The organism is Amycolatopsis stemonae, assembly GCF_054781455.1.
The window spans coordinates 1-57,671 of the sequence record NZ_BAAGUJ010000020.1; the positions used below are offsets into that span (position 1 = coordinate 1).

A 57,671-nucleotide genomic window follows, 5' to 3' on the forward strand; every position below is an offset into this window, starting at 1 on the left:
CCGGCCGCCGATGCCGCTCCGCCCGGAGCGGCATCGGCGGACCGTCAGAGCACGGCCGTGGTGCCGAGCTGCAGCACGACGGCCGTCCACGTCATGCCGACGCCGATGCCCAGCAGCAGCACGTGGTCACCCGGACCGGCTTCGCCCGTGCGGAGCAGGTGGTCCAGCGCCACGATCTGGTCGCTGGCGCCGAGGTGGCCCACCCGCAGGCCCAGCTCGGTCATCGTGCGGTCCTCGGGAATGCCGAGCGGGCGCAGGATCTGCGTCTCGACCAGACGGCGGCCGTAGTGCGGGGCGCAGATCTTCACGATGTCCGGCAGGTCGACCCCGGCGTCGGACAGCGCCGTCTTCACCACCGCCGTCACGCCGTCCGCGTTGCGGGTGTCGACGTGCGCCGGGCCGCCGTGGCGGGCGAGCCACTGGCGCTTGCGGCGGCGGATGTCCAGCGACCGGTGCGCCGTGACGCTGGCCGTGCGGAACGGTTCGTCGCCGCGTTGCAACCCCTCCAGCGAGGGATCGGTGTAGGAGGCGATCGCGCGGACGCGCGCCAGGCCCGGCCGCCGCGAGAGCACGACCGCGCTGCCCGCGTCGCCGTAGACGATGCCCGTGTCGGTGCTCCAGTGCGGGAACCCGGGCCCGCCGAACCGGTCGCCGGCGGTGATGAGCGCGGCCTCGTGGTCCGGGCGGCCGTGCAGCACGCTCGCCGCGACGTCCAGGCCCGCCACGACGCTGTTGCTCATCGCGCCGAGCTCCAGGGTGAGCCCGGGGCCGGCGCCGATGCTCAGCCGGTCGCGGACGTAGGACGCGGCGTGCCAGAAGTCGATGCCGGGGTGGTAGATCCCGGCGTGCAGGCACAGCGTAGGCCAGACCGGTTCGCCGGCCGCGGATTCGGCCCGGCGCAGGGCTTCCCGGCCCGCGCGCACCGCGAGCTCGGGGCCGTGCACCACGGCGACGGCGGTGGAGAGCTGACCGGTCCGCTCGGCCTCGGCGGCGGTGAACTCGCCGGCCGCGAGCGGGACCGCGGCCGGCGTCAGCGCGCCGACGTCGCTGCCGATCCCGGTCAGGTGCAGGTCATCGACGCGCATCCGCGGTCACCTCCGGGAGCACGGCTTCGATCTCCGAGAGGGTGTCGTCGAGGTGGAGCGGGGGAGCGGACACGCACCCGGCGGCGGCGAGCTCGGCGGCGACGGCTTCGGCGCTCCCGCCGGCGAACCGGTGGAACCCCGCGAAGCAGGCGGGTCCGCTGCCCGGGACGGCGATGGCCAGGTGCGCCCAGCCGGTTTCGCGGTCCCACCGCACGATCAGCCGGGTGGTCCCGGCAACGGGGTGGGTCTCGCGCAGCACCTGTGTCAACGTCGTGGCGGTCAAGCAACTTCCTTTCGGCACGGCGAACAGCGCGCACCACGGGGTGCGCGCCGGGCGGAGGGAGTGGGCGGGGACGCGTCGTCGGGTCCCCGGGAACGCCGGGAAACCTACCGCGATGATCATGCGCGCCCAGTCACACCCCGATACACAGAGTGATCACGCGGACTGCTACGGGACCGGATTTGCCGAAAACAGCTCGGTTTTCGGCGGTGGCGATCGTGAGGTTTCTTCGGGTGTTGCTCACTCTGGGTAGCGATCCCATGTGACGGGCAGGCTCGTGACGCCGCGCATCAAGCCGTCGCGCCGCCACTCGAGGTCGGCCGCGGGGATCGCGAGACGCAGGTCCGGCAGGCGGCGGACCAGCGTCGACAGCAGGACCCGCAGCTCCAGTCTCGCCAGGGGCGCGCCGATGCAGTGGTGCACGCCGAAGCCGAACGCGACGTGGTGGTTGACCACGCGGGTGAAATCCAGGTCCCCGGCCGACGCGAACACCGATTCGTCGCGGTTGGCCGAGTCCAGCTGGACCAGGACGGCCTCACCCGCCCGGATCGCCTGGCCGCCGACCTCGAGGTCCTCCGTGGCGATCCGCGCCAGGTCCGCGACCGTCGCCAGCGGCACGAACCGCAGCAGTTCCTCCACCGCCGCCGGCACCAGCTCGGGGCGGGCGACGAGCGCCGTCCACCGTTCGCGGTCGGACAGCAGCTCCACCAGGAAGCTGCCGGTCAGGTTCGCCGTGGTCTCGTGCCCGCCCGCCAGCAGGGCCACGCCGAGCATGAGCAGTTCGTTGTCCGACAGGCGATCCCCTTCGTCTCGCGCCGCGACGAGCGCGGTCAGGAGATCGTCGGCCGGCTCGGCCCGGCGTTGCGTGATCAAGGTGTTCAACGCGCCCGCGAGCCTTCCGCGTGCCTCGGTGACGTCGGCGGGGGTCACGCTTCCGCCGGAGGCGACCAGGGTTTCGGTGCATTCGCGCACCATCCGGCGTTCACCCGGCGGCACGCCGAGCAGTTCGCTGATCACCTGCACGGGCAGTTCCCACGCCACGGCCGAGGCGAAGTCCACGGGCGGCCTGACGCCGTCGAGGAGCGAGTCGACGATCTCCTGGACCCGCGGCCGCAGCCCCTCCACCCGGCGGACGGTGAACGCCTTCGCCACCAAGGCCCGGATCCGGTTGTGCTCCGGCGGGTCCATCGCCAGCAGGTTGCCGGCGGGTTCGAGGCCCGGCCGCCCGCGCGGCACGTCCGCCCCGGCCGCCGCGGCGCGCGAAAACCGCGGGTCCGACAGCACGAACCGCGTCTGCTCGTAGCGCGTCACCAGCCAGGCGTCGCCGCCGTACGGCATCGTGACGCGTACCGGCGCCCCGGACTTCCGGAACTCGGCGAACCGCGGGTGGGGGCGCAGCGCCACGGCGTCCGCGACGGGGTAGGGAACGGGCTGGACATCCATCGCCTCATCGTCCGGCAGGGGTGCGCGGCGGCGTACCGCCCAACGGTGGCCGGCCGCGGGCGGTGGAGGTAACCGCCGCCGGACCGGGGCGAGGAGTGGAAGTTTCCGCCCTCTTCCCGCGGCCCGGAGCGGACTTACGGTGACTCGCGCCCGCCCGCCGACCGAAAGGGGCGTCCATGCCCGAGCAGCCGCGAGCCGCGAGCGAACCCCCGACCGGGCTGATGCAGCCCCGGCCGCTCACCCTCGCCCACATCCTCGACCGCGCCGAGCGGCTGTTCGCGCACAAGGCCGTCGTGACCGCCGGTGGCGAACGGCTCACCTACGCCGACGTAGCCGGCCACGCCCGCCGCCTCGCCACCGCCCTGGACGCGCTCGAAGTCCCGGCCGGCGCGCGGGTCGCGACCTTCGCGAGCAACCACCGGCGGCACCTCGAGCTGTACCTCGCGGTGCCCGCCACCAAGCGGGTGCTGCACTCGGTCAACATCCGGCTCTCGGCCGAGCACCTCGAATACATCGTCGAGCACGCCGGGGACGACGTCGTGTTCGTCGACCGCGGGCTGCTGCCGCGGATCTGGCCGAGCGCGGGCCGGCTGCCGCGCGTGCGGCACTGGGTCGTGCTGCCCGACGGCACCGACACGCCGATCCCGGTGGACCCGCGCGTCACGGGCTACGACGAGCTGCTCGCCGCGGCCGAACCCTTCACCGGCTCGTTCGAGGACGCCTTCACGCTCGAGGACGAGCACCTGGCGTCCGGGCTCTGCTACACCTCCGGCACGACCGGAGCGCCGAAAGGCGTGCTGTACAGCCACCGTTCGACGGTCCTGCACTGCCTGGGCACCCTGGCGGCCGGGCTCATCGGCCTCCGCGAAAGCGACGTCGTGCTCCCGATCGTGCCGATGTTCCACGCCAACGCCTGGGGCCTGCCCTACGGCGCGATGATGGCGGGCGCGTCCCTGGTCCTGCCCGGCCCGTCCGCGGATCCGGCGCACCTGCTGGGACTGATGGAAGCCGAGCGGGTCACGGTCGCCGGGGCCGTCCCGACGGTCTGGACGAGCCTCGCCCCGCGGCTGCCGGACCACGACCTGAGCGCCACGCGGTTCCTCCTCGGCGGCGGGTCCGCCGTGCCGCCGGCGCTCTCGGAGACCTACCGGGCCGCGATCGGCGTCCCCATCACGCATTCCTGGGGGATGACGGAGGTCAGCCCGGTCGGCGCGATCGGCGGCACCCGCACCCAGCACCGGGACGCGTCCGCGGCCGAGCAGGTCGCCGTCCGGGCCGCCCAGGGGCAGCCGCTGCCGCTGGTGAACGTGCGGATCGCCGACGTCGAGACCGGCCGGGAGCTGCCGCGCGACGGCGAGGCCGTCGGCGAGCTGCAGGTGGCGGGGCCCTGGGTGGCCGGCGGCTACTACCGCGTGGACGCCGCGTCGAGCTTCACCGGCGACGGCTGGCTGCGCACCGGCGACCTCGCCACCCTCGGCCCCGACGGCTACCTGCGGCTCGTGGACCGGATCAAGGACCTGATCAAGTCCGGCGGCGAATGGATCTCGTCGGTCGAGCTGGAGGGGGCCATCGCCGCGCACCCGGACGTCGCCGAGGTCGCGGTGATCGGCCGCCCGGACCCGCGGTGGATGGAACGCCCGGTCGCCTACGTCGCCTTGCGCGAAGGCCGCGCCACCACGGCGGACGAGCTGCTGCGGCACCTCGAGCCGCTGGTCGCGAAGTGGTGGCTGCCCGACGAGTTCGTGTTCCTGCCCGTGCTTCCCAAGACCGGCACCGGGAAGCTGTCGAAGACGGCCCTGCGCGATTCGGCGCGCATCGCCTGACGCTCAGGACGGGGCCGCCGCCCGGAGCCGGTGCAGCCGGAGCCCGAGCTGCAGCTCCAGGTCGTTGTCGTGGCGCCAGTCGAGGCCGAGCACGGTGTCCGCCCGGTCCAGCCGCTTGAGCAGGGTGTTGACGTGCACGTGCAGTGCCCGGGCCGTCGCCGCGACGTTGGCGCGGTGCACGTAGTACGCGGTGAGGGTGCCGACGAGGTCGGTGCCCCGCCGCTCGTCGTACTCCAGCAGCGGGCCGATCGAGGCGGCCAGGAACCGGTCCAGCTCACCGGCCCGCTCGGGGTCGAAAACCAAGGCGTACAAGGCGTAGTGGCGGGTCGTGACGCCCCGGTCGGTGTGCCCGAGCGCCCGCAGCACGCCACCGCAGCGGCCCGCCAGGGTGAACGCCCGCGCCCAGTCGTGGCCGGCCGCGCGTTCGCCGACGACGAGCACCGGGCCGCCGACCCGGCGCCGGAGTCCACTGTGGACTTCTTCGGCGGTCCGGTCGTCGTCGGTGCTCGGCAGGATCAGCGTGGCCCGCCCGAGGTGCTCCCCGGCCAGGCCCGACCGGTCGCGGGCGACGTCGTGCAGGTGCCGCGCGAGGTCGGTCGGGGACACCGCGGCGGACTCCGCGACGAGCACCAGGTCCAGCCGGTCGGCGTCGATCCCGCGGGCCCGGGTGCGGGCGCGCTGCGCCGCGCTGATCCCCGGGCTGCCGACCATGAGCTCGGTCAGGAGCTCGCCGCTCAGCCGTTCGCTCGCCTCGGCCACCGCCTGCTCCTTGAGGATGAGCAGCCCGAGGATGTGCGTGGCGCGCTCGAGGGTCCGCACGTCCACGTCGTCGGGCGCGCCCTTCCGGCTCCACGCCAGGGCACCGAGGTAGCTGTCGCCGGCCTGGATCGCCGCGACGCTGCGCGCGACCCCGCCGGCGTCGACCGAAGTCGTGCAGCGGCCCGACCGGCGGGCTTCGCCGACGGCCTCGGCCAAGCCGTCCTCCGACGGCGCCGGGCACGGGTTCGACGCCGACGCGCAGCGGGCTCCGGCCGCGCCGGCCCGGTCGAGGAGGGTGACGCTGCCGCCGAGCTGGTCGGCGAGCAGCTGCGCGACCTCGCCGGGGGAGCCGCCGGCCAACACGACCCCGGTCAGCGCTTCGTGGATCCCTTGGGCCCGCTCGCTCTTCCGGTAGGCGACCTGAAGCTCTTGGAGGGCGGTGCGGCTCGCCTCGTAGAGCCGGGCGTTGTCGAGCGCGACCGCGGCGTGGTCGGCGAACGCGTTCAGCAGCGCGATTTCGGCCGCTTCGAACGACCGCTCGGCGCGGTCCGCGGCGAACAGCGCGCCGACCGCTTCGCCCCGGATCACCAGCGGCACCCCGAGGAGCGCGACGAGCCGTTCGGTGCCCACCAGCCGGTCGAAGTTCGCGTCGTGCCGGATGCGGTCGGACCGGGCGTAGTCGCGCACCCAGTGCGGGCTTCGCGACGCCAGCACCTTGCCGCCGAGCCCGACCGTGGCCGGGATGGCCGCGGCGAGGAACTCGGCGGAGATCGTGCCCTCGGAGGCGCGGGCCGACAGCCGGCCGTCCGCGCCGACCAGCGACAGGTAGGTGAAGTCCGTGCCGATCAGGTCGTGGGCGTGGTGCACGATGGACTGCAGGACCTCGTCGAGGCCGCCCAGCGCGGTGAGCGACTTGACGGTGGCGTACAACGACGCCAGCTCCCGCTGCCGGCGCACGAGCGGAGCCGGTTCCGCCTCTGGGGCCACGATGCCCTCCTTCCCGCGGCGGCCGGTGGGGGAAACCGCCACCGGCGGGCCGTGAGGAGTGGGTGGTCCACACCTCAGGCCGCAGCGTAACGGCGACTTAGCATGACCGCCATCACGTGCCTCGCTTCACCGACGAAGGCGGCCTCCATGGCAATCCCCGTAACCGAACCCGAAGGGCAGCCCGGCCGCGCCGACGCCGGCTCGCCCGCCACGCCCCGCCGGGCGTTCCGCAAGCTGCTGGCCGCGGGCCTCGTCGGCAGCTCCATCGAGTGGTACGACTTCTTCCTCTACGGCACCGCGGCCGCGCTGGTGTTCCCCAAGGTGTTCTTCCCGCATTCTTCGGCGCTGACGGGGACATTGCTCGCCTTCAGCACGTTCTGGGCGGGTTTCGTCGCCCGGCCGGTCGGCGGGGTGCTCGCCGGGCACCTCGGCGACCGGTACGGGCGCAAGCCGGTCGTCGTCGGCTGCCTGGCGATCATGGGCGCCGCGACGTTCCTGATCGGCTGCCTGCCCAGCGCGGCCGCGGTCGGCTCGCTCGCACCGACGCTCCTGGTGATCCTCCGCTTCGTGCAGGGGCTGGCCACCGGCGGTCAGTGGGGCGGGATCGTGTTGCTGCTGACCGAATCCGCCGGCCCGAAACGGCGTGGCTTCGCCGGGACCTTCGGCCAGACCAGCGTTCCCGTCGCCGTGATCCTGTCGAACCTGATCTTCGTGGCCACCAGCGGCCTGATGCCGGACAGCGCGTTCCTCACCTGGGGCTGGCGGATCCCGTTCCTGCTCAGCGTCGTGATGTTCTCGGTCGTCCTCTACATCCAGGCCAAGGTGGAGGACACGCCGGAGTTCCGCGAGCTGCAGGCGGGCGCGTCGAAGCCGGCGAACGAGGCGGTCCGCGCGCCGCTGGCGCGGGTCGTGCGCGGCCAGTGGCGCACGATCCTGCTCGGCTGCGGGCTCCTGTCCGCCACCAACAGCCTGTTCTACGTCAGCATTTCCGGCCTGCTGAGCTACGGCACCGGCACCCTGAAGCTCGAGCGCGACGGCCTGCTCGCGACCGTGCTGATCAGCTCCGTGGCGATGCTGGTGATCATCCCGTGGTCCGGCCACCTCTCGGACAGGCTCGGGCGCCGACCGCTGATCCTCGTCGGCGGGCTGGGCGTCGCCGCGTGGGGCTTCCCGTACTTCGGCCTCGTCGGCACGGCCTCGCTGCCGCTGATCTTCGTCGCCGTCACGGTCGGGTTCGTCTTCCAGTGCCTCACCTACGGCCCGATCGCGAGCTTCCTCGGCGAGCTGTTCGCCCCCGGCGTGCGCTACTCGGGCGCGTCGCTGGCCTACCAGCTCTCCGCGATCATCGTCAGCGGCGGCACGCCGTTCCTGATGACCGCGCTCATCGCGGGGACCGGGAGCACGCTGCCGGTCGCCGGGTACATCACGCTGATGGGGCTGATCACGTTCGCCAGCGCGTGGTTCCTGCCCGAGACGAACACCGCCGACGTCCGGTCCGACCCGCGTGCCGTCCCGGGCACGCACCTCTACCGCTGATCCCCGAGGAGGCCAGTGTGCGAAGGGGCATTGTGTGGGCGGCGACCCTGGTCCTGGCGGCGGGCGCGGCGGCCGCACCCGCGTCCGCCGCGACCGGCCCGGCCTGCGCCGGGCTGACCGGGACGGCGATCCCGGCGTCGGCGATGAGCCTGCCGACGACCGGCGGCCGCGTCACGGCGGCGACGGTCACGACCGGTACCGCGGGTACGTACTGCCAGGTCGACGCGGACCTGTTCCCGGTCGACCCGGCCGCGCCCGCCATCAAGATGCGCCTGGCGCTGCCGGTGGCGTGGAACCACAAGGCGCTGATGTTCGGTGGCGGCGGCTACAACGGCACCATCCCGGACCTGACGGCGAACGTGCCGTTCGGGCCCGCCGGCGCCCCGGCGCCGCTGGCCCGGGGGTACGCGACGTTCGCGAGCGACTCGGGGCACCAGCAGAACCCGGCGTCCCCGCCGTCCCTGGACGGCTCGTTCGGCGCGAACGACGAAGCCCTGGTCAACTTCGCCGCCGGGGACGCGCTCAAGAAGACGCGGGACGCGAGCCTGTTCCTCATCCGGCGCGCCTACGCGGCCGACCCCGGCGAGGTCTACTTCGCGGGCGGGTCGACGGGCGGGCGCGAGGCGCTGATCGTGGCGCAGCGCTGGCCGGCCGCGTTCGACGGGGTGATCTCGGCCTACCCCGCCTGGAACAACCTCGCCGAGGTGCTGGACCTCGGTTACCTGGCCCAGGTGCTGTCGCGCCCGGGCGCGTTCCCCGGTCCGGACAAGCAGACTCTCCTCTACACCAGCGTCGTCAACGCGTGTGACGGCTTGGACGGGGTCCGCGACAACGTCGTCTCCAACCCCGGTGGCTGCCGCTTCGACCCGCGCGTGCTGCGCTGCCCGGGCGGGGCGGACACCGGCCCGGCGTGCCTGTCGGACGCGCAGATCGGCGCGGTCGAAGCGATGTCGTCGCCGTTCCGGTGGCCGTACCGGGTCGCGAGCGGCGAAACGCGGTACCCGGGCTTCCCGTTCCTCTCGGGGGCGGACATGCGGACGCCGTTCCTCGGGTTCGGCACCACGGCCCCGGCCGACCCGATGCCGGTGACGAGCGGCTACGGGATGCAGTACTGGGACCAGTGGGTGAAGTACTTCCTGACCCGCGACCCCGGCTACCGCTCGCTCGACCTCGACCCCCGGCACCCGGGCAAGTGGCTCGACCGCATCAGCGCGCTGTCGTCGATCGAGGACCGCAACGACGCGGACCTGCGCCCGTTCGCCCGCGCGGGCGGCAAGCTGCTGCTGGTCCACGGCGCGGCGGACGAGCTGGTTTCGCCGTACTCGACGAGCGACTACTACACCCGGGTGCGTGCGGTGGCCGGCCCCCGCGCGACGCACGCGTTCATGCGCTACTACGTGGTCCCGGGCGCGAACCACGCGAACTTCGGAACCCCGGCGTTCGCCGCGGGCTGGGACTCGCTCACGGTGCTGGAGCGGTGGGTCGAAAGTGGACGGTCGCCGGGGCCGCAGGTCGTGACCGACGTCAGTCACGGCCGGACGCGTCCGCTGTGCGAGTACCCGGGCTGGCCCCGGTACCGCTCGGGCGACCCGGACCGGGCGTCGAGCTTCACGTGCACCTCACTCAGCGTTCCCTAAGCGAAGGCGGGGTAGGTTCACCGCGTGTTCGGTCTGAGCCTGGAGCATGCGGTGATCCTGCTCGTCGCGGCGCTGTTCATCCTCGGCCCGGAACGGCTTCCGGGCGCGGTGAGCCAGGTCGCGCGGGCGGCGCGGCGCGCCCGTGAGTTCGCCGCCGGTGCCCAGCGGCAGCTGGAGGCCGAGCTGGGCCCGGAGTTCGAGCAGCTGCGCAAGCCGCTGCAGGACCTCCGGGCCCTGCGTGACTTCGACCCCCGTGCGGCGTTGCGGAGCCACCTGCTGGACGACCGGCCGGCGTCGCCGGCTCCCCGGCTGTCCCCCGGTGAGCGGCCGCCGGTCGACGTCGACGCCACCTGAGCCGGCTCCGGTCCGATGAGGACAGTCCCTTGTGGTGTGACCGGCGTGCGGGGTGGTGGCGCGTTCTCAGCGTCTTGCCAGCCGCCGGGAGCTAGCGTCGCCTCGTGTCGCTCCCCGAAGCCGGCCGGCCGATCGCGGTCCTGTCCGGCGACCCGTTGGACCTGAACTCGTTCCGGCCCTGCGCCGTGCTGCCGCCCGAACGCCTGACGCGGTTCTTCGCGGGTGTGACCTACCGGGCTCCCGGCCGCTGCCACGTCGTCGTCGAGGTGCGCTCGGGCTGGGCCGATCCGTGCGGTGAAGCCGACACGTTCGCCGGGGTCGTCCTCGATGCCCAAGGGAGCCGGACGCCGTGACCACACGTACCCGGGAACGGGTGTCCCGCGTCGCCGCGGTGCGGGAGGGGCTCGTCGGCTGGCTGGCGCGGCCGCTCGCGTCGTTCCACCTCGTGCTGGCGCTCACCGGGATCCTCACCCTGGTCGGGGTGGTGATGGTGCTGAGCGCGTCGTCGGTCTCCTCCTACGACCCGCGCACGGGCGGTGGGCAGTACGGGCTGTTCGCCAAGCACGTCACCTACGTCGCCGCGGGCGCGCTCGTGTTCTGGCTCGCGCTGCGGGCGCCGGTCCGGCGGATCCGGGCGCTCGGGAGCCCGGCGATGGTCGGGTCCCTGGTCATGCTGGTGCTCGTGCTCACCCCGGCCGGGTCCAGCGGCGGCGGTGCGCAACGCTGGTTCGTGATCGCCGGGCAGTCGGTGCAGCCGATCGAGTTCGCCAAGCTGTCGCTCGCCCTGTGGGGTGCGCACGTCCTGGTCGCGAAGGAGCACCTGCTGCACCGGTGGCGGCACCTGCTGGTCCCGGTCGTGCCGGTGGCACTGCTGATGTTCGCGCTGGTGATGGCCCAGCCCAACCTCAGCGGCACGATCACCCTGGGCATCGTCGTGCTCGGGCTGCTGTGGTTCGCGGGCATCCCCGCCCGGCTGTTCGCGGCGCTGCTGCTGGGGGCGGGCGGCGGGTTCACCGTGCTGGCCCTGACCGCGGGCTACCGGCTCGCGCGGGTCCTGTCGTTCTTTTCCGCCACGCCCGACACGACGGCCGAGTCGTACCAGACGAACCAGGCGTTGTACGCGCTCGCCGACGGCGGGATATTCGGCCGGGGCCTGGGCCAGGGCAGTGCGAACTGGGGTTATCTTCCCGGCGTCGAAAACGACTTCATCTTCGCCTTCCTCGGTGAAGAACTCGGATTCGTCGGTTGTGCCGGGGTGATCGCGCTCTACGCGGGCGTGGCGGTGGTCGGGACGCGGATCGCCCGCCGCAACCTCGACCCGTGGATCCGGGTGGTCGCCGGCACGCTCACGCTGCTGGTGGTCGCCCAGGCCGCGATCAACATCGGCTACGTCGTCGGCCTGCTGCCGGTCACCGGCGTGACGCTGCCGCTGATCTCCTACGGCGGTTCGTCGCTGCTGGTCACGATGGCCGTCTTCGGCCTGCTGGCCAACTTCGCCCGCAACGAGCCGCAAGCCGTGGCCGCCCTGCGCGGCCTCGGCCCGGGCCGGTTCGGGTCGCTCCTGCACCTGCCGGCGCCCGCACCCTATCTGCCGCGACGGTTGCGCCGATTTCGCTGAACCACCCGAAAAGGTGAACAGTGTGCGATTTCTGTGAAACGCGGCAGGCAATTTCAAGAATGGGTAAACCAAGATTGGTCCCGTGATTCCCGGTTCGCCCGTTGTGTACTGAGAGAACGCTGAGATCGTGGTGGGAATCACCTGCGCAGTGCGGTGCGCGCTGCCATTCTGGGCCTCGATTCCTTTCGCGCATTCCAGGAGCAGTTCATGACGCCTTCGGTGGCGGCCGGGTTCCGGCCGGTCACGTCTTCGCGGTTCTCCGGCGGCCCGGCCGCGCCGCCGCGCACGCTGCTCGACGTGTTCGCCTCGACGGTGGCGGCGCACCCGGACGCGCCCGCGCTCGACGACGGCACCGGGGTGCTGGACTACCGCGCGCTCGCGGACCGGGCGGAGAGACTCGCGCGGAAACTGCGCGCCCACGGGGTGGGTCCGGGCGACCGGGTCGGGCTGTCGGTGCCGTCCGGGACCGCCGACCTGTACGCGGGGGTGCTCGGCGTCCTGGCCGCGGGCGCGGCCTACGTCCCGGTCGACGTCGACGAGCCGCCCGAGCGCGCCGCGGTGGTGTTCGCCGAGGCGGGCGTGTGCGCGGTCGTCGTCGGCGGTCTCGCCGTGCACGCCTGCGCGCCCGCGCGGGGCGAATCGGAGCCACCCGCGCCCGGCGACGACGCCTGGATCATCTTCACCTCCGGCTCCACCGGGACGCCGAAGGGCGTGGCCGTGACGCACCGCGCGGCGGCGGCGTTCGTCGACGCCGAGGCCGGGCTGTTCTTCCGGGAGCGGCCGCTCGGCCCGGGGGACCGGGTGCTGGCGGGCCTGTCGGTGGGCTTCGACGCGTCGTGCGAAGAGATGTGGCTGGCCTGGCGCCACGGCGCGTGCCTGGTGCCGGCGCCGCGGGCGGTCGTGCGGTCCGGTCCCGACCTCGGGCCGTGGCTCGCCGGGCGCGGCATCACGGCCGTGTCGACGGTGCCGAGCCTGGCCGCGCTGTGGGAACCGCGTGCGCTGGGCGGGGTCCGGCTGCTGATCTTCGGCGGCGAGGCCTGCCCGGCGGAGCTGGCCGAGCGGTTCGACGAGGGCGGCCGCGAGGTCTGGAACACCTACGGCCCGACCGAGGCGACGGTCGTCAGCACGGCGACGCGGCTTCGCGCGGGCGAGCCGGTCCGGATCGGGCTTCCGCTGGCCGGCTGGGACGTCGCCGTCGTGGGCCGGGACGGCGAGCCGGTCGCGCCGGGGGAGACCGGCGAACTGGTGATCGCCGGGGCCGGGCTGGCCCGCTACCTGGACCCGGTCAAGGACGCGAAGGCGTACGCGCCCCTGCCCGCGCTCGGCTGGGACCGCGCCTACCGCAGCGGCGACCTGGTCCGCGCGGAGCCGGACGGGCTCGTCTTCGCCGGCCGCGCCGACGGTCAGGTCAAGATCGGCGGCCGCCGCATCGAGCTCGGCGAGGTCGAAGCCGCCCTGCTGGACCTGCCCGGGGTCGCCGCCGCGGCCGCCACCGTGCACCACGGCACCGTCCTCGCCGGCTACCTGCGGCTCGACCGGCCGGAGCGGCCGTTCGACGTGGCCGCCGCCCGCACCCGCGTGGCCCGGCGCCTGCCGCACGGCTTGGTCCCGGTGCTGGCCGTGCTCCCCGAGCTGCCGCTGACCCCGGCCGGGAAGATCGACCGGCGGGCCCTGCCCTGGCCGTTGCCCGCGGCGGGCCCGGACGGCCCGGCTGACCCGGACGACGACGTCGCCTGGATCGCGGGCCACTGGCGTGACCTGCTCGGCGTCCACCCCGGGCCCGCGTCGGACTTCTTCGCACTCGGCGGCACCAGCCTCGCCGCCGCCCGGCTGGTCTCCGCGCTGCGTGCCCGGTACCCGCACGCCGCGATCGGTGACGTCTACCGGAATCCGACCCTGGCCGCGCTCACCGCGGCGCTGTCCCGTGTGGACGGTGCCACGCCGGCGCCGCTCCCGCCGGTGCGCCCGCTGTCGCGGAGCGCCGCGTTCGCGCGGACGGCCGTGTTCGCCTCGGCCGCCTGGGTCACCGGGGCCCGCTGGCTGCTGGCCGTGCTGGTGTCCACCGCCGTGTTCGACGTGCTCTTCGGCGGTCCGGCGGTGACCCCGGCGCACTGGCTGCTGCTGGCGGCCGGGTTCGTGCTGCTGGTCTCGACGCCGGGCCGGGTCGGGCTCGCCGTCGCCGGAGCGCGGCTCCTCACCGCCGGGCTGCGCCCGGGGGAGTACCCCAAGGGCGGGTGGACGCACCTGCGGCTGTGGGCCGCGGAACGGGTGGCCGCGCTCGCCGGGGTCGGCGGACTGCCCGGGACGGCGTGGAACGCCGGGTACGCCCGGCTGCTGGGCAACCGGGTCGGGGCCGGCACCGACCTGCACGCGTCGCCGCCGGTCACCGGCCTCGGCACGTTCGGCGCGGGCTGCGCGGTCGAGCCCGGCGCCGACCTGGCCGGCTGGCACGTCGAGGGGGCGGTGGTCCGGATCGGCCGGATCGAGGTGGGCCCCGGCGCGACCGTCGGCGCGCGGGCCACGGTGCTGCCCGGCGCCGTTGTCGGAGCCGGGGCCGTCGTCGAACCCGGCACGTGCGTGTCGGGCAGCGTTCCCGGCGCGCCGTCGCGGCCGGCCCCCGCGCCGCGGTCACGGTGGTGGGCCGCGGCCTACACCGCGACGCCGGTGATCACCGGCCTGGTCCTGCTCGCCGCGGTGCTGCCGGCCGCGGTCGTGTCCGCCTGGCTCGGCACGACCGGCGCGAGCTCGACGAGGTGGTGGCTGGTGCCGGTGCTCGGCCCGGCGACCCTGGTGCTCGTCGCGGCGTCGACGGCCGGGATGACCCGGTTCGCGGGCCGCTGGGTGCGCGAAGGCGTCCACCCGGTGCACAGCCGCGCCGCGTGGGCCGCCTGGCTGACCGAGCAGCTCGCTTCGTCGGCGCGGCAGAACCTGTTCCCGCTGTACGCGAGCCTGGCCACGCCCGGCTGGCTGCGGCTGCTGGGCGCGAAGATCGGCCGGGGCACCGAAGCGTCCACTGTGGCCGGTGTGCCCCGGCTGATGGCGGTCGGTTCCGGGAGCTTCCTCGCCGACGACAGCCTGGTCGCGCCCTACCGGCTGCGGGCGGGACACCTCCGGTGCGCGGTCGCGACCGTGGGGGACCGGGCCTTCGTCGGCAACTCGGCCGAGGTCGCACCCGGGCACGTCGTGCCGTCGGGCTCGTTGATCGGTGTGCTGTCCCAGGCGCCGCGCGAGGCCGGTGAAGGCACGTCCTGGCTCGGCCGCCCGGCGCTGCGCATCCCCCGGCAGCCGGTGTCTGCGGACCCCGCGCGGACCAGCGCACCGGCCGGCCGGCTGGTCCGGGCGCGCGCGGCCGTCGAACTAGGCCGCCTCGTCCCGGTCTCGCTCGGCGGCTGCCTCGCCTACGCCGTTTTCGTGGCGCTGGCGCGGATCGACGCCCGGGCGGGGCTGGGCTGGACGGTCGCGTGGTCCGGGCCGGTCCTGCTCGCGGCCGGGCTGGTCGCCGCGGTCCTGGCGGTCGCGGCGAAGTGGCTGCTGCAGGGCCGGGTGAAGCCCGGCAGGCACCCGCTGTGGAGCGGGTTCGTGTGGCGCAACGAGCTGGTGGCCGTGTTCCACGAAGAGCTCGCGATGCGGTGGCTCGGCGGCGGGGCCGTCGGCACCCCGGTGCACACGGCGTTGCTGCGCGCGTACGGCGCGAAGGTCGGCCGCGGTGTGGTGTGCGAGACGAAGTGGCTGCCGGAGCCGGACCTGGTCACGCTCGGGGACGGCGCCGTCGTCGACCGCGGCTGCGTCGTGCAGACCCACCTCTTCCAGGACCGGGTCCTGCAGCTGGGCCCGGTCACGCTCGGCGCGGGCGCGACGCTCGGCCCGCACGCGATCACGCTGTTCGACACCACTCTGGGGCCCGGCTGCGCGCTGGGCGCCGGTTCCCTGGTGATGCGCGGAGAACACATCCCGGACGGGCGCCGCTTCCACGGCAACCCGGCCGAACCCGAACCGGCCCGCCGCCGTTGATTCCGGCCGGCGGGACCGGCCGTCGTCAGCTCGCCGTGATGCCCGACGCCATCGCGAGAGCCGCCGCTTCGCCGCGCGAGCCGACGTCGAGCTTCTTCAGCACGCCGGCCACGTGGAACTTCACCGTGCTCTCGGCGATGCCGAGCGCTGCCGCGATCGCCTTGTTGCGCCGGCCGCGGGCCACCAGCCGCAGGACGTCGAGCTCGCGGGGGTTCAGGTCGCCGAGGGCCGCCTCCTCGGGGCGGTCCGGCCCGCCCTCGAGCGGCACCTCGACGGTGACCCGGCTGCCCCAGCCCGGGACCGCGTCGATCTCGACCGTGGCGCCGAGGGTCTTCGCACGGCCCTCCAGCTGCGCGCGCAGGCTCGCCGCGTCGAGCTGACCGGACTCGCGGTCGCGGATGTCGAGGCGCAGCGTCGTTTCGCCGCTCGCCCAGGCGATCCGGAGGCGGGTCAGGTCCGGCTGCGCGGTGAAGGCGAGCACCGCGGTGCACGTCATCGCCCGGGCGGCGTGGGCGATCTCGCCCGGCAGCGGCCGCCCGTCCTTCGCCGGCCCGGCGAACTCCGGGTCCGCGTCGTGGTGCCGCAGCAGCTGCCGCACCTCGCGGCGCAGCCGGGTGAACGCGGCCTGCGCCGGTTCTTCGGAATGGGCGAGGTCCGCCTGCTGCGCCGAGCGCAGGGCCAGGAGCGCGGCCGACGCGGAATCGGTCGCGGCGAGGCGCGCGCGGTGGTCGTCCAGCCGGCCGGAGCGCAGGGTGGTGAGGATCGTGGCGAGCGCGGCTTCGTGCGCGGCGGCCATCTCCGCGATCGTGCGCGCGCGTTCGCTGGAGGCCGCGCGGGACTCGGCGAGGTAGTCGGGGCTCGCCTGCGTGACCTGCTGGCGGATGGACGTCGCGACGAGGCCGAAGAGCGCGGCCAGCGCCTCCGGCCGCGGGAAGCGGGTGCGGCCGGCGCGCGGCACGAGCACCAGCAGCGTGCCGGCCGGGTCGAGGACGGCCCAGACCGGCCGCGCGGCGCCGCCGAAGGTGGCGGTCGCCGCCCGCTGCCGGCCGGGTTCGAGCAGCGCCTTGACCGCCTCGAGCTCGGCGATGGTGACCTTGTCCGTGATCGCCCGGTCGCCGGTGACCTTGCGGGGCCGGCCGGTGCACTCCAGGGTGAAGATGACCAGCGCCCGGTGCGGCCAGTCGTCGGCGAGCAGCCGCGAGAACCGGCCGGCGATGTCGCGCAGCGGCCCGTCGACGACCTCGCGCAGGGCGGTCAGGGTCTCCATCCGGCCAGCTTAACCCGGCCGGAAGACGAGGTTCGCCCCGTCATCCGGTCAGGTCGCGGCTGAGCCGGCCGGGCTTACCCTCGCGGGAGGCATGCGGTGTCGTGCATGCCTTTTCACGAGCGGAGGAAGCCAGGAATGCCACAGCAGGTGCGCGGGGTCATCGCCCGGTCGAAAGGTGCTCCGGTCGAGCTGACGGACATCGTGATCCCGGACCCGGGCCCCGGCGAAGTGGTCGTGGACATCGCGGCCTGCGGGGTCTGCCACACCGACCTGACCTACCGCGACGGCGGCATCAACGACGAGTTCCCGTTCCTGCTCGGCCACGAGGCCGCCGGGACGGTCGAGAGCGTCGGCGAAGGCGTCACCACCGTGCGGCCGGGGGACTACGTCGTGCTGAACTGGCGTGCCGTGTGCGGGCAGTGCCGGGCGTGCCGGCGCGGGCGTCCGCAGTACTGCTTCGACACCTTCAACGCGTCGCGGAAGATGACGCTGACCGACGGCACCGAGCTGACCCCGGCCCTGGGCATCGGCGCGTTCGCGGACAAGACGCTCGTCCACGCGGGACAGTGCACGAAGGTCGACCCGGCCGTGGACCCCGCGGTGGCGGGGCTGCTCGGCTGCGGGGTGATGGCCGGACTCGGCGCGGCGATCAACACCGGCGGCGTCGGCCGCGGCGACTCGGTGGCGGTCATCGGCTGCGGCGGCGTCGGCGACGCGGCGATCGCGGGTGCGCGGCTGGCCGGCGCGACCACGATCATCGCCGTCGACCGCGACGAGCGGAAGCTCGCGTGGGCGAAGGACCTCGGCGCCACGCACACCGTCGACGCCTCGGGCACCGACGCGGTCGCCGCGATCCAGGAGCTGACCGGCGGCTTCGGCGCGGACGTCGTCATCGACGCGGTCGGCCGCCCGGAGACGTGGCAGCAGGCGTTCTACGCCCGCGACCTCGCCGGAACCGTCGTGCTCGTCGGCGTCCCGACGCCGGACATGCGCCTGGAGATGCCGCTGCTGGACTTCTTCTCCCGCGGCGGCGCGCTGAAGTCGTCCTGGTACGGCGACTGCCTGCCCGAGCGCGACTTCCCGATGCTGATCGACCTGCACCGGCAGGGCCGCCTGCCGCTGGAGAAGTTCGTCACCGAGCGCATCACGCTCGACGACGTCGAGAAGGCGTTCCACACCATGCACGAGGGCGAAGTGCTGCGTTCGGTGGTCGTCCTGTGACGCGCATCGACCGGGTCGTGACGTCCGGGGTGTTCGCGCTGGACGGCGGCACCTGGGCGGTCGACAACAACATCTGGCTGGTCGGCGACGACCACGAGGTCGTGGTCGTCGACGCGGCCCACGACGAGAAGGCGATCACCGAGGCGGTCGGCGGCCGCACGGTGGTCGCGGTGGTGTGCACGCACGGGCACAACGACCACGTGACGGTCGCTCCGCAGCTGGGGGAGCACCTCGGCGCGCCGGTCCTGCTGCACCCGGCCGACCGGGAGCTGTGGGAGACGACCCACCCCGGCCGCGGGTTCCGGAGCGCCGAGGACGGCGAGCGGATCGCCGTCGCGGGCACCTCGCTGGAGGTCGTCCACACCCCGGGCCACTCGCCGGGCTCGATCTGCCTGCACCTGCCGGAGGCGAAGGCGCTGTTCTCGGGGGACACGCTGTTCGCCGGCGGCCCCGGCGCGACCGGACGGTCCTTCTCGAGCTTCCCGGCGATCATCGGATCGATCCGCGACCGGCTGTTCGCGCTGCCCGAGGACACCCGTGTCCACACCGGCCACGGTGACGGCACCACGATCGGGGCCGAGGCACCGCACCTGGCCGAGTGGATCGCCCGCGGGCACTAGCGAGTCACCGGCCCGCATCCGGCGTCGACACGGTCTTGACGAAGTTCTCGGCGATTTCGCGCAGTTTCGTGTTGGTCTGCTGGGACTGGGTGATCAGCCGCCGCATGGCGTCGTCGGCGTCGATGCGGTGGATGGCCATCAGCATGCCCTTGGCCTGTTCGATCACCGCGCGGGAGCTCATGGCCGTGGTGAGGTGTTCGCACTGCTCGGCGGCGCGGCGGTACCTGCGCGCGCTGCGCAGGCCGAACGCGACGAGCGTGGTGTAGACGCTGATCAGGTGGGACTCGGTGGCGGCGAAGCCGTGGTCGCCGAAGCCGAACAGGTTCAGCGCGCCGGTGAGCGTGTCGTCGACCCACAGCGGCGCGGCCAGGTAGCTGCCGACGCCGAGGGACGTGGCGTGGCGGGTGAACTCCGGCCACTCGCCGGCCGCGGCGGGCATGGACATCCGGACGACGTCACCGGACGCGGCCGCGCGCAGGCAGGGGCCGTCACCGGCCTCGTACTGACCCCGGTCGATGTCGACCGCGCGGGGGTCGGAGTGCGCGACGGTGTCGGGCTCGCCGTGGTGGATGGCGGTGATGCTCGCCATGTCGGCGTCGGGGAACGCCCGGACCGCCTCGGTGACGATGGTGTCGAGGACGCTCTGTTCACCCTCGTCGCCTTCGAGTGACTCGGTGAGGGCTTTCGCCGCGTCGCTGAGCTCGTCGAACGCGCGGGGGACGGCTGGTTCGGGCATGGTCGCTCCGTTTCTCCACTACCGGCTACGGGGAGGCCTGGTCCGGCCTCCGGCCACCGCTGTGGGCTCAACGGATCCGCGAGCAGCCTAGCTGCCGGGCCCGGCATGTTTCAGGCGGAGCGGCCCGGGCACCCCGTGCGCAGATCTGGATCTCCGCGCGCAGGGTGACGGGTCGAGGCCCCTCTGCTTCAAGCACGTGGCAGGGGGGCCGATCCCGTTCAGGCCCGCGGCTCGTCCTCGAGGACGCCGACCGGCTCCGGCTCTTCCGGTGCTGGCATGTGGCGGATGCTGTCGCTGCCCTTGTGGTCGTGGGCGCGCGAGTACCGGGAATCGAGCACCCGCCCCAGTTTCTGCGCCGCCCCGGCGTACGCGTCGTCCACCGTGGCCGCGTGGTGCGTGACCGCGACCGGCTGCTTGCCACCGGGCCGCGCCTCGATCACGCACTTCTTGTCTTCCGGCTTGCCGCCGCCGTCCTCGCTGAGGTGCACCTCCACCCGGGTCAACCACCCGCCGAACCGGGACAAGCCGCTCTCCAGGTCGGTGGTCACGTAAGCGGCCAGCCGTTCGCCGCCGTGGACGTTGTGGTCGGTGTTGACCTGGATCTGCACGAGCACCCTCCTCAGGGGGACAACGATGATCCCGGTCAGTACCCACGAAGGCCGCCGGCTCAAACCGGCCGGCCGGGATGCGCGATGTTGCCCCTTTGGCCGACTTTGGGTTCACTATCGAGCACTTGACATGCCTGGTGTTGCTCGCTTTACTGCTGGACAACGTCGGAACGGACGCCCGACGTCAGAGGTACGCCCAGCCGGTATGTCGGCCTTCGCCGCGAGCCCGGACTGAGTCGCCAGGACGCGCACGTGGTCCGAGGCGGGGTCGTGCCCCCCAACATCCGGAGTTCGAGGATGCCCTCTTCCCGCGTTCAGTTCCTCACCGGCGCCGCTTTCGCCGCCGTCGTCATGGCCGGTACCGCCTGCTCGGCTTCCGCGGCGCCGGAAACCCGGGCCGCCGTGACGCCTCCGCCGGCCAAGGCCGGGTTCGACTACCAGATCGGCGGGGCCTACACCCCGGCGCCGGAGGTTAAGGTCGTCAGCCGCGACCACACCGCCGCGCCCGCCGCCGGGCTCTACAACATCTGCTACGTCAACGCTTTCCAGGCGCAGCCCGGCGCCGAGGGGGAGTGGGGTGACCTGCTCCTGCGCGACGCCGACGGCACCGTCGTCGTCGACGAAGACTGGAACGAGGCGCTGCTCGACCTGCGGACCGCCGACAAGCGCCAGCGCGTGGCCACGAAGGTCAACGCTTGGGTGGACGACTGCGCCGCCACGGGCTACCAGGCGATCGAGCCCGACAACTACGACAGTTACACGCGCTCGCAGGGACTTCTGTCCGACACCGACGCCCAGGCCTACATCCGCCTGCTGTCCGCGCACGCCCACGCGAAGGGCCTCGCCACCGCGCAGAAGAACACCTCCGAACTCGCCGGGCAGCGCCAGGCGAACGGGCTCGACTTCGCCGTCGCCGAAGAATGCGGCGAGCAGAACAACTGCGGCGAGTACACGCCCGCGTTCGGCGACCACGTGATCGTCATCGAGTACACCGACCAGGGCCTGGCGAACGCCTGCCGCCGTTGGGGCGGGCAGCTCAGCATCGTGCGCCGGGACCACGACGTCCTGCCGAAGGGCGAAGCCGGCTACGTCCGCAAGACCTGCTGATGGACCGGCGGGGTTTCCTGCGCGGCGCCGGCGGGCTGGCGCTCGGCGCGGCCGTGGCCGGCTGCGGGTCCGCCACGGCCGGCCACGGCGGCCCGGTCACCGTCGAGGTGTGGCACGGGCAGACCGACACCGGCAAGAAGGTCCTCGACGCGCTCGTCGCCGACTTCCACCGGACCCACCGGGGCATCCGGATCGACCTCGGCGGCGGCGTGCTCGCCGACGCGATGCTGCAGAAGGTCACCGCGGCGCTCGCGTCGGGGTCCTTCCCGGACATCGCCTACGTCTTCGGCTCGGACCTGGCCAGCGTGGCGCGCAGCCCGCAGGTCGTCGACGTCACCGACCTCGTCGACGCCGGCCCCGGCTTCTGGGCGCCGGCCCGCGAGGCGGTCACCGTCAACGGCCGCGTGCGCGCGGTCCCGGCGCTGCTCGACTCGCTGGCCGTGGTGTGCAACAAGGCGTTGTTCGACAAGGCCGGGATCCCGCTGCCCGCGGCGGGCTGGACCTGGGCCGACTTCGTCGCCACCGCTCGGAAACTCACCGATCCGGCCGACGGCATCTTCGGCACCGCCTGGCCCGCCACCGGCGACGAAGACACCGTCTGGCGGATCTGGCCGATGGTCTGGGACCTCGGCGGGGACGTCATCGGCGCGGGCGGGCGCGGCATCGGGTTCGCCGACCAGGGCGTGCGGGCCCTGGAGGTGGTGCGCGACCTCGCCGCGGCGAAGGCCGTCTACCTCGACCCGAAGACCGGCAGCGAGCAGATGTACCAGGCGTTCGAGGCCGGGCACATCGGCATGGTCCCGACCGGGCCGTGGCAGCTGCCGGACATCACCGATGCCGGGATCGACTACGCGGTCGTGCCGCTGCCGAGCTTCAGCGGCCGCCCGGTGACGATCTCCGGCCCGGACACCTGGACGTTGTTCGACAACGGCGAGGAGCGCGTCCGAGCGGCGCGCACGTTCCTGTCGTGGCTGGTGGACCCGGCCCAGGACGTCCGCTGGGACGACGGTGCGGGCAGCCTCCCGCTGAGCCGGCAGACCAACGCACTGCCCGCGTGGCAAGGGAAAACCGCCGAGACACCGGGCTTGCCGGTGTTCGTGGCCGCGCTCGACCACGCCCGCGTCCGGCCGGTGCACCCGGCCTACCCCCAGGTGTCGGCCGCCGTCGGCACCGCGATCGTCGCCGTGCTGCTCGGCCGGGCCACCCCGGCCGATGCGCTGCGCGACTGCGCCGCGGCCGCGAACGCCGCCCTGATCATTCCGCGATAGGGAGCCGCCATGCCCGGATTGCCGAGGCCTCTCACCATCACCCGGCGCCACCGCGAAACCGCGGCCGCGTGGGCCTACGTCTCGCCCGCCGTGCTCATCATCGTCGGCCTCGGAGTGGTGCCCGTGGCCTGGTCGCTGCTGCTGTCCTTCCAGGCCGACGACCTCGTCACGCCCAGCCGGTTCGTCGGGCCGGACAACTACGCGGCGCTGGCCCAGGACCCGCACTTCGCGCAGGCCGTCGGCAACACGATCCTGTACACCGTCCTCTACGTCCCGCTCAGCATCTTCTTCGGCTTCCTGCTGGCGCAGGCGCTGAACCGGCGCATCCGGCTGGTGGGGGTGTACCGGACGCTCGTGTTCGTCCCGTTCGTGCTGTCGGCGACGGCCCAGGGCGTGCTGTTCTCGTTCATCCTCGACCCGCAGTTCGGCGCCGCGAACTCGCTCCTGCACCACCTCGGTGTGTCCCCGCAGGGGTTTCTGACCGACCCCGCGCAGGCCCTGCTGGTGCTGGTCGGCATCACGTTGTGGAGCGGCACCGGGTTCTGCGTCGTGGTGTACCTGGCCGCGCTGCAGGACGTCCCGCCGGAGCTGGTCGAGGCCGCGCGGCTGGACGGCGCGGGCACCTGGCGCGTGCTGCGGCACGTGACGCTGCCCGCGGTCGCCCCCGTGACGGCGTTCCTGGTGCTGTGGCAGCTGATCACGTCGTTGCAGGTGTTCGACCTGGTCTACGTGACGACCAAGGGCGGCCCGCTCGGCTCCACCACCGTGATCGTCTACTTCGTCTGGGAGCAGGCGTTCAAGAACTTCACCGCCGGCTACGGCGCGGCGGCGGCCTACGTGCTGGCGCTGGCGCTGCTCGCGGTCGTCGTCGCCGTGCGCTGGGTGCGCCGTCCGCGCAAGGCGCTGCGGTGACCGCCCGGATCGGCAGCGTGCCCGCGCCGCGCACGCTGCCCGCCCTGCGCCGCCCGCGGCTGCCGTTCAGCCCGTGGCACCTGCTGCTCGTCCCGCTCGCGCTGGTGTTCGCCGCGCCGCTGGTCTGGCTGCTGCTCAGCTCCGTGATGAGCAACGCCGAGATCAACCGGTTCCCGCCCGCGCTGTGGCCGTCCCATGTGGACTTCGCGGGTTACCGGTACGTCTTCGAGAACGCGTTGTTCGTGCGCTGGTTCACGAATTCGCTGATCGTGTCGGCGGTGACCGTGGTGTCGAACCTGCTGTTCGGCGCGCTCGGCGGCTACGCGTTCGCGCGGCTGCGGTTCGCCGGCTCGCGGGCCCTGCTCGCGCTGATGGTCGCGACGATGGCGATCCCGTTCCAGCTGACCATGATCCCGACGTTCCTGGTGATGAAGGAGCTCGGCCTGATCGACAGCCTGGGCGCGCTCATCGTGCCGTCGCTGGTGACGCCGTTCGCCGTGTTCCTGCTGCGCCAGTTCTTCCTGTCGCTGCCGCGGGAACTCGAGGAAGCCGCCTGGATCGACGGGTGCTCGCGGCTGCGGGTGCTGTTCACGATCGTGCTGCCCCTGTCGCGGCCCGCGCTGAGCACGGTGGCCGTGCTGACGTTCCTGAGCACGTGGAACGACCTGACCTGGCCGCTGATCGCGGTCAACCACGACACGGTCTACACGCTGCAGCTGGGGCTCACCACGTTCCAGGGCCAGCACCACACGAACTGGGCCGCGGTGATGGCCGGCAACGTGATCACCGTGCTGCCGGTGCTGCTCGCCTTCCTCGGCGCGCAGAAGACGTTCATCCAGTCCATCACCTCCAGCGGACTCAAAGGCTGACGATGTCCCGATTCGACCTGCTCGTGGTCGGGGACGCCAACCCCGACGTGATCGTCGGTCCACTTCGGACCGATTTGGTGTTCGGCCAGCGGGAACAGCTCACGCCGTCGGGCACGCTCGCCCTCGGCGGCTCCGGCGCCATCACCGCCGCCGGCGCCGCCCGGCTGGGGCTGACGGTCGCCATCGCCGGGCGTGTCGGCGACGACGCCGGCGGCCGGTTCGTCCGCGCCGCCCTCGAAGAACGCGGCGTCGACACGGGAGCGCTGCGGACCGACCCGGACCTGCCGACGCCGTTGACGACCGTGCTGACCCGCGACGGCGACCGCGCGATCGTCACCGCCCCCGGCACCCTCGCCGCGACGACCGCGGCCGACGTGCCGCCGGAGCTGCTGGCCGCCGCCCGGCACGTCCACGCGTCGTCGTACTTCCTGCTGCCGAAACTCGCTCCCGAACTCCCGGCCCTGCTGCGGACGGCCCGCGCGCACGGCGCGACGACGTCGGTCGACACCAACGACGACCCGTCCGGCCGCTGGGCCGTCGGAAACCTGCTGGCGTCGACCGACTACCTGCTTCCCAACGCCGCGGAGGCCGTCCGGCTGGCGGGGGTCCGCGGCTCGCGCGAGGCCGCCGCGGTGCTCGCCGCCCGCGGGCCGGTCGTGGTGGTCAAGGACGGCGCCGACGGCGCTTTCGCCTGCCACGACGGCGAATTCGCCTTCGCGCCCGGAATCCCGGCCGAGGCGGTCGACACCGTCGGCGCCGGGGACAGCTTCAACGCCGGCTTCCTCGCCGGCGTCCTGGCCGGGCTGCCGCTGGCGACGGCGCTGCGCTGCGGCGTCGTCTGCGGCGGCCACTCCGTGCGCCGCCGCGGCGGCACGGCCGGCCAGGCCACGTGGGACGACGTCCTCGTCCACCTCGAACGCACCGGATCGGACCGCGCATGACCGTCCCCAAGATCACCTTCGTCGGCGCCGGGAGCGTCGTGTTCACCCAGGGCCTGCTGGCCGACCTCTTCACCTATCCGGAGCTCGACGGCGTGCACGTCGCCCTGCACGACATCGACGAGCAGCGGCTGGCGACCGCGCTCGCGGCGGCCCGGCGGATCGCCGGCGTGCGCGGCGTGAAGCCGGTGCTGACCGCGCACGCGGACCGCCGGGAAGCCCTGGCCGGCGCGGACTTCGTCGTGAACATGGTCCAGATCGGCCTGCGCGAGGCGACCCGCGTCGACTTCGAGGTCCCAGCTCGCTACGGCCTGCGCCAGACCATCGGCGACACCCTCGGCGTCGGCGGGATCTTCCGCGCGCTGCGGACGTTCCCGTTCCTCGCCGGGCTGGGCCGCGACATCGCCGACGTCTGCCCCGGCGCGTGGCTGCTCAACTACACGAACCCGATGGCGATGAACGTCCAGTACCTGGCGGAGGCGACCGGGCTGACCCGGGTCGTCGGGCTCTGCCACTCGGTGTACTGGACCGTGCACGGGCTCGCCGAGCTGGTCGGCGTGCCGTTCGAGGAGGTCGCCTACGTCGCCGCGGGCGTCAACCACCAGGCCTGGGTGCTGCGCCTCGAACATCGTGGCAGCGACTTGTACCCACGGTTGGCGGAGCTGGCCGCGACCGACGCGGAGCTGCGGCGGCGCGTCCGGTTCGACATGTTCCGGCGGCTCGGCTACTACCCGACCGAGACCAGCGAGCACTCCGCCGAGTACGTCCCCTGGTACCTCGGGCACGACAGCGAGGTCGAGCGCCTGCGGCTGCCGATCGGCGCCTACCTGGACATCGTCGCGGAGAACGAAGCCGAGTACGAACGCACGCGCCACGCGATCGCGGCCGGCGAACCGCTGCCCGTCGAGGGCACGAACGAGTACGCGCCGCAGATCATCCACAGCATCGCCACCGGCACGCCGCGCACGGTGTACGGCAACGTGGTCAACCGGGGCCTGATCGAGAACCTGCCGTCCGGCGGCGTGGTCGAGGTGCCGTGCCTGGTCGACGGCACGGGTGTCCGCCCGACCTGGATCGGCGCGCTGCCGCCGCAGCTCGCCGCGCTGAACCGGACGTACCTGAGCGTCAACGACCTGGTCGTCCGCGCGGCGATCGAAGACGACCCGCGCCACATCCGCCACGCCGCGATGACCGACCCGGCCACTGCGGCCGCGCTGCCGGTCGAGCGGATCTGGGACCTGTGCGACGACCTCGTGCGCGCCCACGGCGACCGCCTCCAGCCCGCCCTCCGCGCCGTCCTCGGCCACTGAAACCCCTCTGGGAGAACGATGTCCTACACGCTCGACGAGATCACCAGCCAGCCCGCCTGCTGGGCGCGCGTCCTGGAGGAATTGCCGGCGCACGCTCCCGCGCTGCCGGAACCGGGGGAGCGCGTCGCGGTGATCGGCTGCGGCACGTCGCTGTTCATGGCCCAGAGCTACGCGGCTCTGCGCGAAGGGGCGGGCCAGGGCCTGACCGACGTCTTCGCGGCCTCGGAGGCGAAGCTCGACCGCGCGTACGACCGGGTCCTGGCGATGACCCGCTCAGGCACGACAACCGAGGTCCTGACGGCGCTCGCCCGCGCCCGCACCCGGATCACGACGATCACCGCGGTGGCGGATTCACCGGCGGCTCGCGCGTCCGACGACGTCGTCTGCCTGCCGTACGCGGACGAGCGTTCGGTGGTGCAGACCCGGTTCCCGACCACGCAGTTGCTGCTCTTGCGGGCACACCTGGGTCTTCCGGTCGAGCGTGCGCTGGCGGACGTCACGCGGGCGCTCACCGAGCCGCTCGACCCGTCGCTTCTGGCGGCGTCGCAGATCTCGTTCCTGGGCGAGGACTGGCACGTGGGCCTGGCGAACGAGGCGGCGCTGAAGGTCCGCGAGGCCGCGGCCTGGTGGACGGAGTCGTACTCGGCGATGGAATACCGCCACGGCCCGATCGCGGTCGCGGCCCCGGGGCGAGCGGTCTGGAGCCTGGCACCCCTCGGCGATGATCTGGCCGGCCGCATCTCGGCGGCGGGGAGCTATCTGCGGCAGGCGACGGTGGACCCGTTGGCGGAGCTGGTGGCGGTCCAGCGGCTGGCGGTCGCGCTGGCGGAGCGGGAAGGCCGCGACCCGGACCGGCCCGCCCACCTGACGCGCTCGGTGGTCTTGGCGAGCTAGCGCGAGCTCAGCCGGCCGCTTTCGGCCACCGGGCGGAGCGGCTGCCGGGCCGGGAGAGGGCAGCGGCGTCCCAGTCGCGGGCGTCGAGCCTGCGTGGCGCCTCGCGGATCCGCCGGACCGGCGGATGGCCGCGCTTGACGAGGGTGGCGTGGTAGCAGGGGCCGCAGGCGGGCACGTGCGCCGGGCTTCCCGGCAGCTGCACCGTTTTCCCGGGCTCGGCGACCCTCGTGCAGATCTGGTGCCGGTGGCCGGCCGGGGCGCAGAGGCACCCGCACTCGGTGCCCGTCACGGCTGGTCGTAGGTGTGGAAGCCGCGGCCGGTCTTGCGGCCGAGCAGGCCGGCGTCGACCATGCGGGCCAGCAGCGGCGGGGGCGCGTAGAGCGGCTCCTTGAACTCTTCGTACAGCGACTCGGCGACGGCCTTGGTGGTGTCGAGGCCGATCAGGTCGGCGAGGGCCAGCGGGCCCTGCGGGTGGGCGGCGCCGCGGACCAGGCCTTCGTCGATGGCTTCGCGGGTGGCGAAGCCGGACTCGAGCATGCGGATCGCGGCGAGGATGAACGGGATCAGCAGCGCGTTGACCACGAACCCGGCGCGGTCCTGGCAGAGGATGGCCTGCTTGCCGAGCGCGTCCTGGGCGAAGGCCCGGGCGCGGTCGACGGTGGCGTCCGCGGTGAGCAGGCTGGGCACCAGCTCGACCAGCGGGAGCACCGGGACGGGGTTGAAGAAGTGCACGCCCACGACCTGGGCCGGGCGCTCGGTCGCGGTGCCCAGCTTCATGATCGGGATGGAGGAGGTGTTCGACGCCAGCACCGCGTCCGGCGCGGCGACGATCTTGTCGAGCTGGCGGAACAGCTCCGTCTTGACCGCTTCGTCCTCGACGATCGCCTCGACCACGAAGGTGCGGTCGGCCAGGTCGTCGAGGGCGTCGGTGACGCGGATCCGATGCAGGACCTCGGCGGCGGCCGGGATCTTGCCCTTCTTCTCGGCGCGGTTCAGCGAGGCTTCGAGGCGGCGGCGGCCGTCGTCCGCACGGGCGGGGTCCGATTCGACGACCACCACGTCCAGGCCGGCCCGGGCGCACACCTCGGCGATCCCCGCACCCATCTGCCCGCACCCGACCACGCCCACGCGTTCCATCGCCGCCACCTCTCTGGGACTTGATACCGTATGGACGGTACTCAGTACCGAGGAGTAGGTGTGCCGGGTATGACGACCGCCACGCCCGCGGCCGGGAGGAGAACCGGATGGCAGCCAAGGATCGACTGGTCGAGGCGGCGTTCGCGTTGTTCGCCGAGCGGGGCTACGACCAGACGACGATCGAGGACATCACCGAGCGTGCCGGCGTCGGCCGAACGACCTTCTTCCGCGCCTTCCGGACGAAGGAAGACGTGATCTTCCCCGACCACGAAGTCCTCCTCCAGGCCGTCGAGGCCCGGCTGGCCGGCTCGACGGACCGAACCGCGTTGATCGCGGTCGCCGAAGGCGCCCGGCTCGTCCTGCGGCACTACCTGGCCGAAGGGGAGCGGGCGGTGACCCGCTACCGGCTGACGCGCAGCGTCCCGGCCCTGCGGGACCGCGAAATCGCGGGAGTGCAGCAGTACCACCGGTTGTTCGGCCGGTTCCTGCACCGCTGGATGGGCGGCGGCGAGGAGACGGCGTTGCGGGCGGAGCTGATGGCGGGCGCGGTCGTCACGGCGCACAACCACGTGCTGCGCCGGTGGTTGCGCGGGCAGGCGAGCGATCCGGAGCGGGAGTTCGACACGGCGATGACGTCGACCGTGGACCTGTTCACGCGACCCGAGGACGACGACGGGACGTCGGTCGTGGTCGTCCGGACGAAGAAGGACCTCGCCGCCCTCCTCCCGGAGCTGAACCGGGTGCTGGGCTGAGCGGCGTGTTGCTCCGACCGGGTGCATCGCGGTGTAAGACTGCCTGGCGATGCTCACCCCAGCCGATCTCGCCGACCTGCTCGAATGCGAACACCGCAGCCTCTTGAACCAGGCCGTGGACCTGCCCGGCGCGCCGCGGCCGGCCGCCGATCCGGCGGCCGGGCGGCGGGGGCGTGCGGCCGCCCAGGCGATGCTGGCCCGGCTGCGCGGCGAAGGCCACGACGTCTTCGAGATCGACGCCGAGGACCCCGTCGCCGCCGCGGAAACCACGGCGGCGGCCCTGTGGTCGGGCGCGGCGGTGATCCACCGGGCCGTCCTGCACGGCGACGGTTTCTCCGGCACCGCGGACTTCCTGATCCAGGACGGCGAAGGCCGTTACGAGGTCCACGACGCGGAGCCCGCCCGGCAGGCGAAGCCCGCGGCGGTGGTGCGGCTGGTCGCGTTCGCGGACGAGCTGCGCCGGGCGGGCTGGCCGACCGGCCCGCACGTGCACCTGCGCCTGGGCGACGGCGGCACCCGGACGTTGCGCGTGGACGACTTCCGGCCCTTGGTGGACCGGCACCGGGCGCGGCTGCGTGACCGCCCGACGGCGCTGCCGACGCCGCTGTGGGCCGACGAACGCCCGGCCTGCGCCGGCTGCGGGTACGCCCGCCACTGCGCGTCGGCCCGCGAAGCCGACCGCGACCTGCTGCTCGTCGCCGGGATGCGCGGCGACCAGCGCCGCAAGCTGGCCGCCGCCGGGCTGGGCTCCATCGACGCGCTCGCCGCGGCGACGCCGGGCGAGCGGCCGCGGGACCTGTCGGTCACCTCGTTCACCGCCCTGCGGGCGCAAGCCGCGCTGCAGGTGCGGCAGGACGCCACCGGCGAAGTGAGCTACGAGGTTGTCGACCCCGACGCCCTGGCCGCGCTGCCGACGCCCGCGGAAGGCGACGTCTTCGCCGACCTCGCCGGGGATCCGCACGCGCTGGCGGGCGAAGGGCTGGAGTTCCTCTTCGGTGCACTCACCCCCGGCGACGAGCGGCGGTTCACGCCGTTCTGGGCGCACAGCCGGGCGCAGGAGAAGCAGGCTTTCGAGGAGTTCGTGGACTTCGCCGCCGCGCGGGTCGCCGAGCACCCCGGCTCGCACGTCTACCACTACGGGCCGTACGAGGTCACCGCTATCAAGCGGCTGGCCGCCGTGCACGGGACCCGCGAGGAGACCGTCGACCAGCTGCTGCGCGGGGGCGCGCTGGTGGACCTGCACACCGTGGTGCGCAAGGCGTTGCGCGTCTCGCAGCGGGCCTACGGGCTCCGGCAACTCGAGCCGCTCTACCGGCCCGGTACGCGCGAGGGCGACGTGAAGACCGCGCTTTCGGACGTCGAGGCGTACGAGGAGTACCTCCTGCTCGCGCGGTCCGCCGAGCCGGGCCGCGCGGACGAGGTCCTGCGCGGCATCGCCGGCGAGAGCGAAGAGGACTGCGTCTCGGCGCTGCGGCTGCTCGAGTTCCTGCACCAGGTGCGGGCCGACGCGGGCATCGAACTCGCGGCCCCGGCGGAGGAATCGCCCGAAGACGCGCTGCTGCGCCAGGCCGAAGAGGACGTCGCCGCCGAGCGCCGGGCCGAACGCGCCGCCCGGCTGGCCGCGCTGGTCGACCCGCTGCTCGACGGCCTGCCGGACGACCCGGCCGGGTTCACCGCCGACGAGCGGGCCCGCGCGCTGCTCGCCGCGGCGGTCGGCTACCACCGCCGCGAGACGAACCCCGCGTGGTGGGAGTACTTCCGGCAGCTGGCCGCCCCGCTCGGCGACCTCGAGGTCGACACCTCGTGCACCGTGCCGGTGTCCCTGGAAGCGGGGGAGTGGGTCCCGCCGGCCGGGCGCGTCCGCACGGCGAAGCGGACCCTGGTCCTGGCGTGCGACCCGGACCGGCCGCACCCGTTCGCGCCGGGCGACGAGGTGCGGCTGCGCTACGACGGCGTCACCCGGGACGCCAAGGTCGCGTCCGCGTCGGCGGTGGAGCTGACGCTGGAGGAGAGCTGCCCGCCCGACGCCACCACCGCCGACCGGCCGTCCGCGGTGCTGCCCGGCAGCCCGGTGCGGCCGTCGCCCAAGGACGAGGCGGTCGCCGACCTCGCGCAGCTGGTCGTCGACGCGCTCCCGGTGCTGCCGCGCCACCCCGGCGTCGACCTGCTCCGGCGGACCCCGCCACGGCTGCGCGGCGGAGCGGCCCTGCCGGAGCCGGGCGGAGACCTGATCGCCGCGGTGATCGACGCCGTCGAAGCCCTCGACGGCTCGACGCTCGCGGTCCAGGGACCGCCGGGGGCGGGCAAGACCTTCCTGGCCGGGAAGCTGATCGCGCGGCTCGTGCGGGCCGGGCACACCGTCGCCGTCACCTCGACCAGCCACAAGGCCGTGGAAAACGTGCTCAGCGCGGCGAAGAAGAGCGCGCCCGGGCTGCCGTGCGCCAAGCGCGCGAAGCGGACGCCGGACCCGGACGCGCCGTGGGAACAGCCGAAGAGCAACCCGGCGCTGGTGAAGTGGCGGGAAGAGCACGGCACCGGGCACCTCCTCGGCGGCACGGCGTGGACGTTCGCCAACGCCGCGATCCGGGAGGAACCCTTCGACCTGCTGATCATCGACGAGGCCGGCCAGTTCGCCCTCGCCGACGCGCTGGCGGTGTCGACGTGCGCGAAGAACCTCCTGCTGCTCGGCGATCCTCAGCAGCTCCCGCAGGTCGTGCAGGGGACGCACCCGGCGGGCGCGGAAGCGTCGGCGCTGGGCCACCTGATCGGCGAGGCCGACATCATGCCGGCCGACCTCGGCTACTTCCTCGACGAGACGCGGCGCATGCACCCCGCGGTGTGCGAGCCGGTGTCGAAGCTGTCCTACGCCGGCCGCCTGCACGCCCACGCGTCGGCCGCCGAGCGCGCGCTCGAGGACGTCCCGGCCGGGCTCTACCTGGCCGAGGTCGACCACCACGGCAACACGACCCGCTCGGTGGAGGAGGCCGCGGCGGTCGTCGACATCGTCACGGCCCTGGTCGGTCGCATGTGGACGGACCACGGCGTCTCCCGGGCGCTGGCCGACACCGACATCGTCGTCGTGGCGCCGTACAACCTGCAGGCGCGCACGGTGACCCGGGCCTTGGAAGGCGCCGGGTTCCCGGGCGTGCGGGTCGGCACGGTCGACCGCTTCCAGGGCCAGGAAGCGCCGGTGGTGATCACGACCATGACGTCGTCCTCGGCCGTCGACCTGCCCCGCGGCCTCGACTTCCTGTTGTCCCGCAACCGGTTGAACGTCGCTCTGTCGCGGGCGCAGGTCCTGGCGGTCCTGGTGTGCTCGGCCAAGCTGGTGGAGGCGGACATCCGCACGGTCGACCAGATGCGGCTGGTGGCGGGCATGATCGGCCTGCTGGGTGGCGCGCGGCCCTGGCCCGCCGGGCGTTGAGACCCGTCACCCCAGCCGCGCGGCGCGGGTCAGGAGGTGGCGCCGCTCGGGTTCGCTCGTGGTGCGCCGGGCCGCCTCCTGGTAGCTGGCGCGGGCCGCGTCGTGGTCGCCGGCCAGCTCCAGCAGGTGGGCCCGCACGGACACCAGGTGGTGGGACGCGGAGACGCGCTCGTCGGCCGAAAGGGCGTCGAGCAGAGCCAGCCCGGACGCGGGGCCGTGGACCTCGGCGACCGCGACGGCCCGGTTGAGCGTCACCGTCGGGTTGGGGGCCACGCGCTCCAGAACCGTGTAGAGGGCCAGGATCTGGCGCCAGTCGGTGGCTTCGGCGGTGGGTGCCTCGTCGTGGACGGCGGCGATGGCGGCCTGGAGCTGGTACGGGCCGATCGGGCCCTTCGCCAGCGTTTCGGTCACGAGGGCCACGCCTTCGGCGATGGCTCCGGCGTCCCAGAGCGTCCGGTCCTGCTCGCTCAGCGGCACCAGCGAGCCGTCCCGCGCCGTGCGGGCCGCGCGGCGGGCGTCGGTCAGCAGCAGCAGGGCCAGCAGCCCGGCCACCTCGCCGTCACCGGGGACCAGCCGGTGCAGCTCGCGCGCCAGCCGGACGGCCTCCGCGGTCAGCTCGGCCCGCACCAGCCGTGTCCCCGACGTCGCCGTGTACCCCTCGTTGAAGACGAGGTAGACGACCTGGAGCACGACGCCCAGCCGGTCCGCCTGCTCGGCCGGCGGGGGCAGGGCGAAGGTCGCCCCGGCCGCCTTGATGCGGTGCTTGGCCCGGCTGATGCGCTGCGCCATGGTCGCCTCGGGCACGAGGAAGGCCCTGGCGATCTCGGCGGTCGACAAGCCGCCGACGGCCCGCAGGGTCAGCGCGACCTGCGACGGGGGCGTCAGCGCCGGGTGGCAGCACAGGAACAGCAGCGTGAGGGTGTCGTCGTCGCCCGGAGCGTCGCCGGCGGGCGGCGTGCGGAAGGCGTCGGCCTCCTCCCGCCGGCGGCGCGCCGCCTCGCTGCGCACCTGGTCGGCGAGCCGCCTTGACGCCACGGTCACCAGCCAGCTCCGGGGGTTGTCCGGCCACCCCTCCACCGGCCACTGCGCCGCGGCCGCCACCAGCGCCTCCTGGACGGCGTCCTCGCAGGCGTCGAACTGCCCGTAGCGGCGCACCAGCACGCCGAGCACCTCCGGGACCAGCCGCCGGACGGCCTGCCAGTCGCTCACGGCCCGACGTCGGCCTCGTGCATGAGCGGCCGGACCTCGACCCCCCAGTGGCGCGCCGACGGGTTGCGAGCCGCGATCTCCAGGGCCCGGTCCAGGCTGTCGCAGTCGACGATCGTGAAGCTGCCCAGGAACTCCTTGGCTTCGGCGTACGGGCCGTCGGTCACCACCGGCGTCCCGCCGGCGACCCGGACCAGCTTGGCGTTCACCTGGTCGGCCACGCCCCAGGCGCCGACCAGCTCACCCGACTCGAACAGCTCCTGGTTGAGGGCGTCGGTCTCGCGGATGAGCTCGGCGAGCGCCTCCGCGCCGATCGACGTGAACGCTTCCTCGTTGCCGTAGATCAGCAGCATGTACTTCACCGCTCGCTCCTCTCGCCGACCAGCTCGCCGCTGGCGCCGCGGTCGTCCAGCACCAGCTTCGACCGCCCGCTGACGGTATAGCGGATGTGCGTGACCCCCGGCGACTCGACGACCCGGACGGGGACCAGTTCGATGCCGTCCGCCGCGCCGAGGCCGAGGCCGGCGTCGAACAGGCGCTGGCCCTCGCCCAGCAGCACCGGGGCGATGTGCAGCTCGAACTGGTCGAGCAGCCCCGCGGCCAGCACCTGGCGCAGGAGCTCCCCACCACCGGCCACGGCGACGTCCTTGTCCCCGGCGGCCTCGCGGGCCAGCTCGATCGCCCGCTCGGGCCCTTCGGTGACGAACGTGAACGAGGTGCCGCCCCGGCGTTCCAGCACCTCCCGGGGACGGTGGGTCACGACGAACACCGGCGCCCGGAACGGCGGCTCCTCGCCCCAGGGCACCTCCCCGGCGTCGAACATGCGCCGGCCCATGACGTAGGCGCCGGCCGCCGCGAACGTCTCCGCGACGATCTCCGAGTCGACCGACGGCTCGCCGCCGGCGAAACCCTGCCGCTCGCGCCAGGCCATGGCGTCCACGGCCCAGCGGGTGACGCGGAAGAACCCGGGGGCCTCGGGTCCCCGCATCCAGCCGTTCACCTCCTTGGCGGCCCGTGGTCCGGTGTAGAAGCCGTCGAGGGACACCGACATCTGCGCGGTCACCTGGGTCATCGGCCGTGCTCCTTTTCGGGTGGGCGGCTCCGTCCGGCCGCCGGTGCCCCTCAGTCGGAGCGGGCCGGCGGTTCTCGACACGCGCCGGCGAAGAAAATCCCGGACGTCCCAGCGGCGTCCCACCGGGGTGGCGTTTCCGCTGGTCCGGTGGGGTGGGACCGTCCCGGCGTCCCGAGTCGACCGCGTACCCGCGACCGATCGGGTCGCCCCTGCCAGCCTCCTCGCCATGCAGAAACTCGCTTTGGCCGTCGCGATGCTGCTGGTGCTCCCCGCCGCGGCCGCGGTCGCGGCCGAACCCGTCCCGGTGTGCGGTCACACCGGCTCCCAGCCCACCCTGGCCCAGGGGGCGACCGGCACGGCGGTCGTCGAAGCCCAGTGCGAACTGAACCTCGCCACCAAGGCGAGCCGGTACACGCCCCTCGGCGCGGACGGCTCCTTCGGCCCGGCCACCGACGCCCGGGTCCGCGTGTTCCAGCGCTGCGCCGCGGTGAGCGTGGACGGTCAAATCGGGCCGAACACGTGGGCCGCGCTGAACTCGTGGGCCGCGCGGCCGCGCAAGTGCGCGACCCAGGGCACCTCGGACGCCGCGCAGAGCGTCGTGTGCGGCCATTCCACGGCGCGTCCGACGCTGCGGAGCGGCTCCACCGGCACGGACGTCAAGGAGCTCCAGTGCCGGCTGAACCTCGCCATGGAGCCGGGCCACTACCCGCCGCTGACGGTCGACGGGAACTTCGGCGACGGCACCCGCACCCGGGTGATCCAGTTCCAGCACTGCGTCAACGCGAGCGCGGACGGCGTCGCCGGGCCCGCCACCTGGGCGAAGGTGACCGACTGGTCCAGCCGCAACGCCTACTGCGTGCCGCCGAAGCCCGCCGGGCACCCGGTCGACGGCGTCGACACGGCGAAGTACCAGCACCCCGGGGGCGCGGCGATCGACTGGGGCGCGGTGAAGGCCTCCGGTGTCGACTTCGCGACCGTCAAGGCGACCCGCGGCCTCAACGTCACCGACGAGTACCTGGCCACGGACCTGCCCGCCGCCCGCGCCGCCGGCCTGGCCGTGGGGCCGTACCACTTCTACACGGGCACCGCGGCGAACACCGGCGCCGCGCAGGCCGACCGGTTCGTCGCCGCCGTGAAGGCCACCGGCTACACCGGCAAGCGCGCCGGCGACCTGCCGCCCGTGTTCGACCTGGAGTGGAAGGACGACGGCTCCGGCGGCTGCCCGCCGTACGTCACGGTCGCCGACGCCAAGGCGTGGCTGGACAAGGTGGCCGCGGCGTTCGGCCGGACCCCCGTCATCTACACCCAGAAGTCGTTCCTGGACGCGTGCCTGGGCGGCACCACGGCGCTGTCCGCGTACCCGATGCAGCTCGCCGACTACCGCCAGTCCGTCACGCAGCCGGCGCTGCCCGTCGGGTCGAAGACGTGGCTGATGTGGCAGTACACCGACGCGGCCATCCCCGACGGCATCCCCGCGCCGGCGACCGGGGACGTCTTCAACGGCACCCAGGCCGACCTCGACCAGCTCGCCAACCGCTGAATCCCCGTCAGGAAAGGACAAGTATGAGTCTCCCCATGAGCCGCCGCACGGTGCTGCGCGGCGCGGCCGTGATCGGCACCGCCGCGGTGGCCGGCCCCTTGCTGCTGGCCGGCACCGCCCAGGCGTACCCGTGGTCCCGCACGCTCGTGCAGGGGAACACCGGCGCCGACGTCACCGAGCTGCAGATCCGCGTCGCGGGCTGGGCGGCCGACCACGCGAGCCAGAGCCGCGTCTCGATCGACGGCGAATTCGGCCCCGGCACCGCGGCGGCGGTCCGCCGGTTCCAGGCGGCCTACGGCCTGGGCGCGGACGCGCAGGCCGGCCCGGCCACCCAAGCCGCGCTCAACGCGCTGGAGCAGAGTGACGGGTCCACCGCACACTTCGACTTCAGCGAGTTCACCGACCGGGTCAGCGGCACCTTCAACGGCGGTAAGGTCAGCGCGGCCACCGCCAAGGAGAACGCCCGCCGCTGCATGTACAAGCTGGAGGCGCTGCGCAAGAAGCTCGGGAACACGCCGATCACGGTGAACTCCGGGTTCCGCAGCATCGCGCACAACGCCGAGATCGGCGGGGCCGCCGACAGCATGCACCTGTACGGCACCGCGGCCGACCTGGACGTGCCGGGCGTGGCCAACAAGACCGTCTACCAGAAGGCCGAGACCTGCGGGTTCTCCGGCCTGGAGACCTACAACACCGACCACCAGCACGTCGACAGCCGGGCCGACCTCGGCCGCTCGTGGTGGTGGGAGAACGGAACGGTCTGACCGGCGGCCGCGGGTCTGACGCCGGAAACCCGCGCGGGGGTTTCCGGCGTCAGCGCGCGGTGTTCTGCAGAGCCGCCGAGCAGGACGGCCAGTCGTGGAAGTCGTGGTCGACGCGCCACAGGCGGTGCGCCGCGTCGATGTTCCAGACCGGGTCGAACGCCTGGCGGGGCGTGCCGCCCAGGTCCAGCAGGCGGGCGTCGGAGATCTGGAAGACCCCCCAGTTGCGGCTGCCGTTCGTGTTCGGCAGCACCCACAGCGGATCGAGGAACGAGGCGCAGCGCGCGATCGCGACCGCCGTGTCGGGTGCTTCGGTGAACACGGCCCGGATCCGCTGCTCCACCACCGTCGTCGGCCAGCCCGCCATGCTGGTGCGGTGGTCGTACAGCGCGTTCTTGGTGGCGTCGTCGACCACGCCGCGGGCGGGCAGCCCGGCCAGCACCTGGAACGCGGTGACCCGCCGCAGCGTCTCCGGGCCGAACGAGCCGTCGACCGAGAGCCGCCCCTGGGCCGCGACGAGCAGGTTCTGCACCTCGGTGACGCACTCGTCGTGCTGGCCCATGCTCACCGGCGGTTGGCAGGCGGGGGAGAACAGCATCCGGTCGGCGTACCGGCCGACGGCGGGCTCGGACCCGTCGGCGGTGACCCAGACCAGGCCACCCGCCAGCAGGACCACGACCGCGACGGCGACCGCCAGGTACCCGCGCCGACGCGAATACCACTCGCGTCGCGACGGGGCCTCGACGTGCTCGGGTGCCACTTCGTCGACTCGCCCGGCGTCGGCCAGGGCCCACAGCTGGTGCAGTTCGCGCAGTTCGTCCGCGGACGCGCCGCAGACCTTGGCGAAGGAGTGGACCACGCGGTAGTCGGCGGGCACGCTCTTGCCCGAGCAGTACCGGTGCAGGCTGGACCCGCTGGCCCCCGCCTGCTTGCCGAGCCGCTCGTAGCCCTGTCCGCTGCGGTCCTTCAACATGCGCAGGTAGGCGGCGAACTTCTCCGCGTGCAGGGGCACGGTCACGGGTACACCTCGCTCGGGGCAGCGAATGACCGACGGAAGTTAACACCGTCCCGCCGCGAGCCGGGCGGAAACCGACGGATTGGGCCACCCGGCCGATCACGCTCGCCCGGCCGGGCTGCCCGTCGTCGGGCAGCCCGGCCCGGGCGTCACGAAGCGGTGGCGCGCTCGACGACGACGGTCGCCATCAGGGAGTGGCCGACGCCGAGCCCTTGCTGGGTCTGCTGTTCGCACGCGAACAGGGCCTTGGCCAGGGCCTTCGCCTGGTCCGCCGAGCGCAGGCCCCGGCCGTCCCCGACCGAGGCGGCGACGACGTCGTTCCACCGCCCGGCGAACGTCGCGAAGAACGCCTCGATGTGCCGCGGGGCGGGTTCGGCGGGCGGCCGCAGCCGCAGCCGCGCGGGATCGACGTCGGTGGCGCCGCGGGCGAGGTCGTTGAGCAGGGTGCGGTAGGGCGGGATCGCCGGGTTGAAGGCGAGCGTCGCGGTGTGCCGCCCGACGAGGATCGACCGGTCCGTGAAGGTCAGCCGGCTCAGCCGGGCCCGGGCCCGGGTTGCCGCCTCGACGAGGGTTTCGTCCAGCGACCGGCGGTCGTAGAAGCTCATCTGGTCGTGGATGGTTTCGGTCGCCTCTTCGAAGAAGCTCATGTTGTACGACCACCGCGTCCGGGGCCACCGCGGCGTCCATTCGATCGAGTAGCGGCCGAGCACGTCGACGATGATCACCGCGCTGTCCCGGGTTTCGACGATCTGGCGCATGATGCCGGTCAGGACGTCGGTGACCTCCTCCTGCGGGAGGTGCGAGTACGGCACGCCGCACGAGAGGTAGAGGTCGAAGTCGCCCGGAGGCAGCTCGGACCGCATGTCCGCGATGTGGAACCGCGCGGGCCGCTGTTCGTGGAGCGAGCGCGCGGTGTCGACCATGTCCGGATCGACGTCGACGCCGACGTAGTCGAGTTCGCCGTCGTCGGTGACCGGGGCGAGGCTGCCGTGCCGGTCGGTCAGCAGCGCGAGCCCGTCCCCGATGCCGCACCCGACGTCGAGCACGCGCAGCGGCTTGCCGGGTTCGGGCCGGGCCAGGGCGGCCGCGTCCCGCAGGACGCGATGGGAGACCACTTCTTCGAGCATGGTCTTGACGGGATCGCGCCGCTTCGGCGAGGTGTAGTGGGCCGTGGCGTCGCGATAGGACGTACTGGCCTGCGCGGAAGTGTTCACGCCTCGCTCCGCGCGGCCCGGTCGACGGCGGAGGCGTCCTCACGTTCCGTGTGATCGGTGATCGTCATGCCCCGAACGTAGTTCATGCCGCGGCGGGGATGGCGTGATATTCCCGCCGATTGCTGAGCTAGCGCCGCCAGAGCACGTTGGGACAATCCGTGCCTTCGGCGGCGAGCTGCCGCTTGAGGACCTTGAACGTCGAGGTGCGGGGCAGTTCCGGGACCACGCGCACGTACTTCGGCACCTGCTTGGGCCCGAGGTCCGGCTGGCCGGCGAGGAACCGGCCGAAGCCCGCGGGGTCGAAGGGCGTGCCGTCGGTGACGACGGCCGCCATCACCTGGTCCCCGGTCACCGGGTCGGGCACCGCGTACACCGCGGCGTCGGTGATCGCGGGGTGGCGCAGCAGGATTCGCTCGATCGGCGCAGTGCCGAGGTTCTCCCCGTCGACGCGCAGCCAGTCGCCGAGGCGGCCGGCGAAGTAGCAGAACCCGTCGGCGTCGGCGTAGGCGAGGTCGCCGGTGTGGAACCGGCCGCCGCGCAAGCGTTCCGCGTCGGCTCCGGGATCGTTGTAGTAGCCGGCGAACCAGCCGGGGCCCGTCGTGTTCACCAGTTCGCCGACGGCTTCCGCGGCGTTGACCAGGTGGCCGTCGCGGTCGAATTCGGCCGGCGGGCACGGCCGGCCGGTGTCCGGGTGCACGATGGCGACGTCTTCGGTCGGCCTGCCGAGCGAGCCGGGCGGGGTGTCGTCGGTGCGGGCGAAGCCGATCCCGCCTTCGGTGGAGCCGAACGCGTCGACGACCTTGCAGCCGAAGCGCTTTTCGAACGCGGCCAGGTCGGCGCTCGCGCCTTCGTTCCCGTAGACGAGGCGCAGCGGGTTGTCCGCGTCGTCGGGGCGCGGGGGAGTGTCGACCACGTAGGACAGGGGCTTGCCGACGTAGTTGGCGTAGGTCGCGCCGAACTTCCGCACGTCGGGCAGGAAGCCGGACGCGGAGAACCGGCGGCGCAGGGCGATGCCCGCGCCCGCCGCGAGCCCGACCGCCCAGCCGGCCATGACGGCGTTGGAGTGGAACAACGGCATCGTGACGTAGACCGTGTCCGATGTGGACAGTCCGAAGCGCTGGGCGAGCATCGCGCCCGGAAAGGCGATCTTGCCGTGCGTGCAGCGCACGGCCTTCGGGTCGCCGCTGGTGCCGGAGGTGAAGATCAGCATGAGCAGGTCGTCCGGCGACGCGGCGACGGGCTCGATCGGCGTGTCCCCGGACGGCCACGATTCCAGGTCCCGCACGGCGATCCCGCCGAGGTCCAGCCCGGCCAGCAGCGGCCGGTACTTCGGTTCGGCGAGCACGAACTGGCAGTCGGCGAGCCGGACGTCCCGGGCGAGCGCCTCGCCGCGCCGGGTGGGGTTGAGCCCGACCAGGACCGCGCCGGCGAACGCGCAGGCACCCAGGAGGACGGAGAACGCGGGCACGTTGTCGGCCAGGATGCCGACGTGGGGCGGTTTGCCCGGCCGCAACGCCGCGCGGAGGTCGGCCGCGCGGCACCGCGACGCCCGGACGTGCTCGGCCCACGACCACGTCTCGTCCTCGAAGCGCAGGCCGGGCCGTTCGTCGGTGGCGCGGGCCAGTAGAAGCTCGGTCACCGTCGGGACGTTCATCCGCGCCTCCTGCCGCAGAACTGAAACACGTTCTATTTCTAGCACGGGCCCGGCCGCGGCGGAACACTCGTGCCCCGCGGGGAGTTGAGGGTGGCATGACTCACCTCGTGGACCGCACGATCGCCGCCCTGCGCGCCGAGCACGACGCGCTCGCCGGCCTCGTCCGCACCCTCACCGACGACCAGCTGGCCGCCACCAGCGGCGCGGCGGAATGGACCGTCGCGCAGGCCCTTTCCCACCTCGGCAGTGGCGCGGAGATCGGCCGCGCGCCGATCGCCCGGGCCGCCGGGGAGACCGTGGCCGCCGAAGACAACCCGACGATCTGGGCCCGCTGGGACGGCTCGGCGCCGCGCGCTCAGGCCGAGGGCTTCCTGGAGCACAACGCCCGCTGGCTCGACACGGTCGAGGCGCTCACGGCCGAGCAGCGGTCGTCGCTGACCGTCGACCTCGGGTTCCTGCCGGAGCCGGTCCCGCTGGTGACGGCGGTGGGCATGCGCCTGAGCGAGGTCGCCAACCACTCCTGGGACGTGCGCGTGGCCTTCGACCCGGACGCGGGGGTGGACGCCGGCTCGGCCGCCGTGCTCGTCGAACTCCTGGCCGGGCCCGTCGGCTTCATGCTGAGCTTCCTCGCGAAGCCGGCCGAGCTCGCGAACCCGGTGTCGCTCGCGGTTCCCGGCGGCGGTCTGGTCATCGACGACACCGTCACCGCGGTGGACCACCTCGAGTCGCCGACCGCGACGTTCACCGGGCCGGCCGAGGCGTTCGTCCGGCTGGTCAGCGGCCGCCTCAAGGCGCCGTACGACCGCGGTGTCACCGTCGACGGCAACGCCACGCTCGACGACCTGCGTCGCGTGTTCCCCGGTTTCTGACCGTAGGCTGAGCCGAATGAGCGCGGCATCAACCCCGGAGCAGTCGATGGTCGAAACCCGGCACCAGACCCGGTTGCTCACGCTGCTGCGCGACGAGGGCCCGATGTCGCGGGTCGAGCTCGGGGAACGCCTCGAGCTGCCGCGGGCCCGGGTGGGGGCCGAGGTGGCCCGGCTCGACGAGGTCGGGCTCGTCGAGACCGCCGGGCCGTCGGCCAGCCGCGGCGGCCGCCGGTCGACGCTGGTCCGGCTGGCCGGTGACCTGCGCGTGCTCGCGGTGGACGTCGGCGCGACGTCGGTCGGGGTGGCGGTGACCGACGCTTCGTGCGAGGTGCTCGCGCACACCGTCGAGGACTGCGACGTGCGCCAGGGGCCGCACCCGGTGCTGCGCCGGGTCGCCGAGCTCGCGGGGAAGGTCCGGGACGAGGCGCCCGGCAAGCTCGTCGCCGCGGGCATCGGGCTGCCGGGGCCGGTCAGCTTCGCCGAGGGGATGGCGGTCGCGCCGCCGATCATGCCGGGCTGGGACCGGTTCAACGTCCGCGACCACCTCGGCGGTCTCTGGGGCTGCCCGGTCGCGGTGGACAACGACGTCAACGCGATGGCCCTCGGCGAACGCCACGCCGGGGTCGCCCGGTCGACCGAGGACCTGATGTTCGTCAAGATCGGCACCGGGATCGGCTGCGGGATCGTGCTGGGCGGCAAGGTCTACCGCGGGGTCGCGGGCACGGCGGGCGACATCGGGCACATCCGCCTCGACGACTTCGGCCCGACCTGCGCCTGCGGTGAGGTCGGCTGCCTGGAGGCCTACTTCGGCGGCGCCGCCCTGGCGCGGGACGGGCTGGCGCTGGCGCGCAGCGGGCGCTCGGCCCACCTCGCCGAGGTGGCCGCCGAACGCGGCGCGGTGACCGCGCGCGACGTCGGCCGCGCCGCGGCGGCGGGCGACTTCGGCGCGGTCAACCTGATCCGCGACGGCGGCCGGCGCCTCGGCCACGTGGTCGCGTCGCTGGTCAGCTTCATCAACCCGGGCATGGTGGTGATCGGCGGCGGCGTCGCGCAGCTCGGGCACCAGCTGCTCGCCGAGGTGCGCAGCGCGGTCTACCGCCGCTCGCTGCCCCTGGCGACGGGGAACCTGCCGATCGTCCTGTCGGAGCTCGGCGACACGGCGGGCGTCATCGGCGCGGCCTGGTCGGCGACCGACCGCGCGTTCACGCTCAGCAGCTGACGGGCATCCCGCACAGTCTCACCCTCGGTTGCTGAACGCGGCCTCTCTGTAGCGCTCGAACCGTACAGACTTTTGCACTGCAAATGCGAAAGTATGTGCGGTTTGAGGCGTCTATCCGGGTGAAACCCGGACTTAACACGCCTTTGTCACCTTGACGGGTGACGGCAGTCACCCTACTTTCGCTGCCTGAGCAACAAAGTGTGTTCAGCACTCAGCACCAGTGGAGGCAACGTGGCCGGGGCCGGGACGAGGCGCGCCGAACCGGCGAGCCCGCGCACGGCGAGCCTGGCCGCCCTGCTGCGAGCGTTGCGCGCGGGACCCCTGTCACGCACCCAGCTGGCCGCCCGCTGCGGCGTCGCGAAGTCCGCCGTCCCCGGTCTGCTCGCCGAACTCGCCGAGCGCGGGCTGGTGCGGCCCGCCGGCGTCCTGCCCGGCAACGGACGGCCGAGCCGCCTGGTCGAACTCGACGGCGAAGACGCCTACGCGCTCGCCCTCGGCATCGAGGCCGACCGCCTGTCCGCCGTGGTCACCGACCTCTCCGGCCGCGTTCTGGCCGAGCAGGCCGAGACCGTCGACGTCGCCGCGCTCGGCCTCCAGCGATGCCTGGACGAACTCGCCCACATGGCCACCGGCGTGCTGCCCGGCCCGCCGGTCGGCGTCGCGATCTCGGTGCCCGGGCTGGTCGACTCGGCCGCCGCCGTCCTGCGGTTCGCCCCGGCCCTGCGCTGGCGCGACGCGGAAATCGCCGACCTCATGGCCGCCCGCCTGGCCGTTCCGGTCGACGCCATCGCCGTGGACAACGACGCCAACCTCGGCGCGCTCGCCGAGTCGGTCGCCGGCACCGGCAGCGAGCTGTTCTACCTCAGCGGCGGGACGGCGGTCGGCGGCGGGCTCGTCTCCGGCGGCGCGATCCTGCGCGGCGCCCGGGGTTTCGCGGGCGAGGTCGGGCACATCGCCGTCGACCCGGCCGGCGAACGGTGCGCGTGCGGCCGGACCGGCTGCCTGGAGACGAAGGCGAACCTGGCCGCGGTCCTGCGCGCCGCGGCCGCACCCGGTGATCCGCTGCACGACCCCGCTCTCGGCGTCGAAGGCCGCGTCGAACAGCTGAAGCAGCGCGTGCGGCGCGGCGACCAGCGGGCGCTCACCGCGGTGCACGAACTCGGCGTCACGCTCGGCGTCGCACTGTCCACTGTGGTCGACGTGCTCGACCCGGACGTCGTCGTCCTCGGCGGTTACTTCGCCGACCTGGGCGACTGGCTCGTCGAACCCATTCGCGTCGAACTCGCCGCCCGGCCGCTCGGGCACGCCCGGGTCGTGCCGTCCGGACTCGGGCTCAAGGCCCCGCTGCGCGGCGCGTCCCACCTGGCCGCCGAGCGGCTGTTCACGAACCCGACGCTCTTCGAGGAGGCCTCGGTATGAGCCTGCTGTCCGTGCGCGGGATCGTGAAGAGCTTCCCGGGCGTCCGCGCGCTCGACGGCGTCGACCTCGACGTCGAACCCGGCGAGGTGCACTGCCTGCTCGGCCAGAACGGCGCGGGCAAGTCGACGCTGATCAAGGTCCTCGCCGGCGCGCACCGCCCCGACGCGGGCGAGCTGACCTGGCGGGGCGAACGCATCGACGTCGGCTCGCCGGTCGACGCGCTGCGCCTCGGCATCGCCACCATGTACCAGGAGCTGGACCTCGTGCCCGGGCTTTCGGTGGCGGACAACATCTTCCTCGGCCACGAGCGGGCCCGCTTCGGCTTCACGCGCATCAGCCAGGCCCGCGACGAGGCCGCCCGGCTGATGACCCGGCTCGGCCACCCCGGCATCCGGCCGTGGCAGGAGGTGGGCAAGCTGTCCGCCGCGGGCCAGCAGCTGGTGTCGATGGCCCGAGCGCTCGCCCACGACGCCAAGCTGCTCGTGATGGACGAGCCGACCGCCGCGCTGGCCGGCGAGGAGGTCGACAACCTCTTCCGCATCGTCGGCGAGCTGACCGCCGACGGCGTCGCGGTCGTCTACATCTCGCACCGCCTGGAAGAACTGCGCCGGATCGGGCACCGGGTGACCGTGCTCAAGGACGGCCGGACCGTCGGCACCGGCCTCGACGCCCGCACGACGCCGACCTCCGACCTCGTCGCGCTGATGGCCGGGCGGAAGGTCGAGACGGTCTTCGGCCCGCGCCACGACGGTCACGCCGACCGGACCGGCACCGCGCTCGAAGTCCAGGGGCTGGCCCGCACCGGCGAGTTCGAGGACGTCACCTTCTCGGTCCACCCCGGCGAAGTCGTCGGCATCGCCGGGCTGGTCGGGTCCGGTCGCAGCGAACTGCTCGAGACGATCTTCGGCGCGCGCAAGGCCGACAGCGGAACCATCGCCGTGCAGGGGAAACCGCTCAGGCCCGGCAGTGTGCTCGCCGCCGTCAAGGCGGGCATCGGGCTGGCCCCTGAGGAACGCAAGAGCCAGGGCCTGCTGCTGGACCTCCCGGTGGTGCACAACGTGACGCTGGCCAGCCTCGGCCGCTACGCGAAGTTCGGTTTTTCCGAACGTGGCAAGGAACTCGAGGACGCCGGCGCGAGCCTGCGCCGCCTCGACCTGCGGCCCGCCGACCCGCGCCGGATCGTCCGCACGCTCTCCGGTGGCAACCAGCAGAAGGCGGTGCTCGCGAGGTGGCTGGTCCGCGGGTGCACGGTGCTGCTGCTCGACGAGCCCACGCGCGGCGTCGACGTCGGCGCGCGTGCCGAGCTGTACCGGCTGATCGACGAGCTGGCCGCGAGCGGCGTCGCGATCGTGCTGGTGTCCAGCGAAATCCCCGAGGTGCTCGGGCTGTCCGACCGGGTGCTGGTGCTGCGCGAGGGCCGGGTCCTCGCCGACCGGCCGTCCGCCGGGCTGACCGAGGCCGCGGTGCTCGACGTGATTCTCGAGGGGAGCGCGGCATGACCGACACCGAAGCACCACCCGCGAAAGCGCTGTCCGCCGAAAGCCGGCGGTTCTCCTGGCGGGCCGACCCCCGGCTGCTCGGCCTGGCCGGCGTGCTCGTCGTGCTCTGCCTGGTCGGCCAGTTCACCCGGCCCGAGCTGTTCTTCACCGAAAGCAACATCTCGACGATCCTGCGGCTGGCCGCGGCGATCGGCGTGGTCAGCGTCGGCATGACGTTCGTGATCATCAGCGGCGGCATCGACCTGTCCGTCGGCTCGATCGTCGCGCTCTCCAGCGTCTGGCTGACGACCTTGGCCACCCAGTCGTACGGGCCGTGGATCATGGTCCTTTGCGGACTGGCGGTCGGGCTCGGCTGCGGGCTGGTCAACGGCGTGCTCGTCGCCTACGGCAAGGTCGTGCCGTTCATCGCGACGCTCGCGATGTACGTCTCGGCGCGCGGGCTCGCCGAGCGGATCAGCGGCCGTCGCACGCAGGTGGTCGCCGACCAGGACTTCCTCGCCTTCTTCCGGGGCGGCTTCCTCGGCATCCCGACGCTCATCTGGCTGTTCGCGCTGGTGTTCGCGGTCGGCTGGGTCGTGCTCAACCGCACCACCTTCGGCCGCCGCACCTACGCCGTCGGCGGCAACATCGAGGCGTCGCGACTGGCCGGCATCAACGTCAAGCGCCACCTCGCGCTCGTCTACGGCGTCGCCGGGCTGTGCTGCGGGATCGCCGCGCTCATGGTCGTCGCGCGGACGACGGCGGGCGCGTCCACCAACGGCATGTTCTACGAGCTCGACGCGATCGCGGCCGTGGTCATCGGCGGCACGCTGCTCACCGGCGGCCGCGGCTCGCTGATCGGCACCCTGATCGGCGTGCTGATCTTCACGGTGCTGTCCAACCTCTTCACGCTCAACAACCTGGACACCGACATCCAGAACATCGCCAAGGGCGTGATCATCGTGCTCGCCGTGCTCCTGCAGTTCCGGGCCAGGAAAGCCAGGACCGGTCCGTAGAAATCACCGATGGAGGTCATCATGGCCGAACAACCCTTCCTCGGCCGCCGGGGATTCCTGCTGGGCGGGGCCGCTGTCGGCGCCGGCGCTTTGCTGGCCGGCTGCACGTCGAACACGCCCGCGGCCTCGGAGTCGACCGCGCCGGTCGCCAACGCCGGGAGCAACGCCCAGCCCGGAAAGCCCGTCACGATCGGCTTCTCCGCGCCGGCCGCCGACCACGGCTGGATCGCGGCGATCACCAAGAACGCCAAGGCCCAGGCGCAGAAGTTCAGCGAGGTGAAGTTCACCGCCACCGAAGGCACCAACGACGTCAACCAGCAGATCTCCCAGGTGGAGACGCTGATCAACGCCAAGGTCGATGTCCTGGTCATCCTGCCCTTCGACGGCAAGGCGCTCACCTCGGTCGGCCAGCAGGCGATGGACGCCGGCATCCCGGTGATCAACCTGGACCGCGTCTTCGACACCCCGCTCGCGTACCGAACGTGGATCGGCGGCGACAACTACCGGATGGGCGTCAACGCGGGCAACTACCTCGCCGCGGAGCTCAAGAAGAAGAACGTCGCGAACCCGATCATCGGCGAGGTCGCCGGGATCGACTCGCTGCCGCTGACGCAGGAACGCAGCAAGGGCTTCGCGGACGCGCTCGGGCGCAGCGGGTTCAAGGTCGGCCCGCGCGTCTCGGCGCAGTTCACGTCGGAGTCGGGGGAGCAGCAGACGGCGAACCTGCTCCAGGGCGCGCCGAAGCTGGACGCGCTGTGGAACCACGACGACGACCAGGGCATCGGCGTCAACGCGGCGATCGACACCGCGGGCCGCAAGGAGTTCATCATGGTCGGCGGCGCCGGCTCGAAGAACATGATGAACCTGATCAAGGCCGACTCCTCGCCGATCAAGGCGACCGTGCTCTACAGCCCGTCGATGGCCTCGACGGCGATCGCGCTGGCCCGCTTGCTGGGGCAGGGCAAGGGGATCGGCGACCTGGCCGAGCACGACATCCCGGCCGAGATCACGACGTACTCCGCGGTCGTCACCAAGGAGAACGTCGACCAGTACCTGGACGTCGGCTTCGATTCCTGACCGGACTTTTCGCCAGAACACAAGGAGGGGCATGAGCCGGGAAACCATCGGGATCGGCATGGTCGGGCACGCGTTCATGGGAGCGGTGCACTCGCACGCCTGGCGCAGCGTGCACCGGTTCTTCGACCCGCCGCTGGTACCGAGGCTCGCCGTGCTCGGCGGCCGCGACGAAACCCGGGCCAGGGCGGCCGCGGAGAAGTTCGGGTGGGAGGACGTCGAAACCGACTGGCGCAAGCTCGTCGCCCGGGACGACGTCGGCCTGGTCGACGTCTGCACGCCGGGCGACAGCCACGCGGAGATCGCGATCGCCGCGCTGGACGCCGGGAAGCACGTGCTGTGCGAGAAACCCCTCGCCAACTCGGTCGCGGAGGCCGAGGCGATGGCCGGGGCGGCGCGGCGGGCCCGTGAACGCGGGGTACGGGCCATGGTCGCGTTCAACTACCGCCGGGTGCCCGCGCTCGCGCACGCCAGGAACCTGGTTTCCAGGGGGGCCCTCGGCGAGATCCGGCACGTGCGGTCGGTGTACCTGCAGGACTGGTTGTCGGATCCGCGGGCGCCGATGACCTGGCGGCTGCGGAAGGAGTCCGCCGGGTCGGGTGCGCTGGGCGACCTGGGCGCGCACATCGTCGACGCGGCGCAGTTCGTCACCGGCGAGGTGATCACCGGGGTCTCGGCGCTGACGAACACCTTCGTCACGGAGCGGCCCGCGGAGACCGGCGGGACGGACGAGGTGACCGTCGACGACACCGCGTTGTTCTTGGCACGGCTGTCCGGGGGAGCCGTGGCGAGCTTCGAGGCGACGCGGTTCGCGCTGGGCCGCAAGAACGCGATGCGCCTGGAGGTCAACGGGTCGAAGGCGAGCCTGGCGTTCGACTTCGAGTCGATGAACGAGCTGCGGTGGTACGACGGCACCGGCACCGAAGCGGGCTTCCGCCGGATCCTGGTGACCGAGCCGGAGCACCCGTACGTCGGCGTGTGGTGGCCGCCGGGGCACCTCCTGGGCTACGAGCACACGTTCACCAACGAGGTCGCCGACCTCTTGACCGCCATCGGCACGGGCACCGATCCCGAGCCGGGTTTCGACGACGGCCTGCGCGTCCAGCGGGTGCTGGCTGCCGTCGAGGAAAGCGCGGCCGCCGAAGCGAAGTGGACCGCGGTGGAGGAGGAGAAATGAGCCGTCCGGTCACGTTGTTCACCGGCCAGTGGGCGGACCTGCCGTTCACGGAGGTCTGCAAGCTCGCCGCCGAGTGGGGCTACGACGGCCTGGAAATCGCTTGCTCGGGCGACCACTTCGAAGTCGACCGGGCACTGTCCGAAGAGGACTACGTGCCGGGTCGGCTGCGGCTGCTCGCCGAGCACGGCCTCAAGGTGTGGGCGATCTCCAACCACCTCGTCGGCCAGGCCGTCTGCGACGACCCGATCGACGACCGGCACCGCGCGATCGTCCCGTCCCGGATCTGGGGCGACGGCGAACCCGAGGGCGTCCGGCAGCGGGCGGCGGCCGAGATGGCCGACACGGCCAGGGCGGCGGCGAAGCTCGGTGTCGACACGGTCATCGGGTTCACCGGGTCGAAGATCTGGAAGTACGTGGCGATGTTCCCGCCGGTCGGGCGCGATGTCATCGATGACGGTTACGCAGACTTCGCGCGTCGCTGGAACCCGATCCTGGACGTCTTCGACGAGGTCGGCGTCCGGTTCGCGCACGAGGTGCACCCGTCGGAGATCGCCTACGACTACTGGACCACCGAACGGGCGCTCGAAGCGGTCGGGCACCGGCCCGCGTTCGGGCTGAACTGGGACCCGTCGCACTTCGTGTGGCAGGACCTCGACCCGGTCGGGTTCATCCTCGACTTCGCCGACCGGATCTACCACGTCGACTGCAAGGACACGAGAAAGCGCTTCGACGGCCGCAACGGGCGCCTCGGCTCGCACCTGGCGTGGGCCGATCCGCGGCGGGGCTGGGACTTCGTGTCCGTCGGCCACGGCGACGTCCCGTGGGAGGACTGCTTCCGGGCGCTCAACGCGATCAAGTACACCGGCCCCGTCTCGGTGGAGTGGGAGGACGCCGGGATGGACCGCCTCCGCGGCGCGGCGGAGGCGGTGAAGTACCTGCGCGAGCACCTGTTCGACCAGCCGTCGGCGGCTTTCGACGCGGCTTTCAGCAACCAGAGATGAGGGAGTTCCATGTGCGGTGAACGGCCAGAGCAGCACTCCCGACGAACGTTCCTGAACGTGGCGACGGCCGCCCTCACGGTGGGGGCGGCGGCCATCGCCTTGCCCGGCGTCGCGGACGCGTCCCCCGCGAGGCGACGCGTTCCGCTCGACAAGATCAGCATCCAGCTCTACTCGCTGAGGTCCCTGCTGCAGAACGATCCCGAAGGCACGCTGTCGGCGCTGGCCGACATCGGCTACCGGAAGGTCGAGCTGGCCGGGACGTACGGCCGCAGCGCCACCGAGTTCCGCGCCATCCTCGACCGCAACCACCTCAAGGCGTCCTCGACGCACGTCGGCATCGACGGCGACTTGAACCAGACCATCGCGGACGCGAAGATCCTCGGCAACACCTCGGCCGTCGTGCCGTACGCGAACTTCGGCACCATCGCGGAGTGGGAGGCCTTCGCGGGCCGGATGAACACCGCCGCGGTGGCGTTCAAGAAGGCCGGGCTGAAGCTCGGCTACCACAACCACGACCACGAGTTCGCCCCGATCGGCGGGGTGGTCCCGTACGACGTGCTCACCGCGAAGACGAACAAGCGGGACGTGCACCTGGAAATCGACCTCTTCTGGGCGGTGAACGGCGGCGCGGACCCGGTCGAGCTGTTCCGGCGCAACTACCCGCGCGTGACGCAGTACCACGTCAAGGACCGGACCGCGGACGGGCAGATGGTCGACCCCGGCGCCGGCGTCATCAACTTCCCGCGCATCTTCGCCGCGTCCTGCCACACCATCGGCGAGTACATCGTCGAGCACGACCAGCCGGCCGATCCGCTGAACACCGCCAAGGCCGGCTTCGAGTACCTGCGTACCGTGCGCTTCTGAGCCCCGGGGGAATCCACATGCGAGTGTCACGTCGGTCGATGCTGGCCGGAACCGCCGCGGGCGTGCTCGCGCCCGCCGTCGGGCTGGCCGGCACGGCCGAGGCGGCGGGCCTGACCCGCCGGATCACGATCTACGCCGAAGCACTGCCCAACGGCCGCTACGGCTACGGGCTCGAGCCGGGCAAGGCCACGGTTCCGGGGCCGCTGCTGGAGGTCTACGAGGGCGACACCCTCGAGATCGAGCTGGTCAACACGACCGACCAGCGGCTGTCGATCCACCCGCACGGCGTCAACTACGACACCGCGTCGGACGGCGCGCCGCTCAACGCGTCGTTCAACAACCCGCGCGAAACGCGGACCTACGTCTGGCGCACCCGGGCGAGAGCCGAGGCCAGTGGCGGGTTCTGGATGCCGGGCAGTGCCGGGTACTGGCACTACCACGACCACGCGATGGGCACCGACCACGGCACCGCCGGCCTCGCCCGCGGGCTCTACGGCGGGCTGATCGTGCGCAAGCGCGGCGACCTGCTGCCCAGCCGGCAGTACACCGTCGTGTTCAACGAGATGATGATCAACCACGAGATGGCGCCGAACACGCCGATCCTCGAGGCACGGCTCGGCGAGCGCGTCGAGTGGGTGTGCATCGGGTACGGGAGCCTGCCGCACACGTTCCACCTGCACGGGCACCGCTGGGCCGACACCCGCACCGGGATGTTGAGCAGTGCCACCGACAACGCCCAGACCGTCGACAACAAGAACCTCGACCCGGGCAGCTCGTTCGGCTTCCAGGTGCTCGCCGGCGACGGCGTCGGACCGGGGGTGTGGATGTACCACTGCCACGTCCAGACCCACTCCGACGGCGGCATGGTGGGCCTGTTCCTGGTCCGCAACCCCGACGGCAGCCTGCCCGACGGCGCCCAGGACGCGATCGACCGGTTCAAGCAGCACGACCACTCCGGGCACGACATGCCCGAAGCCCGCACGCACGCGTAGGAGGGGAACCATGAAAAGACGGTGGTTCGGAAGGCGCGGCGCGGTCGTGCTCGCCATCGGGTCGGTCCTCGCGGCCGGGGCGCCGCTGATGGCGATGCCGGTGGCACAGGCCGCGCCGGCCGCGGTGAACGTACCGGTGAACGTGCTGGTCTTCCACGGCGCCGCGGCCGGCCAGAAGGACCCGGTGCTGCGCGCGGCGGACGCGATCGCGAGGCTGGGCGGGGACAACGGCATCACGGTGACGGCGTCGCAGGACCCGGCCGTGTTCAGCACCGCCAACCTGGCCCGCTACCGCGGTGTCGTGTTCCTGTCCGCCCAGGGCGTGGCGCTCACCCGGGACCAGGAAGCCGCGCTGCAGGCGTACATGAAGGCGGGCGGCGGGTTCCTCGGCATCTCCGACGCGGCCCGCGCGCAGGACTCGTCCCAGTGGTTCACCGGGCTGATCGGCGCCCGGCCGGTCGGGGCCCGTCCGACGCCCGAAGCCGTGGCGTCGGTGACCGCGAGCGCGGAGAACCCGCCCAACGAGACCAAGGAAAAGCTGGCCGACAACAACGAGAACACCAAGTGGCTGACGTTCGCGAACACCGGCTGGGCCGCCTACAAGCTGGCCACCCCGGTCGCGGTCAGCAGCTACTCCCTGGTGTCGGCGAACGACTTCCCGGGCCGCGACCCGAAGAGCTGGACCCTGCAGGGTTCGGCCGACGGCAGCACCTGGGTCGACCTGGACACGCGCACCAACGAGGTGTTCACCGACCGGTTCCAGACCCGGACGTTCACCTTCGCCAACACCACGGTGTACCCGAACTACCGGCTGAACATCACCGCGAACGCGGGTGAGCCGCTCATCCAGCTCGCCGACCTCAAGCTGTTCAAGGACACCTCGACGACCCCGCCGCCGCCCGAGCCGGCGCCGCAGCAGGCCGTCGTCGACGTCCTCGACGCGCAGCACCCGGCCACCGCCGGGCTGCCGCAGAACTGGACGCGCACCGACCGCTGGCTCAACTGGGAGTCCAACCCGGTCGGCACCGTCCACACGGTCGCGCAGGTGGAGGAGAAGGGCTACAACCCCGGGGTCGGTGCGAACGGCGCGTTCCACCCGATCTCCTGGTGCCGCGACTACGACGGCGGCCGGTCCTTCTACACCGGCATGGGCCGGACCGAGGGTTCGTACGGCGAGGACCAGTTCCGCAAGCACCTGCTCGGCGCGCTGCGCTGGACGACCGGGATGGTGCGGGGCGACTGCCAGGCCGGGATCGCCGCGAACTACAAGGTCGAGCGGCTGACCGGCAAGAACGCGGCCGGGCAGCTCGACCAGATCGGCGAGCCGCACGGGCTGACCATCGCCCCGGACGGCAAGGTGTTCTACATCGGCAAGGCGGCCTGCCCGTCCGGGCCGGTCGTCAGCTGGGACGACCCGAACGTCGGCCTCGGCTGCGGCACGATCCACCAGTGGGACCCGGTCACCAAGAAGCCGAAGCTGCTCACGACGTTGCGCGTGATGGGCAACCGGGGCAGCGGTGACGAGCTGGTCAAGAACGAAGAGGGCCTGCTCGGGCTGACGCTGGACCCGAAGTTCGCCGAGAACGGCTACCTGTACGCCTACTGGATGCCGCACGAGTCGATCGACCGCGACAAGCGGATCGGGAAGCGGACGGTCTCGCGGTTCACCTACAACCTCACCGCGCAGACGCTCGACCAGGCCACGCGCAAGGACCTGCTGTCCTGGGACGTCCAGATCCACAGCTGCTGCCACGCCGGCGGCGGCATGGCGTTCGACAAGGACGGCCACCTCTACATCGGGTCCGGGGACAACAACTCCTCGGGCGGCTCGAACGGCTACTCGGGCAACAACTGGACGCTCGACTACAAGGGCCTCTCCTTCCAGGACGCGCGCCGCACGGCGGGCAACACCAACGACCTGGACGGCAAGATCCTGCGCATCCACCCGGAGGCGAACGGGACCTACACGATCCCGCAGGGCAACCTGTTCCCGAACGGACCCGCGGACAAGACGCGTCCGGAGATCTACGTGATGGGCGTCCGCAACATCTCGCGCCTGCAGATCGACCCGGTGCACAACTGGATGACCGCGGGCTGGGTCGGCCCCGACGCGTCCTCGCCGAGCCCCGAACTGGGCCCGGCGAAGTACGAGACGGCGACCATCATCACCGAGGCGGGCAACCACGGCTGGCCGTACTGCATGGGCAACCGGCAGCCCTACCGCGACCGCAGCAGCACCAACGCCGCCGAGCTGACCGGCTGGTACGACTGCGACAACCCGGTGAACACCTCGCCGCGCAACACCGGCCTGGTGAACCTGCCGCCGATCAAGGACAACATGATCTGGTACTCGCCCGACGGCGGCGGCCCGGTCTTCCCGAAGCGGCCGGGCTCGTCCATTCCGACGTACAACGCGGCGGACGCCACCTACACCCAGCCGTACCTGCGCGGCGGCGGCCAGGCCGTGATGTCCGGGCCGACGTACCACCGTTCGCTGGTCAACACGAACAGCGGCGTCGCGTGGCCGGCGTACTGGGACAACAAGTGGTTCATCGGCGACGAGTCCAACTCCCAGAACCGCGTCGCGGTGACCGTCGACCCGGCGGGCGTGCCGACGCACCAGCCGCCGGTGTTCGCCGAGACGTTCCGGCAGATCATCCCGGGCGGCGCCGGTGACACCCGGGTGCAGAGCTGGATGGACGCCAAGTTCGGGCCGGACGGCGCGCTGTACGTCCTGGACTACGGGAACGGGTTCTTCTCGCTGGACGCCAACCAGAAGCTGCTGAAGATCAGCTACACCGGCGGGGCGGCGACCCCGGCTCCGGCGGCGTCGTCGACGCTGGTGCAGAACAAGGCCCTGACGGCGGCGTTCGTCGGTTCGAAGTCCGGCGGGGTGTCCTACCGCTGGGAGTTCGGCGACGGCTCGGTGTCCACCCAGGCCGACCCGCGGCACACCTACCCGCGCACCGGGATCTTCACCGCCAAGCTGACCGTGACCTACGCGAACGGTGAGCAGGTGACGACCCGGACCGCGGTGAACGTGGGCTGCGCCGTGGCCGACCCGAGCCCGGTGGTGACCTTGGGCGACACCATCACGAAGGTGGTCAACCGCAACGCCGGTGGCGGCTGCACGGTCGACGACTTCATCGACGACGAAGGCACGTGGAGCACGCACGCGGCGTTCGTCAACCACGTCGAGAACGCCGTCGAGACGCTCACCGACCTCGGCGTGCTCAACGACGCCGAGGCAGCCGAGCTGAACGCGGCCGCCGACGCGTCACCGATCGGGAAGGCGGGCACCACCGGCTACGACGCCCTCTTCGACGGCACGGCGGAGTCGCTGCGGAACTGGGAACAGGCCCCGTCGGGGCAGTTCACGCTCCAACCCGACGGGTCGATCCGCTCGGCCGGCGGACTGGGCATGCTCTGGTACGCCCAGCGGCAGTTCGGCGACTTCTCGGTGAAGGTCCAGTTCAAGGACATCGCACCGGACGGGTTCCGGGCCAACAGCGGCGTCTTCGTCCGGTTCCCGGATCCACGGACCCCGCTGGACCAGCGGCCGCCGGGCAGCTGCGGCACGGTCGGCTCGGCGCGGACGTCACAGGCCTGGGTCGCGATCTACTGCGGTCACGAGATCCAGATCTACGACGGCGACAGCGGTGAGCCGCAGAAGACCGGGTCGGTCTACAACTTCGACCCGCGCCCGCTGGACCAGGCGGGCGCGCGGCCGAAGGGCACGTGGAACGAGTACGAGATCAAGGTCGTCGGGCAGCACTACACGATGATCCGCAACGGCGTGGTGATCAACGAGTTCGACAACACGCCGGGACAGCAGTCCTCGCGCGCGGGTGACCCGCCGACCGACCTGCGGCAGTTCGTCAGCGGCTTCATCGGGCTGCAGAACCACAGTGACAACGACCTGGTCGAGTTCCGCAACATCCGGGTACGGCAGCTGTAGCGCGATGGGGGCCGGGCCGCGCGCCCGGTCCCCATCCCTCCCAGGAAGGTTCCTCCGGCGATGTCCCCACGCTTGATCACAGTGCTGCTGGCCGGGTTGCTGGCCCTGCTCGGGCCGGCCACCCCCGCGGTGGCGGCGCCGGTCCAGACCCTGACCTGGACGGGCAGCAACAGCACCACCGAATACGCGTCCGCGCCCACCGGTGCGCTGCCCGGCGAGACCACGATCGTCTTCGAGAACAGCGAAGCCACCGGCAACACGACGGGGATGTCGCACACCCTGACGTTCGACACCTCGACGCCGGGCTACAACCACGACGTCTCGCTCAACATCCTGGCCAACCCCTTCGACACGAACAACGGCCGGCACGAAGCGACCGTGAAGCTCACCCCGGGCAAGTACCGGTACTTCTGCACGATCCCCGGCCACACGGCGATGGTCGGCGAGTTCGTCGTCTCCGACGGAACCGGTGACACGACCGCGCCGACGGTGACCGCGGCGGTGGCGGGGGACCGCGACGAGTCGGGCAACTACCTCGAGTCCGCGACGGTTTCCCTGACCGCGACCGACGCGGGATCGGGCGTGGCCTCGGTCGAGTACCAGCTCGACGGCGGGACGTGGACCACCTACTCGGCGCCGGTGGTGGTGACCGCGGCCGGCATGCACATGCTGCACTACCGCGCGACCGACGTCGCCGGGAACACGTCCGAAGAAGGCATGGCCCACTTCACGATCGTCCGAGGCCAGGGCGACACGACCCCGCCGACGGTGACGGCCGACATCACCGGCGACAAGGACTCCTCGGGCAACTACCTCGACGTCGCCACGGTCCGGTTGACGGCCACGGACGCCGATTCCGCCGTGGCCTCGGTCGAGTACCAGCTCGACGGCGGCGCGTGGACGGCCTACACCGCGCCGGTCGTGGTGACCGGGGCGGGGGAGCACATGGTCCACTTCCGGGCCACTGATGCCGCCGGGAACACGTCACCGGAAGGCATGTCCCACTTCACGGTGGTCAAGCGCGACACGACCCCGCCGACGGTTTCCGCGGCCGTAGGCGGAACCCAGGACGACGACGGCAACTACGTCGGCAAGGCCACGGTGACCGTCACGGCTTCGGACACCGGCTCCGGCGTCGCCGCGGTCGAGTACAAAGTGGACGGTGGCGCGTGGACCGCCTACTCCGCACCGGTCCCGGTGACGGCGGCGGGCACGCACACCGTCGGCTACCGCGCTCGCGACGTCGCGGGCAACGCTTCCGCGGAGGGCAGTGCGTCCTTCACCGTGGTCGCCGGCGGCGACACGACCGCGCCGGCGGTGTCCTTGGCGTTGACCGGCAAGCAGGACGGGAACTGGAACTACGTCGAGCAGGCGACGGTGACGGTGTTCGCCACGGACGCGGAGTCCGGGATCGCCGCGGTTGAGTACAAAGTGGACACCGGGGCGTGGACCCGCTACACGGCACCGGTCGTCGTGGCCGCGCTCGGCGCGCACATGGTCCGATCGCGGGCCACGGACGTCGCCGGGAACGTGTCGGCGGAGGCGT

At 72.8% G+C, this 57,671-nt stretch carries 47 protein-coding genes (1 of these 47 running past the window's edge); 32 read left to right on the forward strand and 15 right to left on the reverse strand.

The window, feature by feature from the left end:
• Positions 1-44: 44 nt before the first annotated feature.
• The 3 genes from ACYVLJ_RS42390 to ACYVLJ_RS42400 all read right to left on the reverse strand — a co-directional run bounded on the left by ACYVLJ_RS42390 (position 45) and on the right by ACYVLJ_RS42400 (position 2,808).
• Entirely contained in the window at positions 45-1,085 is a 1,041-nt protein-coding gene (locus ACYVLJ_RS42390; protein WP_460442933.1) for a ketoacyl-ACP synthase III family protein, read from the reverse strand.
• On the reverse strand, positions 1,072-1,368 hold the full coding sequence (locus ACYVLJ_RS42395) for a hypothetical protein (protein ID WP_451983671.1): 297 nt from the start codon (positions 1,366-1,368) through the stop codon (positions 1,072-1,074). The genes ACYVLJ_RS42390 and ACYVLJ_RS42395 overlap by 14 nt, the downstream gene beginning before the upstream one ends.
• A gap of 237 nt (positions 1,369-1,605) precedes the next feature.
• Entirely contained in the window at positions 1,606-2,808 is a 1,203-nt protein-coding gene (locus tag ACYVLJ_RS42400) for a cytochrome P450 family protein (protein WP_460442934.1), read from the reverse strand.
• Positions 2,809-2,984: 176 nt separating this feature from the next.
• Between ACYVLJ_RS42400 and ACYVLJ_RS42405 the strand changes: the two genes are divergently transcribed.
• Positions 2,985-4,631, forward strand: coding sequence for a long-chain fatty acid--CoA ligase (locus ACYVLJ_RS42405; RefSeq protein ID WP_460442935.1), 1,647 nt, complete (start codon positions 2,985-2,987; stop codon positions 4,629-4,631).
• Between the two features lie 3 nt (positions 4,632-4,634).
• On the opposite strand, the gene ACYVLJ_RS42410 is transcribed toward ACYVLJ_RS42405, so the two are convergent.
• Positions 4,635-6,377: a helix-turn-helix domain-containing protein gene (locus ACYVLJ_RS42410; RefSeq protein WP_460442936.1), complete on the reverse strand. Its 1,743-nt coding sequence runs from the start codon at positions 6,375-6,377 to the stop codon at positions 4,635-4,637.
• Positions 6,378-6,524: 147 nt separating this feature from the next.
• Here ACYVLJ_RS42410 and ACYVLJ_RS42415 point away from each other — a divergent pair, with 147 nt between their 5' ends.
• The 6 genes from ACYVLJ_RS42415 to ACYVLJ_RS42440 all read left to right on the forward strand — a co-directional run bounded on the left by ACYVLJ_RS42415 (position 6,525) and on the right by ACYVLJ_RS42440 (position 15,533).
• Positions 6,525-7,913, forward strand: coding sequence for an MFS transporter (locus ACYVLJ_RS42415; protein WP_460442937.1), 1,389 nt, complete (start codon positions 6,525-6,527; stop codon positions 7,911-7,913).
• Between the two features lie 143 nt (positions 7,914-8,056).
• A complete protein-coding gene (locus ACYVLJ_RS42420; protein ID WP_460443015.1) occupies positions 8,057-9,550 on the forward strand; it encodes a tannase/feruloyl esterase family alpha/beta hydrolase in 1,494 nt (497 codons plus the stop codon).
• A gap of 24 nt (positions 9,551-9,574) precedes the next feature.
• Positions 9,575-9,904 (forward strand): Sec-independent protein translocase family protein, encoded by a 330-nt coding sequence (locus ACYVLJ_RS42425; RefSeq protein ID WP_451983681.1) that lies wholly within the window; start codon positions 9,575-9,577, stop codon positions 9,902-9,904.
• 104 nt (positions 9,905-10,008) lie between these two features.
• The gene (locus tag ACYVLJ_RS42430; RefSeq protein ID WP_460442938.1) at positions 10,009-10,257 is read left to right on the forward strand and encodes a hypothetical protein; all 249 of its coding nucleotides are present in this window, start codon (positions 10,009-10,011) and stop codon (positions 10,255-10,257) included.
• Entirely contained in the window at positions 10,254-11,522 is a 1,269-nt protein-coding gene (locus ACYVLJ_RS42435; RefSeq protein WP_451983685.1) for an FtsW/RodA/SpoVE family cell cycle protein, read from the forward strand. The genes ACYVLJ_RS42430 and ACYVLJ_RS42435 overlap by 4 nt, the downstream gene beginning before the upstream one ends.
• Positions 11,523-11,729: 207 nt before the next feature.
• A complete protein-coding gene (locus tag ACYVLJ_RS42440; protein WP_460442939.1) occupies positions 11,730-15,533 on the forward strand; it encodes a non-ribosomal peptide synthetase in 3,804 nt (1,267 codons plus the stop codon).
• A 25-nt stretch (positions 15,534-15,558) separates the two neighbouring features.
• On the opposite strand, the gene ACYVLJ_RS42445 is transcribed toward ACYVLJ_RS42440, so the two are convergent.
• Positions 15,559-16,800 (reverse strand): helix-turn-helix transcriptional regulator, encoded by a 1,242-nt coding sequence (locus ACYVLJ_RS42445; RefSeq protein WP_460442940.1) that lies wholly within the window; start codon positions 16,798-16,800, stop codon positions 15,559-15,561.
• Between the two features lie 135 nt (positions 16,801-16,935).
• Here ACYVLJ_RS42445 and ACYVLJ_RS42450 point away from each other — a divergent pair, with 135 nt between their 5' ends.
• Both ACYVLJ_RS42450 and ACYVLJ_RS42455 read left to right on the forward strand, forming a co-directional pair.
• Positions 16,936-18,021, forward strand: a complete 1,086-nt coding sequence (locus ACYVLJ_RS42450; RefSeq protein WP_460442941.1) for an S-(hydroxymethyl)mycothiol dehydrogenase — start codon at positions 16,936-16,938, stop codon at positions 18,019-18,021.
• Entirely contained in the window at positions 18,018-18,641 is a 624-nt protein-coding gene (locus ACYVLJ_RS42455) for an MBL fold metallo-hydrolase (protein ID WP_451983693.1), read from the forward strand. Before ACYVLJ_RS42450 ends, ACYVLJ_RS42455 begins: the two co-directional genes overlap by 4 nt.
• A 4-nt stretch (positions 18,642-18,645) precedes the next feature.
• On the opposite strand, the gene ACYVLJ_RS42460 is transcribed toward ACYVLJ_RS42455, so the two are convergent.
• A complete protein-coding gene (locus ACYVLJ_RS42460) occupies positions 18,646-19,377 on the reverse strand; it encodes an ANTAR domain-containing protein (RefSeq protein WP_451983695.1) in 732 nt (243 codons plus the stop codon).
• 218 nt (positions 19,378-19,595) lie between these two features.
• Complete coding sequence (locus ACYVLJ_RS42465; protein WP_460442942.1) at positions 19,596-19,985, reverse strand: HPF/RaiA family ribosome-associated protein; 390 nt, start codon at positions 19,983-19,985, stop codon at positions 19,596-19,598.
• Between the two features lie 297 nt (positions 19,986-20,282).
• Here ACYVLJ_RS42465 and ACYVLJ_RS42470 point away from each other — a divergent pair, with 297 nt between their 5' ends.
• From ACYVLJ_RS42470 to ACYVLJ_RS42500, 7 genes are read left to right on the forward strand one after another with little or no spacing between them, the layout of a single operon-like run.
• The gene (locus tag ACYVLJ_RS42470) at positions 20,283-21,092 is read left to right on the forward strand and encodes an endo alpha-1,4 polygalactosaminidase (RefSeq protein ID WP_460442943.1); all 810 of its coding nucleotides are present in this window, start codon (positions 20,283-20,285) and stop codon (positions 21,090-21,092) included.
• Entirely contained in the window at positions 21,092-22,360 is a 1,269-nt protein-coding gene (locus ACYVLJ_RS42475; RefSeq protein ID WP_460442944.1) for an ABC transporter substrate-binding protein, read from the forward strand. Before ACYVLJ_RS42470 ends, ACYVLJ_RS42475 begins: the two co-directional genes overlap by 1 nt.
• 9 nt (positions 22,361-22,369) lie before the next feature.
• Positions 22,370-23,272, forward strand: a complete 903-nt coding sequence (locus ACYVLJ_RS42480; RefSeq protein WP_460442945.1) for a carbohydrate ABC transporter permease — start codon at positions 22,370-22,372, stop codon at positions 23,270-23,272.
• The gene (locus ACYVLJ_RS42485) at positions 23,269-24,141 is read left to right on the forward strand and encodes a carbohydrate ABC transporter permease (protein ID WP_451983705.1); all 873 of its coding nucleotides are present in this window, start codon (positions 23,269-23,271) and stop codon (positions 24,139-24,141) included. Before ACYVLJ_RS42480 ends, ACYVLJ_RS42485 begins: the two co-directional genes overlap by 4 nt.
• A 2-nt stretch (positions 24,142-24,143) precedes the next feature.
• A complete protein-coding gene (locus ACYVLJ_RS42490) occupies positions 24,144-25,082 on the forward strand; it encodes a carbohydrate kinase family protein (RefSeq protein ID WP_460442946.1) in 939 nt (312 codons plus the stop codon).
• A complete protein-coding gene (gene melA / locus ACYVLJ_RS42495) occupies positions 25,079-26,389 on the forward strand; it encodes an alpha-glucosidase/alpha-galactosidase (RefSeq protein WP_460442947.1) in 1,311 nt (436 codons plus the stop codon). Before ACYVLJ_RS42490 ends, melA begins: the two co-directional genes overlap by 4 nt.
• 18 nt (positions 26,390-26,407) lie before the next feature.
• Positions 26,408-27,283, forward strand: a complete 876-nt coding sequence (locus ACYVLJ_RS42500) for an SIS domain-containing protein (protein WP_460442948.1) — start codon at positions 26,408-26,410, stop codon at positions 27,281-27,283.
• 7 nt (positions 27,284-27,290) lie between these two features.
• On the opposite strand, the gene ACYVLJ_RS42505 is transcribed toward ACYVLJ_RS42500, so the two are convergent.
• Together ACYVLJ_RS42505 and ACYVLJ_RS42510 are read right to left on the reverse strand one after the other, a co-directional pair.
• The gene (locus ACYVLJ_RS42505; protein ID WP_460442949.1) at positions 27,291-27,572 is read right to left on the reverse strand and encodes a hypothetical protein; all 282 of its coding nucleotides are present in this window, start codon (positions 27,570-27,572) and stop codon (positions 27,291-27,293) included.
• Positions 27,569-28,420, reverse strand: coding sequence for a 3-hydroxybutyryl-CoA dehydrogenase (locus ACYVLJ_RS42510; RefSeq protein WP_460442950.1), 852 nt, complete (start codon positions 28,418-28,420; stop codon positions 27,569-27,571). The genes ACYVLJ_RS42505 and ACYVLJ_RS42510 overlap by 4 nt, the downstream gene beginning before the upstream one ends.
• Positions 28,421-28,527: 107 nt before the next feature.
• Between ACYVLJ_RS42510 and ACYVLJ_RS42515 the strand changes: the two genes are divergently transcribed.
• Both ACYVLJ_RS42515 and ACYVLJ_RS42520 read left to right on the forward strand, forming a co-directional pair.
• Positions 28,528-29,172 carry a TetR/AcrR family transcriptional regulator gene (locus ACYVLJ_RS42515; protein ID WP_460442951.1) on the forward strand — a complete coding sequence of 215 codons (645 nt, stop codon included), beginning with the start codon at positions 28,528-28,530 and terminating at the stop codon, positions 29,170-29,172.
• A 49-nt stretch (positions 29,173-29,221) separates the two neighbouring features.
• Positions 29,222-32,596 carry a TM0106 family RecB-like putative nuclease gene (locus ACYVLJ_RS42520; protein ID WP_460442952.1) on the forward strand — a complete coding sequence of 1,125 codons (3,375 nt, stop codon included), beginning with the start codon at positions 29,222-29,224 and terminating at the stop codon, positions 32,594-32,596.
• Positions 32,597-32,602: 6 nt separating this feature from the next.
• Here the strand turns inward: ACYVLJ_RS42520 and ACYVLJ_RS42525 are convergent, their stop codons facing one another.
• Genes ACYVLJ_RS42525 through ACYVLJ_RS42535 form a run of 3 tightly spaced genes read right to left on the reverse strand, consistent with a single transcriptional unit; the run spans position 32,603 to position 34,874 of the window.
• Positions 32,603-33,805, reverse strand: a complete 1,203-nt coding sequence (locus tag ACYVLJ_RS42525; protein ID WP_460442953.1) for an RNA polymerase sigma factor — start codon at positions 33,803-33,805, stop codon at positions 32,603-32,605.
• A complete protein-coding gene (locus tag ACYVLJ_RS42530) occupies positions 33,802-34,155 on the reverse strand; it encodes a YciI family protein (protein ID WP_451983889.1) in 354 nt (117 codons plus the stop codon). The genes ACYVLJ_RS42525 and ACYVLJ_RS42530 overlap by 4 nt, the downstream gene beginning before the upstream one ends.
• A gap of 5 nt (positions 34,156-34,160) precedes the next feature.
• On the reverse strand, positions 34,161-34,874 hold the full coding sequence (locus ACYVLJ_RS42535; protein WP_460442954.1) for a dihydrofolate reductase family protein: 714 nt from the start codon (positions 34,872-34,874) through the stop codon (positions 34,161-34,163).
• A gap of 226 nt (positions 34,875-35,100) precedes the next feature.
• On the opposite strand from ACYVLJ_RS42535, the gene ACYVLJ_RS42540 reads away from it, so the two are divergent.
• Both ACYVLJ_RS42540 and ACYVLJ_RS42545 read left to right on the forward strand, forming a co-directional pair.
• On the forward strand, positions 35,101-36,414 hold the full coding sequence (locus tag ACYVLJ_RS42540; protein WP_460442955.1) for a GH25 family lysozyme: 1,314 nt from the start codon (positions 35,101-35,103) through the stop codon (positions 36,412-36,414).
• Positions 36,415-36,437: 23 nt separating this feature from the next.
• Positions 36,438-37,178 (forward strand): D-Ala-D-Ala carboxypeptidase family metallohydrolase, encoded by a 741-nt coding sequence (locus ACYVLJ_RS42545; RefSeq protein ID WP_460442956.1) that lies wholly within the window; start codon positions 36,438-36,440, stop codon positions 37,176-37,178.
• A 49-nt stretch (positions 37,179-37,227) separates the two neighbouring features.
• Here the strand turns inward: ACYVLJ_RS42545 and ACYVLJ_RS42550 are convergent, their stop codons facing one another.
• The 3 genes from ACYVLJ_RS42550 to ACYVLJ_RS42560 all read right to left on the reverse strand — a co-directional run bounded on the left by ACYVLJ_RS42550 (position 37,228) and on the right by ACYVLJ_RS42560 (position 41,058).
• Positions 37,228-38,193, reverse strand: coding sequence for a helix-turn-helix domain-containing protein (locus ACYVLJ_RS42550; protein ID WP_460442957.1), 966 nt, complete (start codon positions 38,191-38,193; stop codon positions 37,228-37,230).
• A 146-nt stretch (positions 38,194-38,339) separates the two neighbouring features.
• Positions 38,340-39,404, reverse strand: a complete 1,065-nt coding sequence (locus ACYVLJ_RS42555) for a class I SAM-dependent methyltransferase (protein ID WP_460442958.1) — start codon at positions 39,402-39,404, stop codon at positions 38,340-38,342.
• Between the two features lie 127 nt (positions 39,405-39,531).
• The gene (locus ACYVLJ_RS42560; protein ID WP_460442959.1) at positions 39,532-41,058 is read right to left on the reverse strand and encodes a long-chain-fatty-acid--CoA ligase; all 1,527 of its coding nucleotides are present in this window, start codon (positions 41,056-41,058) and stop codon (positions 39,532-39,534) included.
• 95 nt (positions 41,059-41,153) lie between these two features.
• Here ACYVLJ_RS42560 and ACYVLJ_RS42565 point away from each other — a divergent pair, with 95 nt between their 5' ends.
• The 12 genes from ACYVLJ_RS42565 to ACYVLJ_RS42620 form a co-directional block, all read left to right on the forward strand.
• Entirely contained in the window at positions 41,154-41,927 is a 774-nt protein-coding gene (locus ACYVLJ_RS42565; RefSeq protein WP_451983734.1) for a maleylpyruvate isomerase family mycothiol-dependent enzyme, read from the forward strand.
• Between the two features lie 16 nt (positions 41,928-41,943).
• On the forward strand, positions 41,944-43,146 hold the full coding sequence (locus ACYVLJ_RS42570) for an ROK family transcriptional regulator (RefSeq protein ID WP_451983736.1): 1,203 nt from the start codon (positions 41,944-41,946) through the stop codon (positions 43,144-43,146).
• A 231-nt stretch (positions 43,147-43,377) separates the two neighbouring features.
• Entirely contained in the window at positions 43,378-44,565 is a 1,188-nt protein-coding gene (locus tag ACYVLJ_RS42575; RefSeq protein ID WP_460442960.1) for an ROK family protein, read from the forward strand.
• Positions 44,562-46,064, forward strand: coding sequence for a sugar ABC transporter ATP-binding protein (locus ACYVLJ_RS42580; protein ID WP_451983740.1), 1,503 nt, complete (start codon positions 44,562-44,564; stop codon positions 46,062-46,064). The genes ACYVLJ_RS42575 and ACYVLJ_RS42580 overlap by 4 nt, the downstream gene beginning before the upstream one ends.
• A complete protein-coding gene (locus tag ACYVLJ_RS42585; RefSeq protein WP_451983742.1) occupies positions 46,061-47,059 on the forward strand; it encodes an ABC transporter permease in 999 nt (332 codons plus the stop codon). The genes ACYVLJ_RS42580 and ACYVLJ_RS42585 overlap by 4 nt, the downstream gene beginning before the upstream one ends.
• 21 nt (positions 47,060-47,080) lie before the next feature.
• Positions 47,081-48,136, forward strand: a complete 1,056-nt coding sequence (locus ACYVLJ_RS42590) for a substrate-binding domain-containing protein (protein WP_460442961.1) — start codon at positions 47,081-47,083, stop codon at positions 48,134-48,136.
• Between the two features lie 31 nt (positions 48,137-48,167).
• A complete protein-coding gene (locus ACYVLJ_RS42595; protein ID WP_460442962.1) occupies positions 48,168-49,310 on the forward strand; it encodes a Gfo/Idh/MocA family protein in 1,143 nt (380 codons plus the stop codon).
• Positions 49,307-50,311, forward strand: a complete 1,005-nt coding sequence (locus ACYVLJ_RS42600; RefSeq protein WP_460442963.1) for a sugar phosphate isomerase/epimerase family protein — start codon at positions 49,307-49,309, stop codon at positions 50,309-50,311. The genes ACYVLJ_RS42595 and ACYVLJ_RS42600 overlap by 4 nt, the downstream gene beginning before the upstream one ends.
• Before the next feature lie 9 nt (positions 50,312-50,320).
• The gene (locus ACYVLJ_RS42605; RefSeq protein WP_460442964.1) at positions 50,321-51,175 is read left to right on the forward strand and encodes a TIM barrel protein; all 855 of its coding nucleotides are present in this window, start codon (positions 50,321-50,323) and stop codon (positions 51,173-51,175) included.
• A gap of 17 nt (positions 51,176-51,192) precedes the next feature.
• Positions 51,193-52,167, forward strand: a complete 975-nt coding sequence (locus ACYVLJ_RS42610; protein ID WP_460442965.1) for a multicopper oxidase domain-containing protein — start codon at positions 51,193-51,195, stop codon at positions 52,165-52,167.
• A 10-nt stretch (positions 52,168-52,177) separates the two neighbouring features.
• Positions 52,178-56,125, forward strand: a complete 3,948-nt coding sequence (locus ACYVLJ_RS42615) for a ThuA domain-containing protein (protein WP_460442966.1) — start codon at positions 52,178-52,180, stop codon at positions 56,123-56,125.
• 60 nt (positions 56,126-56,185) lie between these two features.
• Positions 56,186-57,671: the 5' portion of a cupredoxin domain-containing protein gene (locus ACYVLJ_RS42620; protein WP_460442967.1), read on the forward strand. 326 nt of this gene lie beyond the right edge of the window; the window shows 1,486 of its 1,812 coding nt (coding positions 1-1,486); it begins with the start codon at positions 56,186-56,188; its stop codon lies off the right edge, out of view.

Bases quoted from the DNA above. Each gene is read 5' to 3' on its own strand.
- ACYVLJ_RS42390 (WP_460442933.1), bottom strand. From the start codon at position 1,085: ATGCGCGTCGATGACCTGCACCTGACCGGGATCGGCAGCGACGTCGGC.
- ACYVLJ_RS42400 (WP_460442934.1), bottom strand. From the start codon at position 2,808: ATGGATGTCCAGCCCGTTCCCTACCCCGTCGCGGACGCCGTGGCGCTG.
- ACYVLJ_RS42405 (WP_460442935.1), top strand. From the start codon at position 2,985: ATGCCCGAGCAGCCGCGAGCCGCGAGCGAACCCCCGACCGGGCTGATG.
- ACYVLJ_RS42415 (WP_460442937.1), top strand. From the start codon at position 6,525: ATGGCAATCCCCGTAACCGAACCCGAAGGGCAGCCCGGCCGCGCCGAC.
- ACYVLJ_RS42420 (WP_460443015.1), top strand. From the start codon at position 8,057: ATGAGCCTGCCGACGACCGGCGGCCGCGTCACGGCGGCGACGGTCACG.
- ACYVLJ_RS42440 (WP_460442939.1), top strand. From the start codon at position 11,730: ATGACGCCTTCGGTGGCGGCCGGGTTCCGGCCGGTCACGTCTTCGCGG.
- ACYVLJ_RS42445 (WP_460442940.1), bottom strand. From the start codon at position 16,800: ATGGAGACCCTGACCGCCCTGCGCGAGGTCGTCGACGGGCCGCTGCGC.
- ACYVLJ_RS42450 (WP_460442941.1), top strand. From the start codon at position 16,936: ATGCCACAGCAGGTGCGCGGGGTCATCGCCCGGTCGAAAGGTGCTCCG.
- ACYVLJ_RS42460 (WP_451983695.1), bottom strand. From the start codon at position 19,377: ATGCCCGAACCAGCCGTCCCCCGCGCGTTCGACGAGCTCAGCGACGCG.
- ACYVLJ_RS42470 (WP_460442943.1), top strand. From the start codon at position 20,283: ATGCCCTCTTCCCGCGTTCAGTTCCTCACCGGCGCCGCTTTCGCCGCC.
- ACYVLJ_RS42475 (WP_460442944.1), top strand. From the start codon at position 21,092: ATGGACCGGCGGGGTTTCCTGCGCGGCGCCGGCGGGCTGGCGCTCGGC.
- ACYVLJ_RS42480 (WP_460442945.1), top strand. From the start codon at position 22,370: ATGCCCGGATTGCCGAGGCCTCTCACCATCACCCGGCGCCACCGCGAA.
- ACYVLJ_RS42490 (WP_460442946.1), top strand. From the start codon at position 24,144: ATGTCCCGATTCGACCTGCTCGTGGTCGGGGACGCCAACCCCGACGTG.
- melA (WP_460442947.1), top strand. From the start codon at position 25,079: ATGACCGTCCCCAAGATCACCTTCGTCGGCGCCGGGAGCGTCGTGTTC.
- ACYVLJ_RS42500 (WP_460442948.1), top strand. From the start codon at position 26,408: ATGTCCTACACGCTCGACGAGATCACCAGCCAGCCCGCCTGCTGGGCG.
- ACYVLJ_RS42510 (WP_460442950.1), bottom strand. From the start codon at position 28,420: ATGGAACGCGTGGGCGTGGTCGGGTGCGGGCAGATGGGTGCGGGGATC.
- ACYVLJ_RS42515 (WP_460442951.1), top strand. From the start codon at position 28,528: ATGGCAGCCAAGGATCGACTGGTCGAGGCGGCGTTCGCGTTGTTCGCC.
- ACYVLJ_RS42520 (WP_460442952.1), top strand. From the start codon at position 29,222: ATGCTCACCCCAGCCGATCTCGCCGACCTGCTCGAATGCGAACACCGC.
- ACYVLJ_RS42530 (WP_451983889.1), bottom strand. From the start codon at position 34,155: ATGCTGCTGATCTACGGCAACGAGGAAGCGTTCACGTCGATCGGCGCG.
- ACYVLJ_RS42535 (WP_460442954.1), bottom strand. From the start codon at position 34,874: ATGACCCAGGTGACCGCGCAGATGTCGGTGTCCCTCGACGGCTTCTAC.
- ACYVLJ_RS42540 (WP_460442955.1), top strand. From the start codon at position 35,101: ATGCAGAAACTCGCTTTGGCCGTCGCGATGCTGCTGGTGCTCCCCGCC.
- ACYVLJ_RS42545 (WP_460442956.1), top strand. From the start codon at position 36,438: ATGAGTCTCCCCATGAGCCGCCGCACGGTGCTGCGCGGCGCGGCCGTG.
- ACYVLJ_RS42560 (WP_460442959.1), bottom strand. From the start codon at position 41,058: ATGAACGTCCCGACGGTGACCGAGCTTCTACTGGCCCGCGCCACCGAC.
- ACYVLJ_RS42565 (WP_451983734.1), top strand. From the start codon at position 41,154: ATGACTCACCTCGTGGACCGCACGATCGCCGCCCTGCGCGCCGAGCAC.
- ACYVLJ_RS42570 (WP_451983736.1), top strand. From the start codon at position 41,944: ATGAGCGCGGCATCAACCCCGGAGCAGTCGATGGTCGAAACCCGGCAC.
- ACYVLJ_RS42580 (WP_451983740.1), top strand. From the start codon at position 44,562: ATGAGCCTGCTGTCCGTGCGCGGGATCGTGAAGAGCTTCCCGGGCGTC.
- ACYVLJ_RS42585 (WP_451983742.1), top strand. From the start codon at position 46,061: ATGACCGACACCGAAGCACCACCCGCGAAAGCGCTGTCCGCCGAAAGC.
- ACYVLJ_RS42590 (WP_460442961.1), top strand. From the start codon at position 47,081: ATGGCCGAACAACCCTTCCTCGGCCGCCGGGGATTCCTGCTGGGCGGG.
- ACYVLJ_RS42595 (WP_460442962.1), top strand. From the start codon at position 48,168: ATGAGCCGGGAAACCATCGGGATCGGCATGGTCGGGCACGCGTTCATG.
- ACYVLJ_RS42600 (WP_460442963.1), top strand. From the start codon at position 49,307: ATGAGCCGTCCGGTCACGTTGTTCACCGGCCAGTGGGCGGACCTGCCG.
- ACYVLJ_RS42605 (WP_460442964.1), top strand. From the start codon at position 50,321: ATGTGCGGTGAACGGCCAGAGCAGCACTCCCGACGAACGTTCCTGAAC.
- ACYVLJ_RS42610 (WP_460442965.1), top strand. From the start codon at position 51,193: ATGCGAGTGTCACGTCGGTCGATGCTGGCCGGAACCGCCGCGGGCGTG.
- ACYVLJ_RS42615 (WP_460442966.1), top strand. From the start codon at position 52,178: ATGAAAAGACGGTGGTTCGGAAGGCGCGGCGCGGTCGTGCTCGCCATC.